This is a genomic window from Candidatus Polarisedimenticolia bacterium (genome assembly GCA_035764505.1).
GTDB lineage: Bacteria > Acidobacteriota > Polarisedimenticolia > Gp22-AA2 > AA152 > AA152.
The window spans coordinates 1-52,237 of sequence record DASTZC010000288.1 but is presented as its reverse complement, the minus strand read 5'-3'; the positions used below and the strand labels follow the sequence as shown (position 1 = coordinate 52,237).

General features: G+C 65.4%; 47 protein-coding genes. 25 read left to right on the top strand and 22 right to left on the bottom strand.

Annotated elements, in window-relative coordinates; translation table 11 throughout:
* Together VFW45_19140 and VFW45_19135 are read left to right on the top strand one after the other, a co-directional pair.
* Positions 1 to 286: HAD hydrolase family protein (locus VFW45_19140; GenBank protein ID HEU5182913.1), on the top strand; the 286-nt coding region annotated here is incomplete at its 5' end.
* On the top strand, positions 283 to 615 hold the full coding sequence (locus VFW45_19135; GenBank protein HEU5182912.1) for a LapA family protein: 333 nt from the start codon (positions 283 to 285) through the stop codon (positions 613 to 615). The genes VFW45_19140 and VFW45_19135, both read left to right, overlap by 4 nt.
* Before the next feature lie 9 nt (positions 616 to 624).
* Here VFW45_19135 and VFW45_19130 read toward each other — a convergent pair whose 3' ends face one another.
* From VFW45_19130 to VFW45_19115, 4 genes are all read right to left on the bottom strand, one after another.
* Positions 625 to 1,443 carry a hypothetical protein gene (locus VFW45_19130; GenBank protein ID HEU5182911.1) on the bottom strand — a complete coding sequence of 273 codons (819 nt, stop codon included), beginning with the start codon at positions 1,441 to 1,443 and terminating at the stop codon, positions 625 to 627.
* Positions 1,418 to 2,611 (bottom strand): hypothetical protein, encoded by a 1,194-nt coding sequence (locus VFW45_19125; GenBank protein ID HEU5182910.1) that lies wholly within the window; start codon positions 2,609 to 2,611, stop codon positions 1,418 to 1,420. The genes VFW45_19130 and VFW45_19125 overlap by 26 nt, the downstream gene beginning before the upstream one ends.
* Positions 2,612 to 2,865: 254 nt before the next feature.
* Positions 2,866 to 3,852, bottom strand: coding sequence for a D-glycero-beta-D-manno-heptose-7-phosphate kinase (gene rfaE1, locus VFW45_19120; protein HEU5182909.1), 987 nt, complete (start codon positions 3,850 to 3,852; stop codon positions 2,866 to 2,868).
* A complete protein-coding gene (locus VFW45_19115) occupies positions 3,849 to 4,037 on the bottom strand; it encodes a Trm112 family protein (GenBank protein HEU5182908.1) in 189 nt (62 codons plus the stop codon). The genes rfaE1 and VFW45_19115 overlap by 4 nt, the downstream gene beginning before the upstream one ends.
* A gap of 90 nt (positions 4,038 to 4,127) precedes the next feature.
* On the opposite strand from VFW45_19115, the gene VFW45_19110 reads away from it, so the two are divergent.
* The 3 genes from VFW45_19110 (at position 4,128) to VFW45_19100 (ending at position 6,677) form a co-directional block, all read left to right on the top strand.
* Positions 4,128 to 5,225 carry a glycosyltransferase family 9 protein gene (locus VFW45_19110; GenBank protein HEU5182907.1) on the top strand — a complete coding sequence of 366 codons (1,098 nt, stop codon included), beginning with the start codon at positions 4,128 to 4,130 and terminating at the stop codon, positions 5,223 to 5,225.
* The gene (gene waaF, locus VFW45_19105; GenBank protein ID HEU5182906.1) at positions 5,222 to 6,373 is read left to right on the top strand and encodes a lipopolysaccharide heptosyltransferase II; all 1,152 of its coding nucleotides are present in this window, start codon (positions 5,222 to 5,224) and stop codon (positions 6,371 to 6,373) included. Before VFW45_19110 ends, waaF begins: the two co-directional genes overlap by 4 nt.
* A gap of 127 nt (positions 6,374 to 6,500) precedes the next feature.
* The gene (locus VFW45_19100; GenBank protein ID HEU5182905.1) at positions 6,501 to 6,677 is read left to right on the top strand and encodes a hypothetical protein; all 177 of its coding nucleotides are present in this window, start codon (positions 6,501 to 6,503) and stop codon (positions 6,675 to 6,677) included.
* 457 nt (positions 6,678 to 7,134) lie between these two features.
* Here VFW45_19100 and tatC read toward each other — a convergent pair whose 3' ends face one another.
* Together tatC and VFW45_19090 are read right to left on the bottom strand one after the other, a co-directional pair.
* Positions 7,135 to 7,842 carry a twin-arginine translocase subunit TatC gene (gene tatC / locus VFW45_19095; GenBank protein ID HEU5182904.1) on the bottom strand — a complete coding sequence of 236 codons (708 nt, stop codon included), beginning with the start codon at positions 7,840 to 7,842 and terminating at the stop codon, positions 7,135 to 7,137.
* A gap of 10 nt (positions 7,843 to 7,852) precedes the next feature.
* The gene (locus VFW45_19090) at positions 7,853 to 8,131 is read right to left on the bottom strand and encodes a twin-arginine translocase TatA/TatE family subunit (protein ID HEU5182903.1); all 279 of its coding nucleotides are present in this window, start codon (positions 8,129 to 8,131) and stop codon (positions 7,853 to 7,855) included.
* 246 nt (positions 8,132 to 8,377) lie between these two features.
* On the opposite strand from VFW45_19090, the gene VFW45_19085 reads away from it, so the two are divergent.
* Entirely contained in the window at positions 8,378 to 9,964 is a 1,587-nt protein-coding gene (locus tag VFW45_19085; GenBank protein HEU5182902.1) for a S41 family peptidase, read from the top strand.
* Here the strand turns inward: VFW45_19085 and VFW45_19080 are convergent.
* Positions 9,941 to 10,654: a hypothetical protein gene (locus VFW45_19080; protein ID HEU5182901.1), complete on the bottom strand. Its 714-nt coding sequence runs from the start codon at positions 10,652 to 10,654 to the stop codon at positions 9,941 to 9,943. The two genes, VFW45_19085 and VFW45_19080, sit on opposite strands and share 24 nt — an antisense overlap.
* Positions 10,651 to 12,474, bottom strand: a complete 1,824-nt coding sequence (locus VFW45_19075) for an AAA family ATPase (protein ID HEU5182900.1) — start codon at positions 12,472 to 12,474, stop codon at positions 10,651 to 10,653. Before VFW45_19075 ends, VFW45_19080 begins: the two co-directional genes overlap by 4 nt.
* Positions 12,475 to 12,652: 178 nt before the next feature.
* Here VFW45_19075 and VFW45_19070 point away from each other — a divergent pair, with 178 nt between their 5' ends.
* Positions 12,653 to 12,940: a co-chaperone GroES gene (locus VFW45_19070; protein ID HEU5182899.1), complete on the top strand. Its 288-nt coding sequence runs from the start codon at positions 12,653 to 12,655 to the stop codon at positions 12,938 to 12,940.
* 88 nt (positions 12,941 to 13,028) lie between these two features.
* Positions 13,029 to 14,657: a chaperonin GroEL gene (gene groL / locus VFW45_19065; protein HEU5182898.1), complete on the top strand. Its 1,629-nt coding sequence runs from the start codon at positions 13,029 to 13,031 to the stop codon at positions 14,655 to 14,657.
* A gap of 80 nt (positions 14,658 to 14,737) precedes the next feature.
* Here the strand turns inward: groL and VFW45_19060 are convergent, their stop codons facing one another.
* Complete coding sequence (locus VFW45_19060) at positions 14,738 to 15,451, bottom strand: outer membrane lipoprotein carrier protein LolA (protein ID HEU5182897.1); 714 nt, start codon at positions 15,449 to 15,451, stop codon at positions 14,738 to 14,740.
* 174 nt (positions 15,452 to 15,625) lie between these two features.
* Here VFW45_19060 and nikB point away from each other — a divergent pair, with 174 nt between their 5' ends.
* Together nikB and VFW45_19050 are read left to right on the top strand one after the other, a co-directional pair.
* A complete protein-coding gene (gene nikB / locus VFW45_19055; protein ID HEU5182896.1) occupies positions 15,626 to 16,546 on the top strand; it encodes a nickel ABC transporter permease in 921 nt (306 codons plus the stop codon).
* Positions 16,539 to 17,423, top strand: a complete 885-nt coding sequence (locus VFW45_19050; protein ID HEU5182895.1) for an ABC transporter permease — start codon at positions 16,539 to 16,541, stop codon at positions 17,421 to 17,423. Before nikB ends, VFW45_19050 begins: the two co-directional genes overlap by 8 nt.
* On the opposite strand, the gene VFW45_19045 is transcribed toward VFW45_19050, so the two are convergent.
* From VFW45_19045 to glyA, 3 genes are all read right to left on the bottom strand, one after another.
* The gene (locus VFW45_19045) at positions 17,424 to 18,572 is read right to left on the bottom strand and encodes an HD domain-containing phosphohydrolase (GenBank protein ID HEU5182894.1); all 1,149 of its coding nucleotides are present in this window, start codon (positions 18,570 to 18,572) and stop codon (positions 17,424 to 17,426) included. It lies immediately after the preceding gene.
* 88 nt (positions 18,573 to 18,660) lie between these two features.
* Positions 18,661 to 21,333 carry a DNA polymerase I gene (gene polA, locus VFW45_19040; GenBank protein HEU5182893.1) on the bottom strand — a complete coding sequence of 891 codons (2,673 nt, stop codon included), beginning with the start codon at positions 21,331 to 21,333 and terminating at the stop codon, positions 18,661 to 18,663.
* A complete protein-coding gene (gene glyA, locus VFW45_19035; protein HEU5182892.1) occupies positions 21,330 to 22,607 on the bottom strand; it encodes a serine hydroxymethyltransferase in 1,278 nt (425 codons plus the stop codon). The genes polA and glyA overlap by 4 nt, the downstream gene beginning before the upstream one ends.
* 212 nt (positions 22,608 to 22,819) lie before the next feature.
* Between glyA and clpB the strand changes: the two genes are divergently transcribed.
* The 4 genes from clpB (at position 22,820) to VFW45_19015 (ending at position 27,495) form a co-directional block, all read left to right on the top strand.
* Positions 22,820 to 25,423 (top strand): ATP-dependent chaperone ClpB, encoded by a 2,604-nt coding sequence (gene clpB, locus VFW45_19030; protein HEU5182891.1) that lies wholly within the window; start codon positions 22,820 to 22,822, stop codon positions 25,421 to 25,423.
* An 84-nt stretch (positions 25,424 to 25,507) separates the two neighbouring features.
* Positions 25,508 to 25,948, top strand: a complete 441-nt coding sequence (locus VFW45_19025; GenBank protein HEU5182890.1) for an Hsp20/alpha crystallin family protein — start codon at positions 25,508 to 25,510, stop codon at positions 25,946 to 25,948.
* Between the two features lie 45 nt (positions 25,949 to 25,993).
* The gene (htpX, locus tag VFW45_19020; GenBank protein ID HEU5182889.1) at positions 25,994 to 26,848 is read left to right on the top strand and encodes a zinc metalloprotease HtpX; all 855 of its coding nucleotides are present in this window, start codon (positions 25,994 to 25,996) and stop codon (positions 26,846 to 26,848) included.
* A gap of 8 nt (positions 26,849 to 26,856) precedes the next feature.
* Positions 26,857 to 27,495, top strand: a complete 639-nt coding sequence (locus tag VFW45_19015) for a nucleotide exchange factor GrpE (protein ID HEU5182888.1) — start codon at positions 26,857 to 26,859, stop codon at positions 27,493 to 27,495.
* On the opposite strand, the gene VFW45_19010 is transcribed toward VFW45_19015, so the two are convergent.
* The 7 genes from VFW45_19010 to amrB are packed head-to-tail and all read right to left on the bottom strand — an operon-like array spanning position 27,437 to position 36,381.
* On the bottom strand, positions 27,437 to 28,645 hold the full coding sequence (locus VFW45_19010) for an ectonucleotide pyrophosphatase/phosphodiesterase (GenBank protein ID HEU5182887.1): 1,209 nt from the start codon (positions 28,643 to 28,645) through the stop codon (positions 27,437 to 27,439). The genes VFW45_19015 and VFW45_19010 overlap by 59 nt on opposite strands.
* Before the next feature lie 49 nt (positions 28,646 to 28,694).
* On the bottom strand, positions 28,695 to 29,735 hold the full coding sequence (locus tag VFW45_19005; GenBank protein HEU5182886.1) for a UbiA family prenyltransferase: 1,041 nt from the start codon (positions 29,733 to 29,735) through the stop codon (positions 28,695 to 28,697).
* Positions 29,732 to 31,090, bottom strand: a complete 1,359-nt coding sequence (locus VFW45_19000) for a DUF92 domain-containing protein (protein HEU5182885.1) — start codon at positions 31,088 to 31,090, stop codon at positions 29,732 to 29,734. The genes VFW45_19005 and VFW45_19000 overlap by 4 nt, the downstream gene beginning before the upstream one ends.
* Positions 31,087 to 32,076 carry an NAD-dependent epimerase/dehydratase family protein gene (locus VFW45_18995; protein HEU5182884.1) on the bottom strand — a complete coding sequence of 330 codons (990 nt, stop codon included), beginning with the start codon at positions 32,074 to 32,076 and terminating at the stop codon, positions 31,087 to 31,089. Before VFW45_18995 ends, VFW45_19000 begins: the two co-directional genes overlap by 4 nt.
* Positions 32,077 to 32,937 carry a sugar nucleotide-binding protein gene (locus VFW45_18990; GenBank protein ID HEU5182883.1) on the bottom strand — a complete coding sequence of 287 codons (861 nt, stop codon included), beginning with the start codon at positions 32,935 to 32,937 and terminating at the stop codon, positions 32,077 to 32,079. It abuts the gene before it with no gap.
* A 31-nt stretch (positions 32,938 to 32,968) separates the two neighbouring features.
* On the bottom strand, positions 32,969 to 35,575 hold the full coding sequence (gene lptD / locus VFW45_18985) for an LPS assembly protein LptD (protein ID HEU5182882.1): 2,607 nt from the start codon (positions 35,573 to 35,575) through the stop codon (positions 32,969 to 32,971).
* On the bottom strand, positions 35,572 to 36,381 hold the full coding sequence (amrB, locus tag VFW45_18980) for an AmmeMemoRadiSam system protein B (GenBank protein ID HEU5182881.1): 810 nt from the start codon (positions 36,379 to 36,381) through the stop codon (positions 35,572 to 35,574). Before amrB ends, lptD begins: the two co-directional genes overlap by 4 nt.
* 166 nt (positions 36,382 to 36,547) lie before the next feature.
* On the opposite strand from amrB, the gene VFW45_18975 reads away from it, so the two are divergent.
* The 6 genes from VFW45_18975 (at position 36,548) to VFW45_18950 (ending at position 44,903) form a co-directional block, all read left to right on the top strand.
* Positions 36,548 to 37,465 (top strand): nitrilase-related carbon-nitrogen hydrolase, encoded by a 918-nt coding sequence (locus VFW45_18975; protein HEU5182880.1) that lies wholly within the window; start codon positions 36,548 to 36,550, stop codon positions 37,463 to 37,465.
* Positions 37,462 to 39,270: a radical SAM protein gene (locus tag VFW45_18970; protein HEU5182879.1), complete on the top strand. Its 1,809-nt coding sequence runs from the start codon at positions 37,462 to 37,464 to the stop codon at positions 39,268 to 39,270. The genes VFW45_18975 and VFW45_18970 overlap by 4 nt, the downstream gene beginning before the upstream one ends.
* A complete protein-coding gene (locus VFW45_18965) occupies positions 39,267 to 40,220 on the top strand; it encodes an RluA family pseudouridine synthase (protein HEU5182878.1) in 954 nt (317 codons plus the stop codon). Before VFW45_18970 ends, VFW45_18965 begins: the two co-directional genes overlap by 4 nt.
* 98 nt (positions 40,221 to 40,318) lie before the next feature.
* On the top strand, positions 40,319 to 42,247 hold the full coding sequence (locus VFW45_18960) for a molybdopterin-dependent oxidoreductase (protein HEU5182877.1): 1,929 nt from the start codon (positions 40,319 to 40,321) through the stop codon (positions 42,245 to 42,247).
* Complete coding sequence (locus VFW45_18955; protein HEU5182876.1) at positions 42,238 to 44,034, top strand: NAD(P)H-dependent oxidoreductase subunit E; 1,797 nt, start codon at positions 42,238 to 42,240, stop codon at positions 44,032 to 44,034. Before VFW45_18960 ends, VFW45_18955 begins: the two co-directional genes overlap by 10 nt.
* On the top strand, positions 44,034 to 44,903 hold the full coding sequence (locus VFW45_18950; GenBank protein HEU5182875.1) for a 2Fe-2S iron-sulfur cluster-binding protein: 870 nt from the start codon (positions 44,034 to 44,036) through the stop codon (positions 44,901 to 44,903). Before VFW45_18955 ends, VFW45_18950 begins: the two co-directional genes overlap by 1 nt.
* A 1-nt stretch (position 44,904) precedes the next feature.
* On the opposite strand, the gene VFW45_18945 is transcribed toward VFW45_18950, so the two are convergent.
* A complete protein-coding gene (locus VFW45_18945) occupies positions 44,905 to 45,660 on the bottom strand; it encodes a fumarylacetoacetate hydrolase family protein (protein HEU5182874.1) in 756 nt (251 codons plus the stop codon).
* Between the two features lie 137 nt (positions 45,661 to 45,797).
* The gene (locus VFW45_18940) at positions 45,798 to 47,363 is read right to left on the bottom strand and encodes a DUF4388 domain-containing protein (GenBank protein ID HEU5182873.1); all 1,566 of its coding nucleotides are present in this window, start codon (positions 47,361 to 47,363) and stop codon (positions 45,798 to 45,800) included.
* Between the two features lie 204 nt (positions 47,364 to 47,567).
* Here VFW45_18940 and VFW45_18935 point away from each other — a divergent pair, with 204 nt between their 5' ends.
* The 3 genes from VFW45_18935 to VFW45_18925 are packed head-to-tail and all read left to right on the top strand — an operon-like array spanning position 47,568 to position 50,470.
* On the top strand, positions 47,568 to 48,812 hold the full coding sequence (locus VFW45_18935; GenBank protein ID HEU5182872.1) for an NAD(P)-binding domain-containing protein: 1,245 nt from the start codon (positions 47,568 to 47,570) through the stop codon (positions 48,810 to 48,812).
* Complete coding sequence (locus VFW45_18930; GenBank protein ID HEU5182871.1) at positions 48,809 to 49,678, top strand: radical SAM protein; 870 nt, start codon at positions 48,809 to 48,811, stop codon at positions 49,676 to 49,678. Before VFW45_18935 ends, VFW45_18930 begins: the two co-directional genes overlap by 4 nt.
* A gap of 6 nt (positions 49,679 to 49,684) precedes the next feature.
* Positions 49,685 to 50,470: a metallophosphoesterase family protein gene (locus tag VFW45_18925; GenBank protein ID HEU5182870.1), complete on the top strand. Its 786-nt coding sequence runs from the start codon at positions 49,685 to 49,687 to the stop codon at positions 50,468 to 50,470.
* A 9-nt stretch (positions 50,471 to 50,479) separates the two neighbouring features.
* Here VFW45_18925 and efp read toward each other — a convergent pair whose 3' ends face one another.
* Complete coding sequence (gene efp / locus VFW45_18920; protein HEU5182869.1) at positions 50,480 to 51,040, bottom strand: elongation factor P; 561 nt, start codon at positions 51,038 to 51,040, stop codon at positions 50,480 to 50,482.
* A 148-nt stretch (positions 51,041 to 51,188) separates the two neighbouring features.
* Here efp and VFW45_18915 point away from each other — a divergent pair, with 148 nt between their 5' ends.
* Together VFW45_18915 and VFW45_18910 are read left to right on the top strand one after the other, a co-directional pair.
* Positions 51,189 to 52,010 (top strand): NAD+ synthase, encoded by an 822-nt coding sequence (locus VFW45_18915; GenBank protein HEU5182868.1) that lies wholly within the window; start codon positions 51,189 to 51,191, stop codon positions 52,008 to 52,010.
* Between the two features lie 4 nt (positions 52,011 to 52,014).
* Positions 52,015 to 52,237: SAM-dependent methyltransferase (locus VFW45_18910; protein HEU5182867.1), on the top strand; the 223-nt coding region annotated here is incomplete at its 3' end.

The following is a 52,237-nucleotide window of genomic DNA, read 5'->3' as shown; positions in this document are numbered from 1 at the left end:
GGTCAGCAACAAGGTTGAGATTTACCGCGAGATCCTGGCGCGTCGGCGGATCGCTGCCGAATCGGTCTGCTTCATCGGGGATGACGTGGTGGACCTGGAGGTCCTGGAGGAAGTGGGATTCTCGGCGGCGCCGGCGGACGCCCATCCGGCGGTGCGGAAAAGGGTGCGATTCGTAACCCGAGCCCCAGGTGGAAAGGGAGCGGTTCGGGAAGTCGCCGATTTCATCCTGGCCGCGAAAGGGCGCTCGCTGTCGGCCGGTCCCGCCGGTGGGAATCCTCCTCAATGAGCCTGTTCATCGTCGCCCTCTGCCTGTTTTTTTTCGGCGCGGTCCTCATGCTCGTGACCCAGAATGATGCGAGGGTCGACGTCAATCTGCTGTTCAGCTCCTACCAGCAAGTTTCGGTTTCCCTAATCATGGTGGCCTGCCTGGCGGCGGGAGTGGGGTTTGCCTCGCTCATCAGCTTTTTGGACGGACTCCGACTGAGGTTGCAGAACCGCCGGCTTCGCAAGGACGTGGGGAGGCTGGAAGGAGAGCTGGAGAAGCGTCGTAGGCCGATGATGGAAAAGATGGCTTCCGAGCGTCCAGCGACACCACCCCAGGATTTCGCCGGTTGAGCCAGGAAGCTAGTTGCGTCCGTCGTTTGGCGTGGGACGGACCAGGATGATCTCCGAGCAGCTGTTGCCGCAGTTCACGGGCGGAGTCAAGCTGGCCCCCGGGTCGGGGAACTCCTGACCGGGAGGCGGCACGGGGCCGTCGAGTGGACCCTCCCCCTCGATCCTGATTTCCGACAGACTCTGGTAGAGAATGCTCTGGCCGCGAGGAGTGCGAACGGTCAGGACTGCTTTGCCGTCCTGGATTCTGAGCGAGGGAAAGCGGCTCGGAACAGAAGCGTCGGAGATGGCCAGCGGAGCCGACCAGATCCCGTTGCGGAAGGTACTGAGATAGACGCGGGGTATCGGCTCGTTACGCCACCAGGTGACCACGGGATTCCCGTTCGCATCGAAGGCGATCCGAGGATCCAGGTCGTCCAGGGTATTGTCGACGCGCTCGAGCAGGTGGGGACCTTCCCACCGACCTCCCGTCCAGAAAGCGTACGCTATCTCCAAATCGGCGCCGTCGTTCGCGGACCAGACCACCCAGGGTTGGCGCGCACCGGGCCGGGTCCCCACATTAGGAATTCCATCCCCCAGCCGGTCTCCCTGCGGGTTCAACACGTATCGCGAGTCGACTCCGCTGCGGACGGTCTTCCAGTAGAGCGGCTTCCCTTTGTTGAAATCGGGCATGACCAGAAGCCGCGGCGTACGCCCCGGGGCGTCATTTACGATCGATACCTCGGATCGCGCCGGCGTGGCAATGCCTGCCGCGAGCAGGAGGCAAGCCGCCCGGGCGAAGTTGCCGAGACGTGCGTGCACCGGCTCAGGTACGGGCTGCCACTTCTTCACCGCGACCTCCCTTCTCGATGTACGCATCGAACTGAGCCACCTCGTCGAAATGACGTTCTAGAGACGATCGCAGGTGCCGCAGACGGCCGAAGTAGACCTTCTCCTGCACCGCGTTCCCTTCCCGGCGGGCAATCTCCCACAGGTAATAGGCCGCCTGGAAGAGAATGTCGGTATAGGGTGCATCGCCGCCATGGGCCACCGTCTGGGCTTCCTCGAAATACTCTCGGGCCCGAGCCAGCTTCTCTTCCTTGTAGTAGACCTGCCCGAGGATGCGCAGGCAGTAAGCGGTGCCCCGACGCAATCCTTCCTTGCGGCTCAAGGCGAGGCCTTCGCGGATCTCCTTGAGTCCCTTTTCGGTGCGATTCAGCATCACCTGGCAATAGCCGAGGTTGGCTTGCAGAAGCACCACTTCCTGGGCGCTGGCGGTCTCGCGTGCCATCTCCAGGGCTTGAGAGTGGAACTCCGCGGCGCGCGCGTATTCCCCCTCTTCGAAGCACGTCCGGCCGATCGCGTGCAACGCGTAGGCTTGATCGGCGATGTCACCGCTTTCCCGCGCCAGGTCCAGGCAGCGCTCTCCCTCCATGAGGGCGAGATAGCGGTCTCCTCGCTCGTCATGGACGTTCGAGAGCATCAGGAGAGTCAGGAAGCGGGTTCTTGAAGAGATCTTACGGTGATCGCGAAGGATGAGCCTCAACTCGCTTTCGGCCAGATTGATTTTTCCGAGGCGGAACAGTGAGAACGCCATCTTGTAACGCGCCCGTGCCCGCATATCGTCTCTTTCGGGACCCAGGTGACGCTCGGCTGATTGCAGGGCCGACTCGAAGGCAACATAGGCGCGACCGAAGTTTCCGGTCTCGAGCTCCGCGTTTCCCTGGGCCTGCAGCCCGTCGAAGCCGAGTGAAACAGGGGGCTTGAAAGTATCGAACTTCTCCATTTCCAGGACGTCGGAGAAATTCTGGACCGATACGCTGAAAATGTTGGCGAGGGTACAGAGCTTGTCGAAGGAAGGATAGCAGCGTCCGCGCTCGTATCGCGAGAGCTGCGAATTATCGATTTCCGCGCCTTCGGCCTTGGCTTTCAACTCGACGCGGCGCAGGGAGAATCCGTATCCCGTCCTGAGCCGCTTCAGGTAGGAGCCCAACCTGGCGCTTCCTCTCGGTTGTTCCACTGTCTCTCCCGATCGGGATGTGGGTTAATAACGAGCCCGCCGACCCGGGACCGGTATCTACCGCATTTTTCAAGAGCTTTCGAACGATCGATGCACGCTGGAATGCCGTTACGTCTTGGAAATTACCACCCTGCCCAGGGGCCGTCAAGGAAAACTTTCCGCCTCGCTGCTGTATTCGCACCGCAGCCCTCGTGAAGACACCTCTGCGGCCCAACCACCTGAGCTCAAATAACTTCTTCCCGGGAATCGATATTCTAGATACTTGTTCTGAGGAGCTCTTCCGGAGTGACAGTCGCGGTTCCGAGCTTTCCGACCGCGATGCCTGCGGCGCGATTAGCCAGGATGGCGGACTCGCTGAGGGTCGCCCCTGCGGCTATCGCAAGTGTAAGGACCGCAATCACCGTATCGCCGGCCCCGGTCACATCGTAGACCTCCCTGGCGGTAGCGGGTATCAGCTGAGGTGACTGGCCTTTCTCGAACAGGGTCATCCCCTCTTCTCCCTGGGTCAGCAGGATGGCCCGACAATCAAGGAGCCCTATAAGAGCCTCTCCCAAGGCGAGAACTTCAAGCGGGGAGCTGCCGGGAAGACCTGTCATTGCCATGGCTTCCATAAGGTTGGGGGTGACGATGGTTGCCCCGCGGTAGTGCTTGAAATGCGCTGGCTTCGGATCCACCGCCACCGGGACTCGGGCTTTTCGGGCTGCGGGCATGAGGCTGGAGAGCAGACCCTGCGTGATCACCCCCTTTGCATAATCGCTGACGATGATCCCCTGGGTGCCTTCCAGAGAATCGAGGCAACGCTGGGCCAGTGCGGCCTGCGAAGCTTCGTGCAGAGGGTCCGAGGTCTCGCGATCGATTCGAACGACCTGCTGTTGATGGGCTATGACGCGTGACTTCACGGTGGTGGTCCTTCCCTCCTCGCGGATGATGCCGGCCCCGTCCAGCCGAGCCTCCGACAAGAGGCGAAGAATTTCGTCGCCGGCCCGATCGGAGCCCGCGACGCCCACCAGGCTCACTTCCGCGCCGAGCGCCCGAAGGTTGCGTGCGACGTTGCCGGCTCCTCCCAAAAGTGAGGTCTCGGAACCGAGGCGAACCACCGGCACCGGCGCCTCGGGTGAGATGCGATGGACCTTGCCCCAGAGGAACCGATCTACCATCAGGTCGCCCACGACCAGGATGCGGGACCCTGCCATGCGTGGAATGAGCTGGGAAGACCTGGCCGGCTCCAGCCGGTTTTTCAAGGAAGATCCTGGGAGGGAGCTACCTGACGGGCGGCATCCACGAGCATCACCGGGATGTCGCTTTCGATTGGGTAGACCAGCCTGCACTGGCGGCACAACAGTCCCGATCCGTCCGGCAGTAGCTCCACGGAGGTCTTGCATACGGGACAGGCGAGAATCTCTAGGAGTTTTGGATCGACCGCCACGCGGCATTTTCTAGCACAGCGCTCTCGGCGGTGTCAACGAACCGGCTACGGGATCCCAGTGATCCTCGGGACCGCTATAATCGGACCCCCATGCCCATGCCTTTCAACACAGACCTGCGTTCGGGCGACGGCGTCCTCATTGTGCGCCTCGGGGCTGTGGGCGACGTAATTCGGACCCTGCCCAGCGCCGCGGCTCTGCGGACGGCCTTTCCGAGCGTCCGCCTGGGCTGGCTGGTAGAGCCCGGTTCCCGCTCTCTGCTGCCGGCAGCTCCTTGGCTGGATGAGGTCTTCGTGTTTCCGCGCCGCCGGCTGTCCACCCGGGCAATGCTTTCGGATCCGGCGAGCTTTCCCGATCTCCTGCCTGACTTTCTCGATTCCTTGAGAGCTTTCAGGCCACGCTTGACCCTCGATTTCCAGGGATCGCTGAAAAGCGGGCTGCTCACCCTCTTTTCGGGGGCTCCGATGCGGCTCGGTTTCGATAGAAGGGGCTCCCGGGAGTGCAGCTTCATCTTCTATAATCGTCGGGTCGCGCCTTCTTCCCCTCGACTTAACCGCGTCTACAAGAACCTGGAGCTGCTCCAACCCCTCGGCATTCGTCCGGAGAAGCTAGTTTTTCCTTTCGCGCCTGCCAATCTCTCTCCCGGAGTGTTCCGCTTCCTGGATTCGCTCGAAGGACGATCGCCGATCGCAATTCACCCCGGAACGAGCCGAAAACAGGCTCACAAGCGCTGGCCCGAAGCCAATTACGCCGTTCTGGCTCGCTACCTGGCGGCGGAGGGCTGCGCGCCAATCCTCACCTGGGGGCCGGGTGAAGAAAAAATCGTCGAAGCCATTGCTTCCGGCTCCCACGGAGCGGGGATCATGGCTCCCCCGATGGATCTGCCCGAGATGCGGAATTTGCTCACAAGATGCCGACTTTTCATTGGCGGCGATACCGGCCCGATGCACCTTGCCTGGACCCATGGCGTGCCAGTCGTGGCCCTCTTCGGCAGCACCGACCCACAAATCAACGGGCCGCTCGGGGAAGCTCGCCGGATCCTTGCTCCGGCCTGGGCTGACGGGCAGCCCACTCCGCGCCGCGGCGATGCGGAGAGCATCAGGTGGATCACTCCCGATCTTGTTCTGGCGGCCGCCCGAGAGCTTCTGGCGACGCCCAAGATCCCGCTGCCTGAGGCGGGTCGGCCATGAATGAGCGCACCGCAGGGCACGGGGTGGCGAAGATCCTGATTCGGGTCAATAACTGGATAGGAGACGTGGTCATGGTTTCGCCCGCGCTGCGAGCGGTGCGCCGGACCTATCCCCACGCGGAGGTTACTCTGCTCGCCAGGAGCTGGGTCATCGACTCTTTGCGGGGCTCCCCATACTTCGACCGACTCATCGAGTACGACCGGAAGGGAGCGCATGCAGGAGGGTGGGGACGCTGGAAGCTCATCCAGCGCCTTCGCCGGGAGCATTATGACATGGCCCTACTTTTCCAGAAGGCCTTCGAGGCCGCGCTGTTCGCATCGATGGCCCGGATTCCGCGCCGCATCGGCTTTTCCACCGACGCCCGCGGATGGCTCCTGACCGATGCCTTGCCGCTCCCAAAAGAGGGGCATCACGTGGAGCATTTCCTGCAAATTGCCGAAGCGGCTGGGTGCGATACCAGCGATCGCCGCTTGAGCTTCCACGTAACGCCTGCCGCACGGGACGCAGCCTACCGCTTCATGCGCCAGCAAGGGCTGCTGGAGGCGCCGCTTCGCGTCGGCATCCACGCCGGAGCCTCCAAGGCCCCTCGTGCCTGGCATGCCTCCCGTTTCGCCGAAGTCGCCACCTCGCTGGCCAGCCAGCTGGGGGCACGCGTCCTGCTGTTCGGCTCCGACGCCGATGCTCCCTTGTTGGAAACCATCCGCCGCGAATCGGGAGACGTCTGCCTGCCCCCGCCCCGCGGCCAGAGTCTTCAGGTCATGGCGGCGTTGATGGAGCATTGCCATCTGGTGGTGTGCAACGACAGCGGTCCCATGCACGTGGCAGCGGCACTCCGCATTCCCATCGTGGCCCTTTTCGGACCGGGATCTCCCGAGCGCACAGGACCCTTCACCGATCCGGCGCTGGTGCGAGTCCTTACCCGTCGCTTTCCCTGCTCACCGTGTCGCCAGGATTTCTTCCGCGAGTGCCAGCCGGCCGAATCGGGAAAGCCTTTTTGTCTGGAAGAGATCACCGCTGCGGAAGTCGTGGCGGCGTCGCAGGACCTCCTGGGTCTGGCGCCGCGCTCCGTCCTCGGAATTTCCGGCTCAGCCGCCTTCGAAAACCCGCAGCGCCCCAGCGGCGTGACAGGATGCGCCAAGCTTCTCTGAACATTTGGGGATTTCCCTCGCAGTAGCTCTTCAGGAAGAAGAGGCGCTCCCCTCTCGAGAGCGGCTCGTTTCGCCCGGTCTCTTTGGCCAGCGAGCGATACAGACGCAACAGGTTGGCACATCGCTCGTGAAGGGACACGACGGTCCGAATTCGGGCACCGTCCAGGTCCAGGATGTAAACCGTCTCGCCGGCAAGGAGAAGATTGGCGAGATTGAGGTCGCGATGGCTGCAGCCGGCTGCGTGCATCGCCGCGATGCTCCGGGCGGACAGGCGCAGGGCACGAGCGCGTTCCTGCGGATTTAAGAACCACTGGTGGATCCAATCCCTTAGGTTCACTCCATCCCCGATGTAGCGCGAGATGACCCACCCTTGGAAAAAGGGGCCTCCAACCCTTTTCAGGAAAATGCCAAGGATTTCCGGGGTGGGGGCCCCTGCGGCACGCAACGCTTCCGAAGCCCGCACCTCCGCGAGGAAGCGGCCCGCCCCCCAGAACCTGTCGCCTCGGATGGCTCGCAGAGCCCCGCCATGCCTGGTGTGGCGCAGCACGGCTTGTCCCAACTCCAGGGAAAGCAGACGCGCCGGTTCACGCCCGCCCCGAACGGCGAGCCTGTCTCCCCGTTCGCCCCGAATCCAGCTCTCCCAGATCCTCCGATCGCGTGGAACCGCGAAACCGGCTCGCAGGATCCACCAGGAGCGGGGAGGGTGGTCCTCTAGCCTGAAGGCTGCCGGCAAGGAGCCGAAGCGCAGGTCGTTCCTCGCCTCAGCGACCATCGCGCCGCGGGACCAGGTAAGAGGCGCCGATCCCCAGCAGGTAAAGTCCGATCATGGGAACGGCGAACACGCATTGGGTCACGACATCGGGGGTCGGCGTGATGATGGCGGCGACGATGAAGCTGATCAGGACTGCCATCTTGAGATGTCGGAGGAGGAATCGCGGCGACACTATGCCCAGGCTCGCGAGCAGATATATCACGGCGGGCATTTCGAAGACCAGGCCCATCCCCAGAACGATCTTGCTCTCGAAACCGAATAGGCTCTTGACCGTCAACGCGGGCTCAAAGTCCCCCGCGATCGACAGGAGGAAGCGGGCGGCGTAGGGAAAGGCTACCTTGTAGCCGAAGGCTCCGCCCGCCAGGAAAAGGAGAGAAGCCGACACGATGAAGGGTGCGGCATACCGCTTCTCCCGAGGGTACAGTCCGGGCGCTACGAAGGCCCAGGCCTGGTAGAGAATGACCGGTGCGGCGGCGAAGATGCCCGCCAGCAGGGCCACCTTCATGTACAGAATGAAGGGCTCGGTAATCTCGAGGAAAACCAGCTTGCGGCCACCCAGGAAAGGGGTGAGCGGCTCGACCATGTACCGGAAGAGACGTTCGGACTGGGTCCAGGCCAGGGCAAAGGCAACCGCCAGCGCGAGAACCGCTTTGAACAACCTGGAGCGGAGCTCGTCGAGATGCTCCAGGAACGACATCCGCCCCCGGTCAGGTGGAGTTTCGCCCACCATCCTCCCCAGGATTGGAGTCGTTCCGGGCCAGACTTCCCGCGGGGGGCTCGACGGCAGGCTGCGGAGCGCTCGGGGCCGGGGCGGCCTCGGCAATCTCACGGTCGAGCGTGGCTTTCAGCTCCGAGGTGGCTTTGCGAAACTCGGCCAGGCTCTTTCCGAGGGCCCTGCCAAGCTCCGGAAGTTTTCTGGGGCCGAACAAGAGGAGCGCCACGGCGAAGATAGCCAGGAGCTCCGGAGCCCCCAGGGAACCGAACAAAGTCGCTCCTTATTCGTATAGAAGACGGTGCGGCCGCACCCGGCGATGTGTCACCAGGCGGAGGTATGCTAATTTGCGTGAGGGGCGCAAGTCAAAGTTCCGACAGGCTCTGTCCGAAGCACGATCGTCTGACGGAATCGCGCCCTCGGGGCCACGATTATCTTTACTTCACGTTGCCGCCACCCTATACTTGATGCATTATTTACTTGATGTAGATTACTTTTTCCACCGGTCGAGGTGCACATCGTGAAGGGTAGGCAGCTGGCATTCGGGGTCGCGATTCTCGCCGCCGGCTCCCTGACCGGAGGGTTTCTCAGCCCGCGCGTCGACGCCGCCTCGGATCGCTCCAACGACCGCCTCAAGAACTTCAGTCAAATTCTCGGAATCATCCAGGACCAGTACGTCGAGGAAGTCTCTCCTGAGGTGGCCATCGAAGGGGCCATCGACGGGATGCTCAAGACCCTCGATCCACACACACATTTCCTGAATTCCTCCGAGTACCAGGACATGATGGAGGAGCAGCATGGCAGCTTCAGCGGCCTCGGGATCGTGATCTCCAAGCCTACCCTGGACAAGCCGCTCACGGTCATCGCTCCCATCGAGGGCACGCCCGCGTACCGTGCCGGGATTCGACCCGGCGACGTCATTTCACAAATCGAGGGAGTCGATACGCTCGACATGTCGGTGGATCACGCCCTCAAGAAGCTGCGAGGCCCCAAAGGGACCCCGGTGAATATCACCGTGGTCCGGCCCGGCGAGGATGCGGCGCTCAAATTCTCCATCGTCCGCGACGACATACCGACACGCTCCGTTCCTTACGCCTTCATGATTCGCCCTGATGTCGGGTTCATCCGCGTGAGCAACTTCACGCAGACCACTGACCGCGAGCTCGAGGAGAAGCTGCAGGCCCTCAAGAAGGCCGGTATGAACAAGCTCATCCTTGACCTGCGCGGCAATCCGGGCGGGCTGCTGGAGCAGGCGTGGCGCATGGCGGACAAGTTCCTGTCCCAGGGCCAGAAAGTGGTCTACACGCGTGGGCGGGTGAAGGGCGCCGATCAGGAATACACGGCAACCGGCAGCGGCACGCATATCGACTTTCCCGTCGTGGTTCTCGTGAACAAATACAGTGCCAGCGCTTCCGAGATCGTCGCCGGCGCGCTTCAGGACCATGATCGCGCGCTGATCGTCGGCAAGACGACCTGGGGCAAGGGACTGGTCCAGACCGTCTATCCCTTGAGCCAGCGCTCCGCGCTGGCGCTCACCACGGCGCACTATTACACCCCGAGCGGCCGCCTCATCCAGCGGGACTACGAGTCCCTCGAGGATTATTTCTACCTGTCCCAGGACGAGGAATCGGAGCCGGCCCCGGCGGAGCGGGAGACGCGCCGCACCGATTCTGGCCGCGTGGTTCTCGGAGGAGGCGGCATCACGCCGGACATTTCGGTCGAGGCGCTGCAGCTCGATAAATTCCTCCGGCATCTCGAGAACGAGCAGGCCTTCTTCGGCTTCGCCATACAGTTCAACGTGAAGCACAAGGATCTGGATCGCACCTTCGCCGTCGACGACACGACCCTGTCGGAGTTCAAGAAGTATCTCGACGAGAGGAAGATCCCCTACACGGACGCCGACCTGCAGAAGGATGATGCCTATCTGCGCGCTTCGATCCGGAAGGAAATCAGCTCGGCGCGCTGGGGCAACGAGGAAGGCTTCAAGGCATTCGCCGAAGTGGACCCGCAGATTCAAAAGGCGCTCGACAGCTTCCCCGAGGCACGCCAGCTCGCGCATCTCGGGGAGGATTCTCCCGACGCCTCAGCTCGCCAGAAGAAGCCCTAGAGTCTCCCCGCCCCGCGACGATTCCAGGCTCCGCCTCACCTCACTCCAGGATTTCCTACCCAGCCTCCTCAGAGCGCTCACCCTCGCCGCCGGGCTCAGTGTCTCCAGCTGCCGCAAGAAACGGACTCCCATCTGCGCGGCCACGCGGTAGCGCCACCGAAAAGGCTCCGGCAGACCGTCTCCCGCATCCTCGAACAGGCAGTGCACCAGCCAGTCGCGCTCGCTCTGCAGCAGTCTGTTCTGGGAGCGCAGGCGTCCGAGGAAATGAGCCAGGACCAGGTACTTGGTCACGTTCGCGTGAAACTCCAGCTCCAACAGGCTCACCCCGCGGCCTCGACGGATACACCAGGCCAGCATGAGAAAATGGTCGAGCTCTTCCACGAGGTGGGTGAAGGGGACGAGGTTCTGCTCGTTGAGCCCGAGGAGCGGGGAAGCAGCCTCGAGGCGGCGGACCATGGCATCGGGATAGTAGATTCCGAGACGCACGGCCCCGTCGCGGCTGGTGACGAGCGTCCGCGGCCCGACCTCGGGACCGGGAACCTCCTCGAGGATCTCCCTCTCTCCGTACAAGGCCTGGTATCCCTGATCCCCAATCAGGAACGGCGTGAGATCGGCGATGCCGGTGCGCCAGTCATAGCTGATTTCGATGAGACGCTGGAGCCGCACGATGAGAGTGGGCGCGGGGGTCACTCGGCGAGTCCCTCGTATCGGAAGGCTTCCCCGTCGTGGTCGATTTGCAGCCGGCGATAGGGCAGGACGGCCCTGGCGATCTCCCGGACTGTAGCTTCCACCGCAGACCGCTCGAAGGCTCTCTCTCCTTTCCTGAGCTCGCGGACGTACTGGATCGTGTCGTGCCGCTCTCCGGAGCCCGACAGATCGTCTCTCTTGATCCGCCGGCTGACCTCGACATTGCAGTGCTGGCGGATGACCGCGGACAGACGCCGCGCCCCATGGGCCGGGCTGAAGCCCTCGCTCAGCAGCGCCTCGCGGGCCGATGGCGTCAGCACGATCTCCAGGTCGTGCAGCTCCCTGAATCGCTGGAAGACCCGCGCGGTTTCAAGCTCGAGGATGGCCGCCATGGATTCGCGCGACAGGCCGGCGAACCGGATGGTTCGGAGACGCGCCAGGAACTCAGGCGCCAGATTCTTCCTCATGTGTCTCTCGGCTTCGGTCCCTCGTCGACGGAGGCGCTCCTCGGTTCCGCCGCGGTACCCGATGGGATCCATCGTCAGATCGGAAGTCGAATAACCGAGGTTGGAGGTGAAGGCGATTAGGCTTCCTTCGAACCCGAGGCGCCGGCCGCGATTGTCGTGAAAAAAACCGCGGTCCATGATCGGCAAAAAGAATCTCTGCAGCTGAGGATCGGCTTTCTCGACCTCGTCCACCAGGAGAATCGATAAAGGCGACTGCGAGGAACGTTCGTGGAACTCGGCGAGGATTCCAGGCTCGTCACTGCGGATGAACCCGCGGGTGGCGCCGCGTAGGTCATGGACGTCCGACGGGTGGGTGTACTGAGGCCCCTCGATGATCAGGAAAGGAATCTCGAGCCCCCAGAGCCGCCCCAGGACACGCGCCAGGGATTCCATGAGGTGATTCTTTCCAACTCCGGTCGGCCCCACCAGGAAATAGCATTGCGGTGCTCCCTTGACCTGGGTCCCGGTGCCGTTGAGCAGCAGGTCGTCGCACAAGGCCTCGACCGCCGCGGGCTGATCGACGACGAGGTGGTTCAGCTCGCGCCGGAGCGATTCGATATCGGTCCCGGCAAACAGGAGAATCCGCTCATATCGAGAGAGCACGGTGTCACGGGACTCGTCGGGCTGGCTCAACCTTGCGGAAGATTTTGCGGAGGACGTCGTCTCCGGGTTCTCCGACTCCTCCTCTGGCTCATCCGGCTCCCCGGGAAGAGCTGCCGGGATCATCGTGGACGTCGAAGGAACCAGCGTCTCTTCGCGCAGGCTCGCAAGTAGTCGCGCGTAAAGATTGAAGCGGGTGGCGCATTGGCGCAGGAAGGCCACCTCTTCCTCGATAGGCAGCGAGCGCACGCGGTTTTGCTGGAAGATCTCTCGCAGCTCACGCTCATTGGCGAGAATCGCCAGGATGTCCGCCGCCATCCGATAGGAGCGCACTCCCAGCTTCTCGAGCGACAATCCCTGGTAATCCTTGACGCCGGCCATGCCGACGTCGTAGAGGCATCGATCGCCGATACCCCGCACCTCGTCCGGCACCCGGGTGACCCGGTGCAGCGGGCCAGACGCGGATTTCGACTCGGGAGCAAGCAGGTCCTGAAGATCCTGCGGGCGGCGCACGCTGCCCCTGAGAATCTGCTCCAGATCTACCGTGCGGTAGACATCCGAAATCGCCCGCGAGCAGTGTTCGACCACCTGGACCAGGTGCCAGGTCTCGAGGTCGTCGACCTTGCGACCCGCAAAGAAGCGTCGCGAGAGATCGCGAATCCTCGCTTCGAGACGCTTCTGGTCGAGATCCTCCAGCGGCGGTTTCAGGTTATCCATGAAATCTCCCGGCCCACTCGTTACGGGGCTCGCGTTCATATATACAGCACGCCCGAAGAACTTCAAGGACAGTATTGACTCACGCGTCATAATTGGATATATTGTCACTCGTCCAAGGCGAGTGCTAACAGCGTCCAATACGTAAATCAATGACAACACATAGCTTGCGGAGGCAACCATGAAGGTGAAGCCGCTCTACGATCGAATCATCGTTCGCCGGCTCGACGCGAAGGAGGAAGTCAAGGGGGGAATCATCATTCCCGACACCGCCAAAGAGAAGCCGATGGAGGGAAAGGTGGTGGCCGTGGGATCGGGAAGGCTGGATAAATCGGGCAAGCAAATCCCGATGCAGGTGAAGGTCGGTGACAAGGTCCTCATCGGAAAGTACGCTGGCACCGAGGTCAAGATCGACAACGCCGAGCACGTGATCGTGAAAGAGGACGAAGTCCTCGGGATCGTCAGCTAATCCTGGAAACTAATCCCTGCCCGCCTCCGCGGGCGGAGCGAAATCCGGGTCCGGCCATGAGTCCGGACCCCAAAGGAGGAAGATTCGAATGGCTGCCAAGGAAATCGTTTACTCCGAGGATTGTCGGCACGCAATCCTTCGGGGCGTCAACAAGCTGGCCGATGCCGTGAAGGTCACGCTCGGCCCCAAGGGCCGCAACGTGGTCCTGGAGAAGAAATTCGGCTCCCCCACCAGCACCAAGGACGGCGTCACCGTGGCGAAGGAAATCGAGCTGGAGGATCCGCGCGAGAACATGGGCGCCCAGATGGTGCGCGAGGTCGCGAGCAAGACCAGCGACGTCGCGGGCGACGGCACCACGACCGCCACGGTTCTGGCGCAGGCCATTTACCGGGAGGGATGCAAGGCGGTCACCGCCGGCGCCAACCCGATGGACCTCAAGCGCGGCATCGAGAAGGCGGTTGAGAGCGTCGTCGAAGAGATCAAGGGACTTTCCAAGAAAGTCGCGGGCAAGGCGATCGCCCAGGTGGGCACCATCTCGGCGAACAACGACGTGACTATCGGCCAGATCATCGCCCAGGCGATGGAGAAGGTCGGCAAGGACGGGGTCATCACCGTCGAGGAAGCCAAGGGCATGGAGACCTCCCTCGAAATCGTGGAGGGGATGCAGTTCGATCGCGGCTACCTCTCCCCCTATTTCGTGACCGATCCGGAGCGCATGGAGTGCGTGCTGGACAACCCGCTCATCCTGATCCACGAGAAGAAGATCTCCAGCATGAAGGACCTGCTCCCGCTGCTCGAGCAGGTGGCCAAGATGGGCCGCCCGCTCCTGATCATCGCCGAAGAGGTCGAGGGCGAGGCGCTCGCGACGCTCGTCGTCAACAAGCTGCGCGGCACGCTGCAGGTCGCGGGCGTCAAGGCTCCCGGCTTCGGTGATCGCCGCAAGGCGATGCTCGAGGACATTGCCATCCTCACCGGCGGCAAAGTCATCACGGAAGATCTGGGAATCAAGCTGGAAAACGTCAAGGTGGATGACCTCGGCGAGGCCAAGAAGATCACCATCGACAAGGACAACACCACGATTGTCGAGGGCGAGGGCAAGTCGTCCGAGATCGAGGGCCGGGTCAAGCAGATCCGCGCCCAGATCGAGGAGACCACCTCGGATTACGATCGCGAGAAGCTCCAGGAGCGCCTGGCCAAGCTGGTGGGCGGCGTCGCCATCATCAAGGTGGGGGCGGCAACCGAGACCGAGATGAAGGAGAAGAAGGCCCGGGTCGAGGATGCGATGCACGCGACCAAGGCGGCCGTCGAGGAGGGCATCGTTCCGGGAGGCGGAATCACCTTCCTGCGCGCCATCCCCGTTCTTGAGAAGCTGAAAGAGAAGAACGAGGACATTCAGATCGGGATCAACATCGTGCGGCGCTCGCTGGAGGAGCCTCTCCGGCAGATTGCCAACAATGCCGGGCACGAGGGCTCGATTATCGTCGCCGAGGCCAAGGAGAAGGACAAGGCCATGGGCTTCGACGCCTATTCCGGCAAGTGGGTCGACATGTTCGAGGCGGGCATCATCGATCCCGCCAAGGTCACCCGCAACGCCCTGCAGAACGCCGCCAGCATCGCGGGTCTGATGCTGACGACCGAGGCCCTCATCCACGAGGTCCCGGAGAAGGACAAGCCGGCCCCGGCTCCGCACGCCGGCGGCATGGGCGGCATGTACTGATCAGGGCCCAGAAACAGGAAGCCCCTCCGGACCGCACGGCCCGGAGGGGCTTTTTCTTTTCAGGCCGGGATGAATCGATTTCAGCGGCTCAGGCTGGAGCCCGAGAACCCTGAGAAGGTGTTGCTGACCGGAACGTCCTTCGGGATGTCCACGCTGAACCGGGCTTCGGCGATCTCGGGGTTGAGACGAATATTGTTGAAGCTGAGCAGCGTGGAGTCGCCGTCCGATTCGACGTATTCGAGCTTCCGCGGCAGGAACGTCTTTGCGTCCACCCAGAAGCGGACCCGCTGCAGGCGATCCTTCACCCGCTGGCGCTTGGGAGTCAGTATCAACAGGTAGGCCCCCTTTTCATCGCCCGGATCGTCCTGGCTGATGTCGAAGAACTTCCCGAGATCCTCGGCAGTCTGCCCGATTCCGAACACACGGAACACCCGGCGTCCCGCCAGCTTGCTCAGCGGAACCTCCTCGGCGCGCTTCTGATTGGGGTAATAGGCGATGAAGCGGTCTTCCGTGATGAGGAAGACGCGCGGCTCCGGCTCGGTGTACTCCCACTTGATCCGGGAAGGCCTGGAATAAAGAAACGTGCCGTTGGAGACGAGCGGCTTGGCCAGCAGATTGAGGTTCTTGCGCTCGGTGAAGCTGGCCGTGAGGCTGGCGACCGACTGCTGGCTCTCATTGAACCGCTTCAGTAGATCGGGGAGCTGGAGCGCCGGGACGTCCTGCCCCTGAGTCCTGGAAATCGACACTCCCAAGCAAAGCAGCAAACAGCCCACGAGGGCGAAGCCCTTGTTCATTTCAAAACTCCCACCCGCGTCCGACCGTCGACGTGTACATCCTCGACGGCAATTATAAGGTCAAAGGGGCGCGCAATATAGGAAATCCTCTCCTCCGAGTCAAGAATCGGACCGCGCCGGGGGGCCGCGCCGGCTGTGCTATCATGCGGCGCTTTTCAGACGGTGCCATACACGTTGAAGTCCTTCCTGCTGCGCAGATTGCTCCTCTCCTTCCCCGTGCTGCTCGGGGTCTGCACCCTGGTCTTCGCGCTGATCCACCTGATTCCCGGCGACCCGATCCAGGTCATGCTCGGAGAAGGCGCCTCGTCAGCCGACGTGAAGGATCTCAGAGCAAGACTCGGCCTCGACCGGCCGCTCATGGAGCAGTACGGACATTATCTGTCCCGGCTGGCCGCCGGCGATCTCGGAACGTCGCTGCGCTATCGCGAGCCGGTGGCCCACCTCATCCGCGAGCGTTATCCCGCCACCCTGCTGCTGGCGACAGCCAGTCTGCTCCTCGCCTGCCTGATCTCGTTTCCCGCCGGGATCCTGGCCGCCGTCCACCCGGGCACGGCGTGGGACCGCATCGCCTCCACCCTGGCGCTTCTCGGCTTGTCTCTTCCGAGCTTCTGGGTGGGGCCGTTGCTGATCCTCATTTTCTCCGTCCACCTGGATTGGTTTCCCGTCTCCGGAATGGAAGAGCCGGCCGCCCTGGTCCTGCCCTCCATCGCCCTCGGATCGGCGCTGGCGGCCATCCTCGCCCGCATGATCCGGGCCAGCCTCCTCGAGGAGATTTCCGGCCCCTACAGCCGCGCCGCCGCCGCCCGCGGTCTGGGACGCTGGAAGATCGTCCTGCGCCATGCGATGAAAAACGCCTTCATTCCAGTGCTGACGATCCTGGGGCTGCAGCTCGGAGTGCTGCTGACGGGTGCCGTGATCACGGAGACCGTTTTCGGCTGGCCGGGTCTGGGCCGGCTCACCATCCAGGCCATCGAGACGCGTGACTATCCCCTGGTGCAGGGGTGCATCCTGAGCATCGCCTTTTCGTACGTGCTCGTGAACCTGATGACCGACCTTGCTTATGCCTTCTTCGATCCGAGGATCCGTCTTGGCTGAGAAGGCGCGGCCGGGATCCTCCGGCGCCCTGCGATCGCTGGGGTCCCACCTGCGGCGCGACCCGTTCGCTCTGTCGGGGGCCACGCTGCTGCTGCTCATGGGACTCGTTGCCGTGGCCGCTCCGGTGCTCGCGCCTTTCGCCCCCTCTTCGCAGGACCTCGCGCAACGCTTCGCGGCCCCGTCACTGGCGCATCCTCTGGGTCTCGACGAGCTGGGCCGCGACATCCTCAGCCGGCTCATGTTCGGCGCCCGCATTTCTCTTTTCCTGAGCATCGTCGTCGTGCTGTTCTCCGCCCTGACGGGACTCGCGATCGGCACGATGGCCGGCTTCTGGGGAGGTTGGCTCGACGACCTGGTGATGCGAGGGATCGACATCCTCCTGGCTTTTCCCAACATCCTGCTCGCCATCTCCCTGGTCGCCGTCCTCGGCCCGGGGCTCGGAAACCTGGTGCTGGCCTTGTGCCTGATCGGTTGGGTCGGATACGCGAGACTTTCTCGCGCGCAGATCCTGCGATCGCGCGAGCTCGAGTTCGTGCTCTCCGCCCGGGCGGCCGGTGCCAGGTCCGAGCGCATTCTGGTGCGGCATCTTCTGCCCAACATCGCGGGCCCCATCATCGTCCAGGCCACCGTCGGAATGGCCGGGGTAATCCTCGCGGAAGCCGGCTTGAGCTTCCTGGGCCTCGGGCTCCCTCCGCCTCATCCCAGCTGGGGCAGCATGCTGCGCAGCGGCAGCCAGCACCTCTTCGACGCCCCCCATCTCATCGTCTATCCCGGGCTGGCCATCATGCTGGCGGTCCTGAGCTTCAATTTTCTTGGGGATTCGATCCGCGACTGGCTGGATCCACGGCTGCAGCGCAGCCTCGATCCCGGCAGGTAGCTAGAAGCCCGCCGGCCTGCGATCGGGATTCCGCCGGTGCATGGCCTTCCACTCCTCGGGCGGGATGGAGAGAAACACCTCGACCACCTTCGGATCGAACTGGATTCCCGAATTGCGGACGATCTCCTCGCGCGCGTCCTCGTAGCGCAGTGCCTTGCGGTAAGGACGGTCCGAGGTCATGGCGTCGAGGGTGTCCACCACGGCGAAGATCCTCGCTCCCAGGGGGATCTCCTCCCCCTTCAGTCCCTGCGGGTAGCCGGATCCGTCGAAGCGCTCCTGGTGCGCCATCACGATGGGGAGCGATTTCTCGAGGAACTTGATTCCGGAGAGGATGCGCCCGCCGATTTCGGGGTGTTGCTTCATCTCGCGCCATTCCTCGGCGGTGAGCTTTCCCGGCTTGCGCAGGACCGCGTCGGGGATCCCTATTTTCCCCACGTCGTGCAGCAGGGCGCCGCGCCGGATTTCCGTGAGCTCGGGCTCCTCCACCCCCATGCGCCGCGCGATCACGACCGTGTATTCGGAAACCCGGACCGAATGGCCCTGAGTCTCGGTGTCGCGCGTATCCAGGGCGGCGGCCAGCGCCTCCAGCGTCGTCTCGTAGGAGATCTGGAGCTTTTCGTACAGCTCCTCGACTTCGCGGCGCTTGAGGACCACTTCCACGGTGCGCTCGGCCACCTTCGCTTCAAGATCCCGCTGGTATTCACGGTTCTCCAGGACCAGGCGGCGCTTCTCCAGGGCCCGCTCCACCGTGAGCCGCACCTCTTCCAGGTTGAATGGCTTGGTGAGGTAGTCATTGGCCCCCATGCGCATGGCCCGGAGGGCCACTTCGACGTCGACGACCCCGGTAATCATCACGACCTCGACATCGGGATGAGCTTCCTTGACCCGCTGCAACAGCCTGACTCCGTCCATGCCAGGCATGTCGATATCGCTCAGGACCAGGGCGAAACAACGGCGGCGGAGAGCCTCCAGGGCCTCGGAGCCGTTGGCGGCCACGGAGCACTCGAAGCCGGAGTCCTTCAGGCCTTCGAGCAGGAGGTCACGGATGGCAGGCTCATCGTCCACCACGAGAACTCCGGCCGTGGTTCCCCAGGCTTCCGTCTCCGGAGGTGCCTCGGGTTGACCTTTTTTGTCAGCCAGTTGGGGCAACACCGCTCCTGTCAGCCGACTGGTGAATGTCGCTGCGGATAATCTAGACCCGGAGGAAGGGGAGTCAATCTCGGGGGATGAGGAGAGGTTATTTCGTGTCCAGCCAGGTGGGACCGCTGCGGACCTCCGCCAGCAGGGGAACGTCGAGCCGCGTGCTGTTTTCCATGCACTCGCGCATCAGGGTCCCGGAGTGTTCAACCTCCTCGGCCGGCGCCTCCAGCACCAGCTCGTCGTGCACCTGGATCAGGAGACGGCTGCGCAAGGATTGTTCCTTCAGCTTGCGGTGCAGGGCGATCATCGCGACCTTGATCAGGTCGGCGGCGCTTCCCTGCACCGTGGTGTTGACGGCGATGCGAATCCCCAGGTTTCTCTGGTTCAGGTTGCGGCTGCGGATCTCGGGAACATTGCGGATCCTCCCGAACATCGTCGAGACCTTTCCCGTGGCCTCCGCGGTCTCGATCACGGCGTCCCGATACCTCCGGACCCCCTCGAAGCGCCGGAAGTACTCCTCGATGACCTTCTTGGCTGCGGTCAGGGGAATCCCCAGCTGCCGAGACAGGCGAAACGAGCCCATGCCGTAGAGGATGCCGAAATTGATCGCCTTCGCCTGGTTCCTCAACTCGGCCGTGACCAGGTCGGGCGCCACGCCGAAGACCTCCGCAGCCGTCCGGCGATGAATGTCCTCGAGCTCTCGGAACGCCCGGATCATCTCCGGATCCTGGGACAAGTGCGCAAGCACCCGGAGCTCGATCTGCGAGTAGTCGGCGGTGAGGAGACTCCATCCCGGCTGCGCGATGAACGCGCGCCGGATTTCCCTCCCCTTCTCGGTGCGGATGGGAATGTTCTGCAAATTAGGATCGCTGCTGGAGAGCCTTCCCGTCACCGCGGTGGTCTGGTTGAAGGAGGCATGGACGCGACCCGTCTCCGCGTTGACCAGGCCGGGGAGCGCGTCGACGTAGGTGGACAGCAGCTTGGAAAGCTGCCGGTACTCGAGCACCGCGGCCGGAAGTGGATGCGACGATGCCAGCGATTCCAGGACGTCCACGCCGGTGGAGAACACCCGCTCCTTCTCGGTCTTCCTTCCCGGGGTCAGCCCAAGCTTCTGAAACAGGATTTCGCCGAGCTGACGGGGACTCTGAATGTTGAAGGGGCCGCCCGCGAGCGCGTGCACGCGGGCCTCCTGGACCTGAAGATCCTCCCTCCATTTCTCCGACAGGGAGCGCAGGAAGCCGGCATCGATTCGCACCCCGGTGAACTCCATATCCGCCAGGACCGAGGTCAGAGGAAGCTCGAGCTCACGGTAAAGTCCCTCCAGTCCCAGCTCCTTGAGGCGATTCTTGAGGGGTTGCTCGAGATTCATCAGAGCGCGGCAGCGGCGCGCCGCGGCACCTCCTTCCGGCGCCCCTTCCACTGCACCCCCTCGCGAAGCAGCCCCTGAAGAGACTCCCAGGATCGACTCCTCCAGTCGCGCCAGCCGAAAGTCGCGGGCCTCCGAATCCACCAGGTAGGCGGAAAGAGTGCTGTCGAGATCCCCCTGGGAAAAGGGAATCCCCCAGCGGCGAAGGATGACTTCCAGCACCTTGAGATTCTCGGCCAGCACGCCCGCCCTGGAAGCCCGCAACACTTCCCCCAGGGTTTCCACGAAGCGCCGCTGGGTGATGCCGACGGGTGGTTCGCCGAGGCGGACGTAGAAGCCGTTCTCGGCGGAGGCGGACAGCGCGAACCCGGTGAGGTGGGCTCGCATCGGCTGCTCTTCCGAGAGCTCCGGTGCCAGTGCCAGGGTCGTGGCCGCCGAAAGCGACCGCACCATCTCGCCCAGGGCCGCTGGATCCGCGATCACCGTGAAGACCGGATCCGGCGGCGGAGGCGCGGCCTGTGATTCTCCCGGCGTCTCACCTGCCGCGAGCTCGTCGAGAAGACGGCCGAAACCGAGTTTCTGATAAAAGGAACGAGCCTCCTCGCGCAGGAGGGGTCGACGCCGGAAGTCCTCCGCCACCCAGGGGACCGGCACATCGGTGTTCAGGGTTACCAGCTCGCGGCTGAGACGGGCGTCGGCAGCGTGCCGCAGGAGGGCCTCGCGATGCGTCTTCCGGGTGACCTCTCCGGCGTGCGCCAGAGTGTTCTCCAGACCTCCGTAGGTCGTAATCAGCTCGCGCGCCCCCTTCTCACCAATGCCCGGAACACCCGGAATGTTATCGCTCGAATCGCCCATGAGCGCCAGCACATCGATCACCTGTTCCGGATAGACGCCGAAGCTTTTCTTGACTCCTTCGCGATCCAGCAGCTCCCCTTTCGACGGATGGAAGACGGTGACGTGGGGCCCCACCAGCTGCAGGAGATCCTTGTCGGAGGTCACCAGGATGACTTCGAAGCCTTCCGCGGCGCCTTTCCTGGCCAGCGTCGCCATCAGGTCGTCGGCTTCGTATCCCGCGAGGTCGATGACCGGCACCCCGAGGATCCGGCAGGCTTCCTTGATGTCCGGTATCTGCTCGACCAGATCTTCCGGAGGCGCCAGCCGGTTCGCCTTGTACTGCGGGTAGCTCGCGTGGCGCTGCGTCGGCTCGGAGCGGTCGAAGACCACCGCGAGATAGGCGGGAGCGCGCTCCTGCAGGAGCTTTCGGAGCATCTGGGTGAAACCGTAGGTGGCGTTGGTGGGACGCCCGGAAGGACTGCTCAATCCGCGGATGGCATAGAAGGCGCGAAATACGTTCGAAGTTCCGTCGATGAGGCAGAGGATCGGCGGCGTTCGCTCCTCCGTCACGGACTGCCGGCCCCCAGCGCTGGGCGCCCTTCGAGCAGGGCACGGTAGACAGGAAACGAGGCGCACAGATCGAGGACCTGACGGCGCACCTTTTCGAGATCGGAAGCGCCCGCGCCGCTCGTGAGGACTGTGTCCAGGAATCCGGCGATCAGGGACATCTCATCCTCTCCCATCCCCCGTGTCGACACTGCGGGAGTGCCGAGTCTCAGCCCGCTGGCCTTCATCGGAGGGAGCGGATCGAACGGAATGGCGTTCTTGTTGACCGCGATCCCCGCCTCTCCCAGCATGGCTTCCGCCTGCTGGCCCGTCATTTTCCTCGCGGTGACGTCGATCATGAACAGATGGCTGTCCGTGCCGCCGGAGATGATCCGGTAGCCACGGGCCGCCAGCTCGGAGCTCAGCTGCCGGGCGTTGCGCACGGTCATCGCCTGGGTCCTGCGGAATCCGTCCGTGGCGGCCTCGCGGAAGGCCACCGCCTTCGCCGCAATGACGTGCATCAACGGACCACCCTGGATTCCCGGGAAAACCGCCCGATCGATGTCCCGTGCATGACGCTCCCGGCAAAGGATCATCCCGCCCCGCGGACCGCGGAGCGTCTTGTGGGTCGTGAGAGTCACAAAATCAGCATGCGGAACGGGACTCGGGTATTCCCCTGCCGCGATCAACCCCGCGTAATGCGCCACGTCGGCCAGGACCAGCGCCCCGCACTGTTTCGCGATGCGCTCGATCCGGGGGAAATCGATCACCCTCGAGTAGGCGCTCGCTCCCACCACAATCAGGCGGGGACGATGCTCCGTGGCCAGCCGCTCCATCTCCTCGTAATCGATGAGCTCGCTGTCGCGGAGAACTCCGTAAGGGACCACCTTGTAATAGGCCCCGGAGAAGTTCAGGGGGTGGCCATGGGTCAGGTGCCCGCCGTGCGGAAGGCTCATCCCCAGGACGGTATCTCCCGGCTTGAGCACGGCGAAATAGACCGCCATGTTCGCCTGGGCCCCCGAGTGCGGCTGCACGTTCGCATGCTCGGCGGCGAAGAGCTCCCTGGCTCGGCGGATGGCCAGGGACTCCACCGTGTCGCTGTGGGCGCAACCGCCGTAATAGCGCTTTCCGGGATAACCTTCGGCATACTTGTTGGTGAAAACCGAGCCCAGAGCCTCGAGAACAGCCAGGCTCACATAGTTCTCGGAAGCGATCAGGTTGAGATGGTTTTCCTGTCGGGCAATCTCGTCTTCCAGCGCGCGCGTGACTTCGGGATCGACCACGGCAAGGGACTTCAAGACTGCCTCCTGGGGCTCGGGCGGGATGGGCGAGGGGAGAAAATCGAGTTCGATTCCAATCTGCCTGGAACGTGCATGGTAGCGTATCAATCGAAGTCGAATCAAGCCGAAGCCATTGGGTTTCCTGGGAATCGCGCAGAATTAACTTGACAACAACTAACTAAACTTTTATATTGACGCTGCACTAAAGTAAATCGATCGAGGGTAACCCATTGGTAAATTTCGACAAGTTCACCAATAAAGCCAAGGAATCGATTCGTCAGCTTCAGGAAACAGGAGTCTCCTCCGGCCATCCCGTTCTCCGACCGGAGCACCTGCTTCTCGCGCTGATTACCCAGCCCGATGGGGTGGTCCCCGCACTGCTCAACCAGATGGGGATTGACCGGGAAGCCATCGACCGAGAAGCCAAGGAGCTCCTGCAAAGGCTCCCCAAGGTTTCCGGAGGGATTTCCGAGCCGCGGCTCTCGCCGGAGCTCGAGCGGATCCTGGAAGCCGCCGTCCAGGCTGCTGCGCGCTTCTCCGACGATTACGTGAGCACGGAGCATCTCTTCCTCGCCCTCGTCGAATCCCCTGGACCGCTGGCTCCCCTGTTCCGCGCCCATCGGATCGACCCGCAAGGTCTCATGGCCTCCCTCAAGGCGGTTCGCGGCACGCAGCGAGTGTCCGATGTGGAACCCGAAGGGAAATACCAGGCCCTGCAGCGTTACGGCAGGGACCTCACCAGCCAGGCGCGCCAGCGCAAGCTCGATCCAGTCATCGGAAGAGATGACGAGATCCGTCGTGTAATGCAGGTCCTCTCCCGGCGCACCAAGAACAACCCCGTCCTGATCGGCGAGCCGGGAGTCGGCAAGACCGCCGTCGTCGAAGGTCTCGCCCTGCGGATCGTGAACGGCGACGTGCCGGAGTCGCTGAAGCACAAGCGCCTGGTGGCCCTGGACCTCGGCGCCCTGATCGCCGGTGCCAAGTACCGCGGCGAGTTCGAGGATCGTCTCAAGGCAGTGCTCCGCGAGATCCAGGAATCGGAAGGCTCAATCATCCTGTTCATCGACGAGCTTCACACTCTGGTGGGCGCCGGTTCCGCCGAAGGCGCGATCGACGCCTCCAACATGCTGAAGCCGGCCTTGGCCCGCGGCGAGCTGCGCTGCGTGGGCGCGACCACCCTCGACGAGTATCGCAAGCACATCGAGAAGGACGCGGCGCTGGAGCGCCGCTTCCAACCGGTGCTGATCAAGGAGCCTTCGGTCGAGGACACCATCGCCATCCTGCGCGGCCTCAAGGAGCGCTACGAGGTGCACCACGGAGTGCGCATCCAGGACTCGGCCCTCATCGCCGCAGCCACCCTGTCCCATCGCTACATCGCGGACCGCTTCCTCCCCGACAAGGCGATCGACCTCATCGACGAGGCCGCGTCGCGCCTGCGCATCGAAATCGATTCCCTGCCGACCGAGATCGACGAGATTCAGCGCCGCATCATGCAGATGGAGATCGAGCGCGAGGCGCTGAAGCGCGAGAAGGATCGCGCTTCGCGCGAGCGCCTCGAGAAGCTCGGGGCAGATCTGGCGCAGCTGGCGGAGCAGCGGGACCGGATGCGCGGCCACTGGGAGGCGGAAAAGAAGATCATCGGGCAGATACGTTCGCTCAAGGAGGAAATCGAGAACGCGCGGCTGTCCGCGGAGCAGGCTGAGCGCGCCGGCGACCTCGGCAAAGCGGCGGAATGGCGCTACGGCACGATGCAGGGGCTGCAGAAGAAGCTCCAGGAGGCCAATGCGCGCCTCGCGCAGCTGCAGAAGGAGCAGCAGATGCTCAAGGAAGAGGTGGACGAGGAGGACGTCGCCGAGATCGTGGCCAAATGGACCGGCATCCCGGTCTCGCGGCTGCTGCGGGGCGAGGTGGAGCGCCTGGTGGGACTCGAAAAGCGGCTCGCCCGCCGCGTCGTGGCGCAGCGCTCCGCCCTGGCGGCGGTTGCCAATGCCGTCCGTCGGGCGCGGGCCGGGATCTCCGATGCCAATCGGCCGATCGGCTCGTTCATCTTCATCGGTCCCACCGGGGTCGGGAAGACGGAGCTGGCCAAGGCGCTCGCCGAGAACCTTTTCGACGATGAGCGCGCCCTCGTGCGTATCGACATGTCGGAGTACTCCGAGCGCCACGCCGTCGCCCGCCTGCTGGGCGCTCCTCCCGGGTACATCGGCTACGAGGAAGGAGGCCAGCTCACGGAGGCGGTGCGCCGCCGGCCGTACTGCGTCATCCTCTTCGACGAGATCGAGAAAGCCCATCCCGAGGTCTTCAATGTCTTCCTGCAGCTGCTCGACGACGGCCGCCTCACGGACGGCCAGGGCCGCGTGGTGGACTTCCGCAACACGCTGGTCATCATGACCTCGAACATCCCGGTTCCCCCGCCGCCACCCGAGGGCTCGAAGGGAGACGACCGGGCGCTGCTGGCCGAGCTGAGAAAGTATTTCCGTCCCGAGTTCCTGAACCGCGTGGATGAGATCGTGAGGTTCACGCCCCTGTCGCGCGAGGACCTCGATCGCATCGTCGAGATCCAGCTCGCGCGGGTGGAGCGCTCGCTGGCGGAGCGGCAGGTCCACCTGACGGTGAGCGACAAGGCGAAAGCTCGTATCGCCGAGATCGGTTACGACCCCGATTTCGGCGCGCGGCCCCTCAAGCGGGTAATCCAGCGCAGCATCCTGGACCCGCTTTCCCTGGAGCTGTTGTCCGGGAAGCTCAAAGCAGGCGATACGGTCCGGGTCGAGGCGGGTGCGGGCGACGAAGGATTTCGATTCCTGACGGCCGGGGAGCGCTCCGAGAAGGGTTGATTCCCTGGTTGAGCGCCATTACACTCGCTGCGATACCGTTGCAGGCGATGCGGCGACCCGGAGCCGCGGGGTGGAGAGGAGCCGATGAGTGTCATCCGTGATGTTCCGAGCGATCGGGGAAGATTTCCCGACGCCATGAACCCGGCCCATCGACCGGATCCGGGGCCGACCGGCGCCCGAGGTGCCGACGGCATCGCATGGGTGCCGGCAGTGGACATCCACGAAGCGGAGGACCGTACCGTGTTGCGGGTGGATCTTCCCGGGGTCGTGCTGGAGCAGATCGAGCTCCGCATTGAAGGAGACCGCCTCACGCTCCAGGGGGAGCGCCGGGCCGACGCGGGACAGGGCGGCTCCGAGACCCTCTTGAGGGAGCGGCCCAGCGGAAGGTATCACCGCTCCTTCGAGCTGCCGCCCAACATCGAACAAGGGGGAATCCGCGCGGAGCTGAGGCACGGGGTACTCGAAGTGGTGCTCCCGAAGAAGCCGGCGAGCTCGATTAAACCGATCAAAGTGGAGGCGCGGTAGCCGCGCCGGTGGAGGCGCGCCAGAAGCGCCGGAGACGATGAATCGATGATGAACTCCGTAAAGACCGCGTTCCTTCTGGGCCTGCTCACGGTCCTCATGGTTGGTGTCGGAGGGTTTCTGGGCGGGCGCGGCGGCGCCCTGGTGGCGCTGGTCCTTGCCGCGGGGATGAACTTCTTCAGCTACTGGTTCTCGGACAAGATGGTCCTGGCGGCAACCCGGGCGAAGCCTCTGAGCCCTGGCGAAGCCCCCCGGCTGCACGCCATCGTGCAGCGGCTGTGCGCCAACGCCTCGCTGCCGATGCCCCGCCTCTACCTCCTTCCGGAAAGGGCCCCGAATGCCTTCGCAACGGGAAGAGATCCGGAGCACGCCGCGGTAGCAGTCACCCAGGGAATTCTGGAGATTCTGGACGACCAGGAGCTGGAGGGCGTCCTCGCCCACGAGCTGAGCCACGTGCGCAACCGTGACATCCTGATCAGCTCCGTGGCCGCGACCCTGGCGGGAGCCATCATGTTCCTGGCCAACATGGCGAGGTTCGCGGCGATTTTCGGCGGCATGGGTGATCGCCGCGACGGGGAGCGCGGCGGAGGAGTCCTCGGTCTTCTGGTCGCAGCCATCGTGGCCCCCCTGGCCGCCATGCTCATCCAGATGGCGGTCTCCCGCTCGCGCGAATACCAGGCCGACGAGAGCGCCGCCGAGATGATCGGCCGCCCGCAGGGCCTCGCCCGCGCCCTCGAGAAGATCGAGCAGTATTCCCGTCAAGTCCCGATGGTCGCCGCGAGCAATCCCGCGACGAACCATCTGTTTATCGTAAAGCCGTTCTCCGCCGCGAGCTGGATGAGCCTGTTCAGCACCCATCCTCCCATCGGCGAGCGCATCCGGCGCCTTCTCGCCCGCTCCTGAGGCTTCCGATGGCCGAGCGCCCGAAACAGAGTCCCGATTCCGATTCGGTCCCGATTCGGGTCACCGATCGCCGCCCGCGGTTCGATCGCCCGGAACCGGGAGATGAAGATCCCCCTCCCACCGACCGCAAGCCTTCGATGCTCCGCGAGCTGGAAGGTCGCGCCGAGGCTGCGGAGTCGAAGCTGGCCGAGGCGCTGGACCTCCTGCGGCGCCGCGAGAAGGAGGCCGACGATTTCCGGGCGCGCCTGCGCAAGGAGATGGAAAGGCGCACCCGCTCCGAGCTGGAGAGTCGGCTCCGCGATTTTCTCGAGGTGGGCGACAGCCTGGATCGGGCTGTCTTTTCCGCCGAGCTCGAGGGTTCCTCCTCCCCCTTGCGGGACGGACTGCTCAAGATTCGCGAGCAGTATCTGGCTATTTTGGCGCGACAGGGAGTCCAGCCCATGGAAATGGCCGGGACCCGCTTCGACCCCGAGCGCGCCGAGGCGGTGGCGGTGACCCCTGCGGAAGGACCCGACGATCACGACATGATTCTCGAGGAAATCCGGAGGGGCTATACGATCGACGGGGCGATCCTGCGACCTGCCCAGGTCAGGGTCGCGCGCCAGACGGTCGGGGAGCCTTTCGGACCGGACGGTGAAAGTTCCTGAGGATCCCTGCGGGAACGCGTCCCTGCGTGTCGGGAGAAGCCGGTATCCCGAGCACGGCACAGGCCAGCGGCGCCACATCCACCGCCTCCAGCCGATCGATTTCACTTCCCGCGACGAATGCCGGACCACGAGCATAGAAAATGCCGGCCATCGAAGGCTCGGTACCACGGAAGCCGTGCATTCCCCTCGAGGTCTCCTCCCTTTCCCGCCCGATTTCGTAACCGGGCGAGGTTAGCAGCACCAGATCCCCCGTCCGGGAAGGAAAGCCGTAGCGCAGGTCTCTGGGCAATTCCGGTCCCGGGTAAACCTCGAGGTGCGTCAGGCGACCCAGCAGCGCCTGCGCCTTGCTCCGGTCGCCGGCGCGCCCGAGATAGAGATTCGCCGTTCCGCCCGAAGGGAGAAGGCGATGCCGGATCCCGGCCCGCGCCAGAGCCGATCCGGGATCGACCCTGCCGACGATTGCAGCCATGCCATGATCGGCAACAACCATGAGGTTGAGCCGCTCCGAGAGCCCGCGCCTGGCGCTTTCTGTCAGGAGGAGCTTCAAGGTGCGGTCCACCGAAAGCACCCGGCGGTCCACTTCCGGCGAATCCGGACCTTCGGCGTGGCCGGCATGATCGACTCCGGTGAAATAGGCCAGGATCATTCCCGGGCGGTCGCGGGGCGGAAGATCCAGCCACGCCAGGATGCGCCGGACCGATTCACGATCGGTCAGGGATTGGTATCCGGACGCGTGCAGCGACGCCGCCGTGCCCCGCCACGCTCCGTATGAGCCGATCCAGTTCAGCACGGCACTGCGGATTCCCTGCTTCTCGGCGGTCACCCAGAGCGGCTCGCATTCCAGCCATCCGGGATCCTCCGATCGATCGAACTCGCCGCGGTCCCGGTCCAGGAAGCGATTGTTGAGGATGCCGTGGCGCTCCGGATAGCAGCCGGTAGCCAGCGTCGCATGGGATGGGAACGTGGAGGCCGGGAACGGGGGAATCAGACGGCGCGCCCGCACGCCTCCCGCGGCGAGGTTCGAAAAGGTCCCGGCCCGGGCGCGCTCGGGATAGTCATAGCGCATTCCGTCGATCGAAATCAGCACCAGGATTGAATCGGCCGGAGGCGCCGGACGTGCGGCCGACAGCAGGACGCAGAGCGCCGCCATCAGGGCGCAGCGCAGGAAGGGCTTCAGTGGACGCGTTCGATTTCGCAAATCAGAACAGGTAGGCGACGGCAAATCCCACCTGGGCAAGCATCATCATCAGGTACATGTGGGTCCAGGAAGGATGGTTCTCCGTCGTCGCCAGCTCCTCCGGCCGCCGGATGACCAGGTAGGAGGTGAGGCATCCCCACAGCGTCAGCAGCAGACCCACCGCGGTGAGGATCGTGGGGTTTCCCGAAAGCAGCCTGCCGCCGGCGTGCACCGGATCGGGCAGATGGGCTCCAAGGGGCAGGAGCAGCCATGGAAAGATGAAGAACGGAGTGATCATCCAGGCTGCCCGCCGGACACCGTAGCGAATCGGCAGCGTGATGCAGCCGTGCGCCGCGTCGCCTTCCATGTCGGAGAAGTCCTTGGTGGTGCTGGCTCCCAGGAGGAACAGGAAGAAGACGCTGCCGATGTACCAGGGCTCGGGATGTGCGACACTCGCGACCATGGACCAGCCGGCGACCTTCAGCAGGCAGCCGCGGGGAATGGCGATGGTGAGATTGGCCCAGAAGCCGTTGCGCTTGGTCCTGCCGAAGGAAGGCACGGAATAGATCAGCGTGAACAGAAGTCCCGCCACGAAAATCCAGAAGCATTCGTGCGCGCGCGGCGGCGCGAACACCCGCTCCGACCATCGGGTATGCGGATAGGTCATGACGAGCCAGGTCGGCATGATGGCCAGCACGTAGAGGAGCGCCGAGAAGCGCTTCCCCTCGCGCAGCCCCAAAGCGCCGGAAACCAGCGGCCTGCCGGGCTTGTTCTTCCGATCGATCTCGAGGTCGTAGACCTGGTTGATCCCGTTGGAAGCCGCGTTCAGGAACGCCGCGCACAGCGACCCGAGCCCCACGGTGGCCAGCAGGCTGAGGTCCACCCGGCGCAGCGGATCGGGATTGTGGGCCGACCCGTAAGCGGTGATCGCGCCTGAGACGACGCCCAGCAGCGGCGGCAGGAGGGTGAAGGGGCGCGTAAAGGACAGGAGGACACGCCAGCGCGCCGGAACGATTCCCAGATCGCTGCTCCGCGGCTCGCCCAAGGTCTGCGTCGGCTTCAAGAGAGGGCCCCTGCGAGAGGGAGTAATGCCACGGCGGCCAGTGCCCCGGCCAGAGTGTTGAGAAAATTCATGGTCTCGCTGTCGATCAGGTCGGCAGGTTCGGCCGTGGCGCCGAGCACAGATTCCAGCACCGCTCCGAGCAGGGCCGCGGCGGTCACGATGGGAATCCAGCTCCAGGGAATGATCTGCAGCAATGCGGCGGCGGCCCCCACCAGCGCCGCACCGCAGATTCCGGCGGCCGTCCCCAGCAGCGAGACCGCCCCGGGAGTCCCCGCCGCGACACGGCGCAGGCGGGTGATGAGAAACGGCTTGCTCCGGCTGAGCTGGCCGATTTCCGATCCCAGCGTGTCGCAGGCGGCCGTGGCCAGCGAGGCCACGAAAGCGAGCCGCAGGGCCGAGGCCATCGGCTCATCGACCGAGCCGGAGAGAAAGGCGAGGTAGGCCGGCACCGACACGTTGGCCAGCGCGTGCAGCGCGCCGCGCGCCCCCTCCCCTTCCTGGGCGATTCCGCGCTGCTCCTTGCGGCTCCAGCCGACCCGCGTCGCAGCGCTCCCCAAAATGAAGAATTCGACCAGGACCCAGAAGGCCGGCAACCCTCCGAACGTCGCGATCGGGAGACCCACCAGGATGCCTCCCGCCACGCCCGACCAGGAGACGGTCCGGGCCGCGCGCGCGGCCAGCGCGAAGGCCCCGACCACCGCCAGTCCAAGGAGGAGATTGCGCTGCAGGACTCCCCGGTTCGCCGACCAGACCTCCGGCCTCACCCAATCGAGCGTCACCACGATTCCCGCCGCCAGAAATGGAACCGAAAGATTGTCGTTCAGCTTCAGGGAAAGGCTCTCCACCACGGCGCACGCCGCCGTGGCGACCGCCGCGATGAGCAGCGTCCGATCCCACCCTCCGAAGCCCCCCCCCGACACATAGCGCAGCAGCGCCGCGCCGCCCAGCGTCCCGGCGACACAGAAGGACATGAACCCCGACCACGATTTGCGCCGGTTCCAGAGCAGGGCCGGATGCGGCAGCCTGCGCCCTACCAGAGTGGCGAAGCCGTCCCCGAGGGCGAGGATGCCCCAGGCGCAGGCGACGATCTCCAGTCGATGCGGGAAGACGAGGATGAGAGCCAGCACCGCGACGGAATAGAGCCATACCCCCGACTGCAGGATCGATCGCTCCTCTCCCTCCCGCATGAGCGCTCCACCGCGCAGCCGGGGGATCCAGGTGGCATTTGAAGCCACCGCGGCGGCCGCCAGCAGCGCGGCCCCCCACCAGGGAAGATGCTTCAGAAGAAACGCGAAGCCGACCATCAGGATGTGAATCGACTTCCGAAGATCTTCCGAGATACCCCGTCCCGTCATGTCCTGCCTTCGCGCAGCGAGCGCACCGTCTCCTCCAGTCCCCGGGAAAAAGGCGTGATGGTGTACCCCAGCTCGCGCTGGGCTTTCAAGCTGGAATAAGCCCACTCGTGGCGATAGATGCTCACCACTTCGTCGGTGATCTCGGGCTCCTTGCCGGTCAGGTTCGCCCGCCAGCGCTGCATCCGACCGACCAGCCCCGCGAGGGAGTACGGGATACGCCGGCGGGGCGGAGGGATCTTGGTCAGACGCTCCAGCTCCGCCATCAGCTGCAGCATCGTCAGGTTCTCACCGCCCAGGATGAAGCGCCCGCCGGGGGGCGCTGATCTGAGCGCCTGCAGATGCCCCTGGACGACATCCGCTCCATAGGCGTAGCAGAAGCGCCGGTCGCCCGGGCCGAGGATCCCCGGCAGCCGGCGCTCCAGATAATCGCTGACCGTCTTTCCCACCAGGTTCCCGCCAGTGGCCGGCCCCGGCCCGTAGATCACTCCCGGATAGAGAATGACGATCGGCGCCCCGTGCGCGGCGGCTTCACGAGCCGCCCTGTCGGATAGGGCCTTGGTGCGCTCGTATTCGTTGTGGAACGTCCTCGGGGAGGGAATCCAGGACTCGTCGCCCGTCGCGCCGTCGGTCGGCCCCAGGGCGATGAAGGAGCTGGTGTAGACGATCCGGGTGACGGACAGCTCCTCGGCGGCGCTGAGAATATTTTGCAATCCTCCGACGTTGATCGCCTCGAATCGCCGCGGGTCGGAATCCCACATCTTCACATGCGCGGCGGCGTGGAAGATCCGATCGCATCCGCGCAGACCGCGGCGCAGCGATTCCCGATCGACGACATCCCCCTGCACGGCGCGGACCGAGACGGCGGGAGGCAGGAAGCGGGCCGGATCGCGGCAGAGGACCACCACCTCCTCGCCCTCGCGCGCCAGGCGCGAGACGAGGGCGGAGCCCAGGTACCCGGTGCCGCCGGTGACGAAGACAGGAGGCACTCAATCCTCGCGCTTTTCGAGCGAAGCCGCCAGCGCCTGGCGCCAGCTCCTCGTCCGGCGTCCGCTGAGGGACGTGAACCGGGCACATTCGAGCGCGGCATTCGGTCCCGAGCTCTCATGAAAAGAGGCGGGACCCGGCGACCCGCCGATCAGATCGGGAACAGGCGGAGCGCCGAGGAGGCGGGCCGTTTCGGAAGCCACTTCCGAGATCAGGGCCGACTCGGCGTTTCCCAGGTGAAGCACGCCGGTCCACTCGCTGCGCAAGATGCTCCCCAGCGCACCCAGGAAGTCCTCCATCCATAGAGGCGTGATTCGCCGATCCTCCCAGGGAATCGGCTCTCCCCGCAGGACAGAGCGGTGGATAATCTCCAGGGGGTCATTCTCCGCGCCGTCGCCGAACAGCGCCGACATCCGGAGGATCAGGTGGTCGGGGTTGCCGCGCGCCGCCGCCGTCTCTCCCAGCGCGCGGCTCTTCCCGTAGGCGGTCACGGCATCGGGTGGATCCTCCTCCCGATAAGCCTCCCTGCGGCTGCCCGAGAAGACGTCGACGCTCGACAGGTGGATGAGCCGGCACCCCAGCTCCCGTGTGGCGCGCGACAGCGTCTCGACCCCGAGGGCGTTGACCTCCACCAGGGCTTCCGGGGAATCGCCCGGGCCCGGGAGTCGGGTGCGCGCGGCGCAGTTGATCACCACCGTAGGGCGGGGATCCAGCCGCTCCAGCTCCAGGATCACCCGGGAAGGATCGGTCAAATCGATCTCTTCCCGGGTGGCCGCCACAACCCGATCGGGATACTTCGCCTGCAGGGCAGCCTCCAGCGACGTGCCCACACGTCCCCCCGCCCCGGTGATCAGGATCATCATTGCCAAAGCCGCGTGCCTCCTTGCGCTTCCATCAAAAGGTGACAGGCATGCCGGGGATGGGCGAGGAGCCGCTGTTGAGATCCAGCACGTTCCCGATCCCCTTCAGATTGACCATGACGCGGAACTCCTGCTGGCTCACGCCGACGTAATTTCGATCCAGGAGCTCGAAAGTGAAGCCGCAGCACTGTGTGTTGTACCCGAAGGTGTAACGCTGATCCTGAAGCTCGCCGACGACGAGGTCGTAGTGCCCCTGGAAGCCCAACAGCAGCCGACGATTCATGAGAGCGGTCTGGGCCTGCAGCGTCAGCTGGCTGCTTTTCACATTGAAGGTGTCGGCCGGCTTCTGGAAGTACCAGGAGAAATCGAGAAACCCCCATTGCGGATTGCGATAGTGGGCCGTGACGTTCCCGGAGCGGATCTCCTGGTCCAGGATGTCGTAGTTCGCCTTGGCATCCAGGCTGGTGAACAGCGTCGGGTTGAAGCGGGCCGTGGCGTCCACGCCGGAGAAGTGGCTTGTCTGGCAGCCGGCGCTCTCCACAAAACCGCCGTCCGCCACCAGGCAGCTTCCCTGCACCGTGACTCCGCCGGCTTCAATCGGCACCGTGCGCGAGCTGAGGGCGCCCAGGAACGAATAGCTCTGGGCCAGGCTGAAGGAGGCGATCTCGACGGTGCTGAGATCGGGCTTCTGCTCTCCCGGGTTCGCGGCGGGGGCCGGCAGGTCGTGCCCTTCCACGCTGACGGGCGGCGGCGGATGGGACGATGGGGCGAAGATCTGAGTTCCGGCGGCCATGGGCGAGCCGGGCGTCGCGCCGGGTCGCTTCGCGAACAGCCGCGTGGTCAGGGAGTAGGTGACGGTATTGAGGTTTCCCGAAAGCACGTCTTTCTCGTCGAAGCGGATGATCTCCTCCGGGCTGTCAACCTTCGACTGGTAGAGGTAGAAGATGCGCGGCTCGAAGGTGTGCTTGAACGCGGGAGAGAAGTGATTGTCCGGGGTCAGGAAGACACGCGAGAACTTGGGACCGATCACCTCCAGGGAGCCCTGGACGATCTTGCGGAAGAAGTTGTCCTCCAGCACCTCCTGCCGCCGATCGAGGATTCCGTTCCCTTCCCCTTCGTCCCCCGTTCCCGGAATACCGTCCAGTCCGTTGTCCTCCCCGGGATCCGCGATGCCGTTGGCGTTGGCGTCCTCCGTGACGATGCTCCCGAGCTTCTTAGAGTAATAGGTCCCGCGCAGGCCCACCGAAGGATTGATGTCGAGCCAGGGAGCCATCTTGATCGGCGACGAGAAGGTGGGAAAGAGATCGAAGCGCTGGTAGTTGGTCTCGAACAGGGTCGTCGCCTTCTGGAAGTTGTCCAGGGAGGTCTCGAAAGCGAAGTAGACCGGAGAGTGGCCGAGCCTTTGGCGGCTGCCGCGCCCTTCCACGGAAGGCTCGATCAGGTTGGTCAACGGCTCTTCCACGGTCACGAAGGTCGAGGACGTGAGCGGCGGGACCGGAAAGATCTGCTCGGTAACGTTGAACAGCTGCTTGCGACGCTCCGCGCGGACGTTGAAGTTGTAATTCGACCAGTTGCGGCTCAGATAGACGAAGGAAAGGATGACCGGGCTCGTCGAGGCCCTGAAATCACGCTGGAAATCGAGGGGATAATCGAAGTCGCTCAGCGCGTTCAGACTCGCCACCAGGCGGAAGTCGCTGGGGAGATCCTGGCGATGGTTCAGGTTGAAGGAATAGCGGTTTCGGTCCACCACCTGATCGTGGATGTAGGCCCCGGTGAACTGTCCCTTCCCGCCGGCGTTGGGAACGTAACGGTACTCCAGCCCCTCCCCCACTCCCGCCTTGGCGTAGTAGTCGAGGAAGAAGGTGGCGTCCATGTTCCGACGGATGGCCCAGTAGAAGGCGTTCGAGAATACAAAGCCGCGAGTGTGCGAGTAGCCGAACTCGGGAAACAGGAGCCCGGTCGCCCGGTCCTCCTTGATCGGCCAGACGAGGTACGGCGAATAGAAGATGGGGACATGCTCCGCCTTGAACGACACATGGTGCAGATAGGCATAGTTGTCGATGTGAATGGTCCCACGCGCCACCTTGAAGGACCAGTAGGGCACCGGCTGGGTGCAGGTGGTGAAGGTCGCGTCCACGATGACGTAGCGCTCCTGGTCGATCTTGCGGACCTCCGCCGCCTCGAAGTAGAAGGACGGCTCGGCATAGCCCCGCGCCCCGTAGAAGGCCCCCGTCTCGGTGCCCAGGTTGTACTCCACTCTTTCCGCTGTGAGGCGGGTCGGCCCGCTGTCGAGGATCACAGTCCCCTCGGCAAAGGCGTCCTTGGTGGAAGGAACGTAGCGGACGTTGTCGGCCTGCAGCCGCAGGTCTCCGTAGTGAATGTCGACGTAACCCTTCAGGAGGAGCTCGTCCTTCCCGAAGACCGAGCCGGCGCCGGCGGTCAGCTCGAGCTTCTTGTCCCCTTCCCCGGGAACCGTGAATTGCTTCCTCTCCGAGCCTGCAGCCGGGGCCGTTTCCTGGGCGGCGAGCCCGCGCGGGAAGATCGCCGCGACCGTCAGGGCGATGCCGCAGGAGAGGCAGAGAACGAGCCGGCGCGACGCGATCACTGCAGCGCACGAGGCGGAAGAGGATCTTCGCCTCACGAAAAAGTCATCCCGGCGTAGCCGACGACGGAAGCCAGGTCCCCGCTCACGCTTCCCGAGTGATCGTAGCTGACCAGCCGGCCCGCGCATGCCCCCAGCCGGCGCGCCGCGAGAATACCCGCCAGGACGGGAGCGTAGCCGCACATCGAAATCCTCTCGGCGGCGACCACTCTCTCCAGCGCCTGATCGTCCATCGCCTCCAGCGCCGCAATGGCAAGCGCATCCTTGCGCTGCGCCGCCTCGGCCGGCTCGTAATGTGTCATGTCGCTGCTGAGGATCAGGAGCACCTCCTCCCCGGACACCTTGACGGCATCGGCGAGGGCTTCGGCGAGCGGCGCGAGAACCTCCCGGCGGGAGGTCCCGATCACGAGAGGCGTGATCCGAAGCCCGGCCGTGCACGCCGCCAGGAAGGGAAGCTGGACCTCGAGGCAATGCTCCGCCGCGTGGGCCGCTTGATCGGGACGAATCTCCGGAATCCGCTCATGGAGCTCTCTCCCCATTGCCTCGTCCATGGAAATCTCGCCGCCGGGAATCCTCCAGGCTCCCCCGTCCCAAAGAGAGAGAGCCGGACCCCTGCCGGTATGGTTGGGTCCCAGCAGAACGACCCGGGACGGGATCCGCAACGCGGCGTAGACGCGGCCGGCGACGCCTCCCGAATAGACGTAGCCGGCATGCGGGACCATGGCCGCGACGGCCGGCGCAACTCCTTCCGGAGGAGAAGAAGCCAGCAGGCTTCCCACAACTCTGGCGAGTGTTTCTGGCTCGCCCGGATAGAACCGGCCGGCCACCGCGGGAGGGCGGATCAAGGACGACTCCGCAGCAACGGTGCGACGCGCGAAAACCGCGGCGGATTATAACCCACTGGCCGCGGGCGGCCGGGAAAAGAGGGCTTCTATCCTATGGTAGAATCAGGGTTTCGCGAATCAGCCAGGCTCGATTCATCACGTCGATCCTCTCCTGGAAAGAACTTCTTTGCGCATCGCACTGGCCCAGATTGCTCCCCAGCTCGGCAACGTCGAGGCCAATTTACGCCTGCACGGAAAGAATGTCCGGCAGGCGGTCCGCGACGGAGCCGATCTCCTGGTTTTTCCCGAGCTGTCGCTTACCGGCTACCTCCTCCAGGATCTGGTTCCGGAGGTGGCTGTTCGGATTGACGATTCGCCCATCGTCGATCAACTTCTGCGCTGGTCCCGCGGGCTGGACCTGGTGGTGGGACTCGTCGAGGAATCTGAAGACCACCGCTTCTACAATGCAGCCCTGTATCTGTCGCGCGGCAAGATCGTCCATCGCCATCGCAAGGTCTATCTGCCCACCTACGGGATGTTCGATGAAGGGCGCGAGTTCGCCGCCGGCGAGAGCTTCAGCGCCTTCGCCACGCGCTTCGGGCGCTTCGGCATCCTGATTTGCGAGGACGCCTGGCACCCTTCCGCCTCCTACCTTCTCGCCCGTGACGGGGCCGATGTCCTTCTGATTGTCTCGAGCGGCCCCAGCCGGGGCGTCGACTCCGGGCGCGAGCTGGCCAGCCTCTCCTCCTGGCAGGACCTGAGCCGGGTCACCGCCCAGTTCCAGACGGTCTATGTCGCCTATGTCAATCGCGTCGGCGTGGAAGAAGGCATGCACTTCAGCGGCGGCTCGCTCCTCGTGGATCCTTCGGGGAAAATCACCTCGCGGGCCGCGGCGCTTAAGGAGACGATCGTCCATGGCACCCTCTCCCGAGAGGCGCTTCGGCGCGCCCGCACCCGCTACCCCTTGCTGCGCGACGAGAAGCCCGACCTGGTGCTCAAGGCGCTGGCGCGCCTGGGTGGATGGAGCCTGCAGGAAACCCCCGCCGCGGCGCCGCCGCGAGAGCCCATCCCGACGCGTCCGCTGGCGCGGGGCCGCCTCGGATGAGGATCCTGCTCGCCTACCGCTGCCAGTACGGGGGACGCAACGATTTCTACACCCGCCAGATGCCGGTGGGTCTCGGCACCATCAACGGAGTCCTGCGCCGCGCCGGATATGACGCCCGCCTGGCCAACTTCAGCCGCTTCACGTGGGACCAGGTCCGCCGCACCTTGCGCGAGTTCGCGCCACGTATCGTGGGCATCTCCCTGTTCACGTTCAACCGCGGGGCGGCTTTGAAGCTGGCGCGGGTCGCCCGCGAGGTGGATCCGAACGTGGCGATCGTCGTGGGAGGACCGCATGCCACGCACCTCGCAGAGCAGGTTCTCACCCGGCATCGTGCCGTCGATTTCGTGGTGGTGGGCGAGGGAGAGGAAACCCTGGCGGAGCTGGCGCGCACCCTGCAGGCGAACGACGATCCGGCCTCCATCGCTGGACTGGTCCTACGCGGACCCGACGGTGCGCTGCGGCGCACTGCGGCACGCCCGGCCATCGCCGATCTCGACTCTCTGCCCCATCCTTCCGACCACTACGAAAGCATGGGGGTGGACCGCTTCGCCCAGTTCGAGTTCCTGATCACTTCGCGGGGATGCCCGGCGCGCTGCACCTTCTGCTCCACCCCGGAATTCTGGGGAACACGACTGCGCTACCGGAGTCCGGCGCACGTGCTGGAGGAGATTCGCTCCCTCCAGGAACGCTTCGGGCACGTGACGCTGTCGTTTCGCGACGACACTTTCACGGTCGACAAGCAGCGCACGCTGGAAATCTGCCGCCGCATCCTCGACTCAGGCCTGCACCTGCTGTGGGACTGCCAGTCGCGAGTCAACGCGGTCGACGAGGAGCGTCTCATCTGGATGCGCCGCGCAGGGTGCCAGCACATCCAGTACGGCGTGGAATCGGGCTCGCGCTCGATCCTGCAAAAGCTCAACAAGGGAATCCAGCTGGAGCAGGTGGAGAAGGCGTGCGAGCTGACCCGCAAGGTGGGTATGGAGCTGTCGCTGTATCTCATCACCGGCGTGCATGGGGAGACCCGTGCCGATGTGCGCGACACGCTGCGTCTGATCCGGAAAGCGCGCCCCCACGACGGCATCGTCTCGCCGCTCGTGGTCTACCCGGGCACCGCCCTGTACGAGGAGGCCAAGCAGCTGCAGGGAGTCGACGACGAGGTGTGGGAGACGAGCCGGCAGGAAGGGCTGCTGGTGCGCGACGATCCCGACAGCGTGCAGGCCTACCGCCGGGTGGATGCCGCCTTGAAGGAATCGGCCCTCTCCAACCGCTATACCCTGGAGGAGCTGGACGCGCACCGGCGGATCGTTGGACCCGCCGTCGCTCCTTGGCTCACCTACGGAGAAGCGCTCGAGGCGGCGGGGCGCCGCGAGTCTGCGGAGGAGATCTACCGCAATATCCTGGAGTTTCGTCCCGACAGCCTTTGGGGCCACCTCCGCCTCGGCAACCTGAAGGAAGCCAGCGGAGATCTCTCGGAGGCCGAAAGGCATTACCGGCAGGCCGTGGGCTCAGTCCCGCGCCTGCACCTGGCCCATTCACTGCTGGGCTCGGCCCTCCGCAAGATGGGAAGGCAAAGCGATGCGATGCGTGAGTTCCGCTGCGCCCTGGAGCTCTATCCGCAGGACCGGGTGGCGAAACGCGGTCTGTCTCTGCTCGGTCAGATCGGATCGGCGGGATCGCAGGGGTGGGTATCCTACCGGCGCAAACCCAGCTCCGCACTGACCGCCGGCACCTGGCCCTCCTTCCTGCACCACCCGATTCCCGACGGACAGCCCAAGCCTCCGGGGCCCGGATCGGACCGGAGATGAAGCGCGGTCCGAGGCCGCTGGTCCTGATCGCGGCGGAAAGCGATCGGGGCGCGCGGCTGGATCGCTTCCTGCGCACCCGCAGCGGCGTGCTATCGCGCATGAGGGCGCGCGACCTCCTGGCGGAAGGGGCGGTCACCCTCAACGGAAAACGGGTCAAGATCGCCTCCCGTCCCTTGAGCCCCGGCGACCGGGTGGAGGTGCACGTGCCCGCCTCGGCCACCGCTTCCGTCCCCGCCGGGTTGCCACCCTATCGGGTCGTATATGAGGACTCCGCCGTTCTGGTCGTCGACAAGGCACCGGGAGTTTTCGTCCAGCCGACTCCGCAGGGGGATCGAGGAACGCTCGTCGATCTGCTGCGTCGCTATTTACGCCAGCGCCATCCCGCCGCCCGCTCTCCTTATCTGGGGCTGCTGCATCGCATCGATCGCGATACCTCGGGGCTTCTCCTGTTCTCGCGCCGCGGCGAGGCCAACCGGGTGCTTGCGGAGCAGTTCCGGTCCCATTCGCTGGCGCGCGAGTATCTCGCCCTGGTCCAGGGCCGCTTTATGGAAGACTCCGGGACCATTGCCGATTCACTCACGCGTTCCGCCCCCTCCGCCCGCCGTGGCACTTCGCGCCGGGGCGCCGGCAAGCGCGCGGTGACGCACTACCGCGTGCTGGAGCGCTTTGCGGAAGCGACGCTCCTCTCGGTGAGGCTCGAAACCGGCCGGACCCATCAAATCCGCATCCATTTCGCGGGGAGGGGACATCCCATCGTCGGGGATCGGGTCTACGGAAGGCGGGATGCCCGCCACGGCAGCGGCCTCCTGAATCGGTTCCCCCGCCAGGCCCTGCATGCCGGCCTGCTCGGATTCACCCACCCGATCAACGGCGAGTGGATGCGCTTCGAGGTCCCGCTGCCGGAGGATTTCACCGGGTTGCTGCAGGCCCTGCGCGCCGCCCCGCCTTGATCGGAGCGGAGTGCGCCCGCTGCTGGCCCGTCGTATACTGATACTGATTGTGCGCGGCGCGCTGCGGCGTCGCGGCATTCCGGAGGTGAGAGCGATCGATGAAAAGTCATCTTCCCAGGCTCACGCACCCGCTCGTACGCGAGGGAGGCTCGCTGCGCCGTGCCACGTGGGACGAGGCTCTGGACCGGGCGGCCACCGGTTTCCAGGCCACGGTCACGCAGCACGGCGGCGGCAGCTTCGGGCTGTTCAGCTGCTCGAAATCGACCAACGAGCTGAACTACCTGGCCCAGAAGTTCGCACGGGCGGTGCTGCAGAGCAACAACATCGACAGCTGCAACCGTACGTGACACGCCCCCAGCGTCGTCGGTCTGGCGACGGTCTTCGGGGCGGGCGGCGGCACCAGCTCGTATCGTGAGGCGGAGGAAGCGGATCTGATCCTCCTGTGGGGATCGAACGCCCGCGAGACGCATCCCATCTTCTTCCATCACGTCCTGAAGGGAATCCACCGTGGCGCGCGCCTCTACGTCATCGACCCGCGGCGCACCACCTCGGCGGCCTGGGCGCACGGCCATCTGGCGCTGGAGGTCGGCTCCGACATCGCCCTGGCCAACGCCATGGCCCGCGAGATCCTGGCCGCGGGGCTGGAGAACAAGGAATTCATCGCCCATGCCACCACCGGCTTCGCGGAATTCCGCGCCGCCGTCGAGCCCTATACGCTGCAGGAAGGCGAGCGGATTACAGGGGTCCCCGCCTCGCTGATCCGCCAGCTGGCGCACGAATACGCCCGCGCCGGCAAGGCACAGCTGTGCTGGACGCTCGGCATCACCGAGCATCACAACGCCGTGGACAATGTCGTGGCGCTCATCAACCTGGCCCTCCTGACGGGACATATCGGACGCTACGGCTCCGGGGTGAACCCCCTGCGCGGCCAGAACAACGTGCAGGGCGGCGGCGACATGGGGGCGCTGCCGAACAAGCTTCCCGGGTTCCAGGATGTCGAGGACGACGCGGCGCGCGGCAAGTTCGAAAAGGCCTGGGGTGTGCCCATCCCGCCAAGGCGTGGCTGGCACCTGACCGACATGTTCAATGCCATGGAGCGGGGGGACCTGCACAGCCTGTACGTCATCGGCGAGAACCCCGCCCAATCGGAGGCCGACGCGACCAGGACGCGCCATCTCCTGGAGCGGCTGGATCACCTGGTGGTGCAGGATCTCGTGCTGACGCGCACCGCCGAGATGGCGCACGTGGTGCTGCCGGCGGCGGCCACCTGGTGCGAAGGGGAAGGGACGGTGACCAACAGCGAGCGGCGCGTACAGCGGGTCCGCAAGGCGATGGAGCCTCCGGGCGAGGCGCGTGACGAGCTGGAGATCCTCGCCGATCTGGCGAACCGCCTCGGCCATCCCTGGCCGCGCCCGTCGGCGCGCCAGGTGTGGGATGAGCTGCGGTCGCTGTCGCCGATGCACGCCGGCATGTCCTACGAGAGGCTGGAGGCGCTGGGCGGCATCCAGTGGCCCTGTCCAGACGAAAGCCACCCGGGAACCCCGTTCCTTCATGGCCGGCTCTGGGAGAATCCGGTGCGCGGTCCTTTGGCCCCCTTCAGCGCTGTGGCCTTCGAGCCGCCGGTGGACGAGATCACGGAGGAGTTTCCCATACGCCTGACCACGGGGAGGCGGCTCGATTCCTTCAACACCGGAGTCCAGACCCGCGCCTTCGCGTCGCCCCTGCGGACCGCGGAGACGCTGGATCTTTCTCCTCTCGACGGGGCGCGCTACGGCGTGACCGAAGGCGAAGTGGTGCGCGCCTCCTCGCGCCGCGGCTCGGTGCTCGTTCCGGTGCGCTTCGATCCCGGCCTGCGTCCGGGCCTGGCCTTCATGACGCTGCACTTCCCCGATCAGGTCGAGACCAACATGCTGACGATCGAAGCGAGCGATCCCAAGTCGGGGACCTCCGAGTTCAAGGCGAGCGCCATCCGCATCGATCGGCTCCCATCTGCGGCTGCCGGAGGGGAAGGGAGCCGATGGACCTGAAGCTGAGCCGCGCCGAGGAGACCCCGGCCGAGCGCGAAGCGATCGACATGCTGCTGGGATCTCCCGCCGGCGCCGCGGCCGGGCGGGACCTTCTCCTTCCCTGCCTGCTGTCGGTCCAGGGTCGCATCGGCTGGGTGAGCGAAGGGGCGCTCAACTACACCTGCAAGCGCCTCGATGTCGCGCCCGCGGAGGCCTTCGGCGTCGCCAGCTTCTACCGCATGATCGCCCTTTCTCCCCGCCCCCCCGTGATGGCCTATGTATGCGAAGACCTGAGCTGTCGGCTGCAGGGATCGGATTCGATCTGCCGGGAGCTGGAGCGCCGGCTGGGCCCTCCCGCCCCGCACCATGGCGAAGGGAGCTTCCTGTGGCAGCGCAGTGCCTGCCTGGGACAGTGCGACCGGGCGCCCGCGGCCCTGGTGGCCCACTCGGGACCCGTGCCGCACACCGCCGCGCTTCCCCAGGCTTCCCTTTCCACGCTGATGGCCTCGATCTCGGGGCGCTCGCTGTCGCCCTCTCCCGGCGGAGAACCCAGGATTCCGCAGTTCGGCAAGCCGGGCCTCCGGCTCCTGCGGCGCGCCGGCCGCATCGATCCGGGCAGCCTGGAGGCCTATCGCGCCCAAGGAGGCGGCCAGGCACTGGCGCGCGCCCTGGAGCTGGGACCGGCGGGAGTCATCGCGGAAGTGGAAGCCTCGCGGCTCCTCGGACGTGGCGGAGCCGCCTTCCCCACCTCGCGCAAGTGGGAAGCTGTGGCGCGCTCCAGCGTCCATCCCCGCTACCTGGTGTGCAATGCCGACGAATCGGAGCCGGGGACCTTCAAGGATCGAGTTCTCCTCGAAGAGGATCCCTTTGCCTTGGTCGAAGGCGCGGTCATTGCCGCCTTCGCGACCGGCTGCGAGCGTGGCTACGTCTACGTCCGCGGCGAGTATCCGCGGGCCGCCGAGAGATTGGAGCAGGCCTGCGCGGAGGCCCACGCCGCCGGAATGCTGGGCCCGCGCATCCTCGGGCAGGAATTCTCCTTCGATCTGGAGGTGCGGAGAGGCGCGGGGGCCTACATCTGCGGCGAGGAGACCGCCCTGTTCAACTCGATCGAAGGATTCCGGGGAGAGCCCCGGAGCAAGCCTCCTTTTCCGGTCACCGCCGGCCTGTTCGGCAAGCCGACCGTGATCAACAACGTGGAGACTCTCGCCTGCATTCCGGAGATCGTGCGGGAAGGCGGGGCCGCCTTCGCCGCCGTCGGCACGCGCGATTCCGCCGGAACGCGCCTGTTCTGTCTCTCGGGCAACATCCAGCGCCCCGGCATCTACGAGGTCCCTATGGGGACGCCGCTGCGCTCCCTGCTGGAGGAGGCCGGAGGGCCGCCGCCGGGACGAAAGATTCGCGCCGTTCTGCTGGGCGGGGCAGCAGGCACTTTCCTGGGCCCCGGCGATCTGGACCTGCCGCTATCCTTCGAAGCGACGCGCGCCGCCGGCGCGACGCTCGGGTCCGGAGCGGTGATCATTTTCGACGACCGCGCCGATCTGCGCGACTCGCTGCTGCGCCTCGCCGCCTTCTTCCGCGAGGAGTCGTGCGGCCAGTGCGTCCCCTGCCGCGTCGGCACCGTGCGCCAGGAGGAGGTCCTCAAGCGCTGGCTGGAGGAGCCGCGCGGCGATGCCGCGGCGCGGGAGCTCCTGCTGAGAGAGATCGCCCAGGCGATGCGCGATGCGTCGATCTGCGGCCTCGGACAGACGGCCGCGGCCGCCGTCCAATCGGCCCTTCTCAAGCTGGATTTGGTCCGGGACAGCGGATGATGAGCGACAAGCCGGGCACGACCGTGGAGTTCACCCTCAACAACGAGCGGCGCTCCGTGCCGGCCGGCTCGACGCTTCTCGAGGCCTGCCGGGCCGCGGGCGTGCCGGTTCCGACCCTCTGCTTCCTGGATGGGATGACTCCGGCCAATGCCTGCCGGATTTGTGTCGTCGAAGTGGAAGGGGCGCGCGCCCTCGCGCCGGCCTGCTCGCGCCAGGTCGAGGCGGGAATGGTGGTGCGCACCGAGAGCGAGCGCGTGGCTCTGGCGCGCCGGCTGGTGATGGAGTTCCTGGCCTCCTCGGTGGACCTCACCTGCGCTCCCGAGGCCGCCGCCTACGCGCGGCAGTTCGGCGCCGATCCGGAGCGCTACGCCCGCTCCGGCGCGCCTCCCGAGACCGTGGCCCAGCCGGTGAAGGTGGACAACGATCTCTACGTGCGCGACCTGTCGCGCTGCATCCTCTGCTACCGCTGCGTCGACGCCTGCGGTGAGGAGGCGCAGAACACCTTCGCCATCGCCGTCGCCGGGCGGGGGTTCGACGCCCGCATCGCCACCGAGTTCGACCACTCCCTGCCCGATTCAGCCTGCGTCTTCTGCGGCAACTGCATCGGCGTCTGCCCCACCGGGGCCCTCATGTTCAAGAGCGAGCACGATCTGCGCCGCGAAGGGACGTGGGATGAGGCGCGGCAGACGCACACCGAGACGATCTGTCCTTACTGCGGCGTGGGGTGCGCGCTGACCTTGCACGTCCAGGAGAACCGCATCGTGAAGGTCTCCTCCCCTCGCGACCATTCCGTCACCCAGGGACACCTCTGCATCAAGGGTCGCTTCGGCTGGCAGTTCGTCCAGGATCCGCCGAAACCCAGCGAATAATTCAAAGAGCGCGCACCGGGTTCGTGAGCGTGCCGATCCCTTCGAGAATGATCTCGACGGTGTCGCCGGCAGCGAGAGGTCCGATTCCGGAAGGAGTGCCCGTCGCGATCAGATCGCCGGGCTCGAGCGTCATGATGCGGGAGATGTAAGCCACCAGGAAGGCGGGCGGAAAGATCAGCTCGCGGGTGGAGGAGCGCTGCCGCAGCGCTCCGTTCACCTTCGCCTCGATCACCAGATCGGAGGGATCGACGTCGGTCTCGATCCAGGGCCCGATCGGCGCGAAGGTGTCGAACCCCTTGGCCCGCGTGAACTGGACGTCCCGGTCCTGCAGATCCCGCGCCGTGACGTCGTTGAAGCAGGTGTAGCCGGCGATTGCCTCGCCCGCGAGAGCAACCGCCAGGTTCCTGGCTCTCCTGCCGATGACGATCGCCAGCTCCGCTTCATGATCGACCCGGCCCGCTCCCGCCGGGAGCACGATGGCGTCCCCGGGTCCGATCATCGCCGAGGGAGGCTTGAGGAAGAGGAGAGGCTCAGTGGGCAGCGGCTTGCGCCGCTCGAGAGCATGATCGCGGTAGTTGAGGCCGACGCCGATGATCTTCCCCGGACGGCAGGGAGCCAGCAGTTTCGCTCCGGAGATCTCCACCGGGGCACCTTCCTCCCCGCCCTCCGGAGCGTCCCACTCCACGGGATGGAGCAGGTTTCCGTCCAGCCTCCCCGTGATCTCCTTCCCATCGACCCGATAACGCGCGAGGCGCATGACGGCTCTCCGGCGCAATCCTTCCTGTCCGATGGGTCAGGATCGCGCGGAGGCATTGTAGCAGGACGGCTGCGCCGGGAGGCGCGCGTACGAATGCTGCGCCCTCGCGCCGATGCATTGGCAGCGCGGCGCGATCGTCAGCCGGAGGTTTCGCGCGTAAAAATCAGGTAGGTGGATCCGGAGGAGCCGAACAGACCCGAGGCACGCGCCGGGACGACCCCCGCCAGGCGATACCCCTTGAGAAGCCACTGTCGCACCAGATCCTCGAGATGCTGGGGCCCCTCTCCTTCAAGCCGCCGATCGTCCAGCTTGACGACTCTCAGGTCGGGCTTGTTCCGCTTGGCGGCAGCCGCGGCGGCCGAGAGGGCAGGTGCGTCCGCCGCGGTGGGCAAGGGGGGCGGCCCTTGAGGGACCCCGGCGGCGCCCGCCGGCCGGGTCGGACGCGGAATCGGGGGCTTGGTCGCGGTATTGGGCTTGGCCGCCACGGCGACGGCTGGAGCTTCTGGGACCGCAGCAGGCCTGCGGACAGAGGCCGAGGGTGGAACCTCGGCTTTCGTCTGAAACTCAATGGCCTGGATCGGCTCGTCGGTCGCCAGCTCGACGGTATTCGGGACGATGGGAATGGGAGAGTCGTCCACCTCGGCCACCTGGCCCGCGGGCTCGCCGCCCGGGAGCTCGGCCAGATTGAGCATGACGGTCTGCGACCCAACTTCCAGGGTCGGTGCCGCCGGCACCGTGTCAATCTTCGGCGGCACGGGCTTCGTGGATGCGGGCTTCTCGGCCGCGCGAGCGGCAGGTAGGGGTTTGGCTATGGGGCGCGCCACGACGGGCGTCTCGTCAGCGATTTCAATTTCGAGAGCCGGTGCGATTTCGACCGGCGCATCGCTCGGAGGGGTCGCGGGCAGCGCCTCGGCGCGACGCGCGCCCTCGAGCGGCGCGTGCGTGGCGGGCGTCTCGGAAGCACGCGGCGCGGGACGTGGCGGCGCTGGCGCCGGTAACTTCGCAGGGGCCACCACGCCGAGCACCCGGAAGGCGAAGAAGAGCTGGTAGACCCTCAGTGTCGTAAGCCCCGATTCGAGCGCCGCCTGCTCCATCGTAACCGGCCGCGACTCCAGGAGCCGAAGCAGCCTTTCCTCCTCCTCCCCCAGGGACACTTCTTTCAGGATGCTGCGAGGATCGCCTGCCAGCTGGTACGGGATGCGGATCTCCCCGGCTCCCTTGCGCAGCACCGACCACTTCTGCACCATCTTCAGGCCGGACAGGAAAACCTCGGGCGTGGACAGGCGCAGCGTGATCGCTTCGTCGGAAGGGAAAGGTCCTGCCTCGAACACGAATTTCCCCTCGGTCCAGGAAAATAGCGAAAAGAGGATTTCCTTGACCTGTTCGCGAACCCACTTCGGAAGTTCGGACGCCGGCAGGAATCCTTGCTCCACCAGCGCCGTCCCGAGCCTCTTTCCAGGCTTCAGGCTCTTGGAAGCCTCGTCCAGCTGCTCGCGGTTGATGATCCCGCGCATGAGAAGGAGTTCACCGAGACGATCATCCGGATCGGTGGAGGAGGCGAAGACGATCTTGCCTTCCTGCAGGTAGACCGATTTGGAAGGGGTCGTTGCGCTGAGACGCAGGACGCCGGTCTCGTGACGCAGGCTCAAATCGGCCAGGACCTCGCAGAACGAAGAGGCGGCCAGGTCTCCTTCTTTGGGCATCAAAGCCAAGCTGTTCCCCCGGCATGAGTTGCTCGAGGCATTACCGCCCCGGAGGAATATAGGCGGCGCGCGCACGAAGTCAACGAACGCCGCGTCGGAAGCTTGACGCATCCCATGCGCGCCGATAGAGTTGCTGGCGATTCCACTCACGCCACAGGACTTCTCCCGGAATCCCCTGCGGGATACAGTGAGGTAACACCGCCCATGAAGCCATTGCGCATCGCCATCCTGGGTGCCGGCCCCATCGGGATAGAAGCGGCCCTCTATGCCCAGGAGCTCGGCCACGACGTTTTCGTCCTGGAGAAGGGTCGGATCGGGGAGAACCTGTCCCGCTGGGGGCACGTCACGCTCTTTTCCCCTTTCGAGATGAATCGCACGGCGCTGGGGCTCGCGGCCCTCGGAGCCGGCGGGATGGATGACCTTCCCTCCGGCGAGGAGGCCTTGAGCGGATTCGAGCACCTGCGGCGTTACCTTCTGCCCCTCGCGCGGCTGCCGCGCCTGGCGAACCTTATTTTCGAGGACCATCGGGTCGTGACGGTGGGCAAGGAAGGACTCCTCAAGGGAGAGAAGATTGCCGACGCCGACCGGCTGGAAGCCCCTTTCCGCATCCTGGTGGAGACTGCCGCGGGCGAAAAAATCTTTCACGCCGATCGCGTCATCGATGCCACCGGAACCTACGGCAATCCCCGTCACATGGGCGCCGGCGGGATCCCGGCGCCCGGCGAGCGGGCTGCTGCGGAAATCATCTCCTACGATCTGGACGATCCCCTCGAGCGGGATCGCGGCCGCTACGCCGGCCGGCGCACCCTTCTGGTGGGCGGCGGACTTTCGGCCGCCACCTCGGCCCTCGCCTGGCGCACTCTGGCAAGTGACGATCCTTCGACGAGCCTCCTCTGGGTCACCCGCACGGAGGCCGAGCTTCCCTATGCACCGATTCCCGGCGACCCTCTGCGGAGACGGGCCGCCTTGGTCGAGGAAGCCAACCGGATTGCCGCGGCGCGGACGGGCGGAATCCGCCATCTGCCGCATCGCCGGGTCGACTCCCTCCGGCGCGACAACGGCAGCTGGCGCGTGCGCGTGCTGGGGCCCGCGGGGAGCGAAGAGCTTCGAGTCGATCGGATTCTGGCGAATGTCGGCTATCGCCCCGACGAGTCCCTCTACTCGGAGCTCCAGATCCATTCCTGCTACGCCTCGTCGGGCCCGATGAAGCTGGCCGCGGCCCTGCTCGAATCGGCGGCCGGTTCCGACTGCCTCTCCCAGCCGGCGACGGAGTCGGAGACACTGCAGAATCCGGAGCCGGGATTCTTCATCCTCGGCGCGAAGAGCTACGGTCGCAACTCCGCCTTCCTGCTGCGCAACGGGTTCGATCAGATCCGGGGAGCCTTCCAGCTGATCGAGGAGAGACCCGACCTCGATCTCTACGCAGTCCGCCCGGGCTCGGCCGCGTGAGCTGCCCGGATCCCGGCTTCCCGCAGGTCCCCTTCCTGGGCCTGGACACCCTCTGGTTCCAGGTCGCGGGGACGGTGTGCAACCTGCGCTGCACTCACTGCTTCATCTCCTGCGCGCCCGACAATCACTCGCACGGCATGCTCGATCTTCCCACCGTGCTGCGCGCTCTTGACGAAGCCGTGGAGCTCGGCGTCCAGGAGTACTACTTCACCGGCGGCGAGCCGTTCATGAATCGCGAGCTGTTCGCCATCCTGGAGGCGACGCTGAGAGCGGGGCCGGCGACCGTCCTGACCAACGGTCTGCTGCTCGACCCGCGGCGCTGCGCCCGGCTGAAGCGGCTGGACGAGGGCTCCGAGTATTCTCTGGATCTGCGCATCAGCCTCGATGGCTGGGGTCCGGAAGATCACGACCGCATCCGCGGGCCGCGGGCCTTCGACCGGGCGGTCGCGGGGATGCGCAACCTTTGGAATGCCGGGCTGAACCCGGTGGTGACGGTGACCGAGCTGGCCGAAGGAGTTGCCGGCGCCGAAGGACGCGAGCGCTTCCTCGATCGGCTGCGCTCGTTCGGCTTGACCCGACCCCGCCTCAAGATTTTGTCGCTGTTTCGCCTGGGCGCGGAGCAGCGCCGCGGACGGGGCTATCTTCCCTCGGAGCGGCTCACCTCCGGTGATGTCATCGACCCCGAAAGGCTGCAATGCTCCAGCGGCCGGATGGTCACCAGCCGGGGCGTCTACGTCTGTCCCATCCTGATCGATTTCGAGGGCGCCAGGCTGGGATCCACGCTGCGCGACTCCCTGCGGCCTTTCTCCCTCGCCTACCCGGCCTGCCACACCTGCCATGTGCAGGGCGTCACCTGCCGGACCTGAGGCGCGATGACCTCCGATCGGATCGCCGTGTTCGGCGGGGTCTACAGCAACTATCTGGCGCTGGACGCTGTCTGCCGCGATGCCCGCCGGCGGGGCGCCCACACCCTTTACTGCCTGGGCGATCTCGGATCGTTCGGCCCCCACCCCGAGCGCGTTTTCCCGCTGCTCGACAGCCACCGCGTGGTCACGATCCAGGGAAACTACGAAGTGTCGCTGGCTGCGCGGCGCGACGATTGCCAGTGCGGCTACACCGATCCGCGCGACAACCGCTTCGCCCGGCTCGCCTACGAATACACGGCGGAGAAAACTCCGGAAGCGGCGAAGGACTGGATGGGATCGCTCCCCGCCGCCCTCCGGAAGGATTTCGGACACCGCTCGCTTCTGATGGCGCACGGCTCGCCGCGCAAGGTGAACGAGTTCCTGTGGCGATCGACCTCTCCGGCTCCCTTTCTCCGCAGGCTGCTGGATGAGGCCCGCACCGAGGTCCTCCTGGTGACCCACACCGGCCTGCCCTGGCACCGCCGGCTGCCCGACGGGCGACACGTGGTAAACGTCGGAGTCATCGGCCGCCCCGCCAACAATGGGCGGACGGAGGTGGTCTATGCGCTGCTCACCGAAGGGGAGGAGCTGGACGTGGAATGGTCCTGGGTGGCCTATGACCACCGGCGCCTGGCGCGTGAGATGGAAGAGGAGCGGATTCCGAAAGAGTTCGTGGAGACGATCCTGACGGGATGGTGGACCACCTGCCTGGAGATCCTGCCGGCCAAGGAGCGCGCCGAAGGGCGCTTCTGAGCCGGGCGGCTACTTGGCGCGCTCCAGGTACTTCCCATCCGCCGTGTCCACGCGGATCACCTCGCCCTCGGAGATGAACTGCGGCACCTGGACCACCAGCCCGGTCTCCAGCGTCGCCGGCTTTCCCGAGTTGGTGGCGGTCGCCCCCTTGAGGCCGGGATCGGTGGCCACCACCTTGAGATCCACCGTCAGGGGCATCTCGATGCCGACCGGGTTGCCGTCGTTGAATTCCATCTGGATCCGGGTGTTGGGAATCAGGTAGAAGACGTTGTCTCCCAGCGCGTCGTCCCCGAGAGCGAATTGTTCGTAGCTCTCGGTGTTCATGAAATGATAGCCGTCGTTGTCCTTGTAGAGGAACTCGACTTCGTGCTGCTCGAGGCTGGCACGCTCGACACGGTCCTCGGAGCGGAACCGGTACTCGAGGCTGTTGCCGGTCTTCAGGTTCCGCAGCTTCACCTGAACCATGCCGCGCCAGTTGCCGGGCGTGATGTGTTGCACCTTCATGACGCGGCACAGATTCCCTTCGTGCAGGATGGCCATGCCGGTGCGCAGTTGAGTCGCGGGGATCATTCGGTCCCACCTCCCAGTCGATCGATGTCGTTGAAATACTTATTATAGCGGCGCCTGGAAGGCGGGCGCAACGACGACGTTGACAGCGGCCGCGCGCGGGTCCTAGACTCCCGATCCCGTGAGAGAAGACCCTCAGGAAGACGCCGTCTTGTCCCGGCTCTCCATCCAGCCGGAGCTCACCGAGGCCCTGCTGGTCGATTTCATCCGCCGCGAGGTGCGGCGCACCGGGCTGCGGCGGGCGGTGGTGGGCGTCTCGGGCGGCCTCGATTCCGCCGTGGTCCTGGTCCTTGCCGCCCGGGCCCTGGGCGCGGCCTCGGTCCTGGCGGTCCTTCTCCCGTACCGCACGAGCGCCGCTTCGAGCGAGCGCGACGGGCTCGCGCTCCTGCGGGGATTGAAGGTCCCGCACCTCCGGGTCGACATCTCTCCGATGGTCGACGGCTATTTCCGCCGCCTTCCCCGCGCCGATCGGCAGCGGCGCGGCAACAAGATGGCGCGCGAGCGCATGGCGATCCTGTACGACCTCTCGGCGCAGTGGAAGGGGCTGGTCCTGGGGACCTCCAACAAGAGCGAGATGCTCCTCGGCTACGGCACCATCCACGGCGATCTCGCCTGTGCCTTGCATCCCATCGGCGATCTCTACAAGACCCAGGTCCGCCGGCTCGCCCGGCATCTGGGGGTGCCCGCCAGGATTCTCCGGAAGGCGCCCAGCGCCGACCTCTACCCGGGCCAGACCGACGAGAGCGAGCTGGGCTACTCCTATGCCCGGGTCGATCGCCTGCTGCACTTCCTCGTCGACGTGCGGGGGGGAAAGCGAGAGGCGATCGCGGCCGGCTTTCCCCCAAAGATGATCGATCGCGTCCTCGAGCAGATCCGGCGCTCGCAGTACAAGCGCCGCATGCCGCTGATCGCCAAGGTCTCGGATCGCACCATCGGCGTCGATTTCCGCTACCCGAGGGACTGGGGGAACTGAAACGGTGAGCGCCGGGCGCCGCGGAACCCTTTTCGTCGTCGCCACCCCCATCGGCAACCTGGAGGACCTGTCGTTCCGGGCCGTGCGGGTCCTGCGCGAAGTCTCGCGCGTCGCCTGCGAGGACACCCGCCTGACGGCGCGGCTGCTGGCGCGCTACGAGATTTCGACGCCCAGGATCTCCTTCCACCGCTTCAACGAGCATCGCATCCTCCCCCGGCTCCTGCAGC

Bases quoted from the DNA above. Each gene is read 5' to 3' on its own strand.
- VFW45_19135 (HEU5182912.1), top strand. From the start codon at position 283: ATGAGCCTGTTCATCGTCGCCCTCTGCCTGTTTTTTTTCGGCGCGGTC.
- VFW45_19110 (HEU5182907.1), top strand. From the start codon at position 4,128: ATGCCCATGCCTTTCAACACAGACCTGCGTTCGGGCGACGGCGTCCTC.
- waaF (HEU5182906.1), top strand. From the start codon at position 5,222: ATGAATGAGCGCACCGCAGGGCACGGGGTGGCGAAGATCCTGATTCGG.
- tatC (HEU5182904.1), bottom strand. From the start codon at position 7,842: ATGTCGTTCCTGGAGCATCTCGACGAGCTCCGCTCCAGGTTGTTCAAA.
- VFW45_19075 (HEU5182900.1), bottom strand. From the start codon at position 12,474: ATGGATAACCTGAAACCGCCGCTGGAGGATCTCGACCAGAAGCGTCTC.
- VFW45_19070 (HEU5182899.1), top strand. From the start codon at position 12,653: ATGAAGGTGAAGCCGCTCTACGATCGAATCATCGTTCGCCGGCTCGAC.
- groL (HEU5182898.1), top strand. From the start codon at position 13,029: ATGGCTGCCAAGGAAATCGTTTACTCCGAGGATTGTCGGCACGCAATC.
- VFW45_19060 (HEU5182897.1), bottom strand. From the start codon at position 15,451: ATGAACAAGGGCTTCGCCCTCGTGGGCTGTTTGCTGCTTTGCTTGGGA.
- VFW45_19025 (HEU5182890.1), top strand. From the start codon at position 25,508: ATGAGTGTCATCCGTGATGTTCCGAGCGATCGGGGAAGATTTCCCGAC.
- htpX (HEU5182889.1), top strand. From the start codon at position 25,994: ATGATGAACTCCGTAAAGACCGCGTTCCTTCTGGGCCTGCTCACGGTC.
- VFW45_19015 (HEU5182888.1), top strand. From the start codon at position 26,857: ATGGCCGAGCGCCCGAAACAGAGTCCCGATTCCGATTCGGTCCCGATT.
- VFW45_19010 (HEU5182887.1), bottom strand. From the start codon at position 28,645: ATGGCGGCGCTCTGCGTCCTGCTGTCGGCCGCACGTCCGGCGCCTCCG.
- VFW45_19000 (HEU5182885.1), bottom strand. From the start codon at position 31,090: ATGACGGGACGGGGTATCTCGGAAGATCTTCGGAAGTCGATTCACATC.
- VFW45_18990 (HEU5182883.1), bottom strand. From the start codon at position 32,937: ATGATGATCCTGATCACCGGGGCGGGGGGACGTGTGGGCACGTCGCTG.
- VFW45_18970 (HEU5182879.1), top strand. From the start codon at position 37,462: ATGAGGATCCTGCTCGCCTACCGCTGCCAGTACGGGGGACGCAACGAT.
- VFW45_18965 (HEU5182878.1), top strand. From the start codon at position 39,267: ATGAAGCGCGGTCCGAGGCCGCTGGTCCTGATCGCGGCGGAAAGCGAT.
- VFW45_18955 (HEU5182876.1), top strand. From the start codon at position 42,238: ATGGACCTGAAGCTGAGCCGCGCCGAGGAGACCCCGGCCGAGCGCGAA.
- VFW45_18950 (HEU5182875.1), top strand. From the start codon at position 44,034: ATGAGCGACAAGCCGGGCACGACCGTGGAGTTCACCCTCAACAACGAG.
- VFW45_18945 (HEU5182874.1), bottom strand. From the start codon at position 45,660: ATGCGCCTCGCGCGTTATCGGGTCGATGGGAAGGAGATCACGGGGAGG.
- VFW45_18940 (HEU5182873.1), bottom strand. From the start codon at position 47,363: ATGCCCAAAGAAGGAGACCTGGCCGCCTCTTCGTTCTGCGAGGTCCTG.
- VFW45_18935 (HEU5182872.1), top strand. From the start codon at position 47,568: ATGAAGCCATTGCGCATCGCCATCCTGGGTGCCGGCCCCATCGGGATA.
- VFW45_18925 (HEU5182870.1), top strand. From the start codon at position 49,685: ATGACCTCCGATCGGATCGCCGTGTTCGGCGGGGTCTACAGCAACTAT.
- efp (HEU5182869.1), bottom strand. From the start codon at position 51,040: ATGATCCCCGCGACTCAACTGCGCACCGGCATGGCCATCCTGCACGAA.